General features: G+C 72.4%; 51 protein-coding genes and 2 pseudogenes (1 of these 53 running past the window's edge). 17 read left to right on the top strand and 36 right to left on the bottom strand.

Translation table 11 applies throughout. The features are described 5' to 3' along the window. The 8 genes from CLV43_RS32575 to CLV43_RS32540 all read right to left on the bottom strand — a co-directional run. A protein-coding gene (locus tag CLV43_RS32575) for a glycosyltransferase family protein (protein WP_106192057.1) crosses the window boundary here: on the bottom strand, window positions 1-852 show its 5' portion. 201 nt of this gene lie to the left of the window's left edge; 852 of the gene's 1,053 nt are visible here — the first part of the coding sequence; the start codon lies at window positions 850-852; its stop codon lies off the left edge, out of view. Then, complete coding sequence (locus CLV43_RS32570) at window positions 849-1,808, bottom strand: phosphotransferase family protein (RefSeq protein ID WP_106192055.1); 960 nt, start codon at window positions 1,806-1,808, stop codon at window positions 849-851. Before CLV43_RS32570 ends, CLV43_RS32575 begins: the two co-directional genes overlap by 4 nt. Beyond that, the gene (locus tag CLV43_RS32565) at window positions 1,805-2,794 is read right to left on the bottom strand and encodes a Gfo/Idh/MocA family protein (RefSeq protein WP_106192054.1); all 990 of its coding nucleotides are present in this window, start codon (window positions 2,792-2,794) and stop codon (window positions 1,805-1,807) included. Before CLV43_RS32565 ends, CLV43_RS32570 begins: the two co-directional genes overlap by 4 nt. Continuing rightward, window positions 2,784-4,037, bottom strand: a complete 1,254-nt coding sequence (locus CLV43_RS32560; RefSeq protein ID WP_106192052.1) for an ATP-grasp domain-containing protein — start codon at window positions 4,035-4,037, stop codon at window positions 2,784-2,786. The genes CLV43_RS32565 and CLV43_RS32560 overlap by 11 nt, the downstream gene beginning before the upstream one ends. Then, on the bottom strand, window positions 4,034-4,294 hold the full coding sequence (locus CLV43_RS32555; protein WP_106192051.1) for an acyl carrier protein: 261 nt from the start codon (window positions 4,292-4,294) through the stop codon (window positions 4,034-4,036). Before CLV43_RS32555 ends, CLV43_RS32560 begins: the two co-directional genes overlap by 4 nt. 1 nt (window position 4,295) lies before the next feature. Further along, a complete protein-coding gene (locus tag CLV43_RS32550) occupies window positions 4,296-5,471 on the bottom strand; it encodes a radical SAM protein (RefSeq protein ID WP_106192049.1) in 1,176 nt (391 codons plus the stop codon). Window positions 5,472-5,482: 11 nt separating this feature from the next. Then, window positions 5,483-6,715 carry an MFS transporter gene (locus CLV43_RS32545; protein WP_106192048.1) on the bottom strand — a complete coding sequence of 411 codons (1,233 nt, stop codon included), beginning with the start codon at window positions 6,713-6,715 and terminating at the stop codon, window positions 5,483-5,485. 562 nt (window positions 6,716-7,277) lie between these two features. Further along, entirely contained in the window at window positions 7,278-7,715 is a 438-nt protein-coding gene (locus tag CLV43_RS32540; RefSeq protein ID WP_106192046.1) for a nuclear transport factor 2 family protein, read from the bottom strand. A 111-nt stretch (window positions 7,716-7,826) separates the two neighbouring features. Here CLV43_RS32540 and CLV43_RS32535 point away from each other — a divergent pair, with 111 nt between their 5' ends. Together CLV43_RS32535 and CLV43_RS32530 are read left to right on the top strand one after the other, a co-directional pair. Beyond that, entirely contained in the window at window positions 7,827-8,378 is a 552-nt protein-coding gene (locus CLV43_RS32535; RefSeq protein WP_106192044.1) for a TetR/AcrR family transcriptional regulator, read from the top strand. A 99-nt stretch (window positions 8,379-8,477) separates the two neighbouring features. Further along, a complete protein-coding gene (locus tag CLV43_RS32530) occupies window positions 8,478-9,293 on the top strand; it encodes a class I SAM-dependent methyltransferase (protein WP_106192043.1) in 816 nt (271 codons plus the stop codon). Between the two features lie 13 nt (window positions 9,294-9,306). On the opposite strand, the gene CLV43_RS32525 is transcribed toward CLV43_RS32530, so the two are convergent. Beyond that, entirely contained in the window at window positions 9,307-10,293 is a 987-nt protein-coding gene (locus CLV43_RS32525) for a LacI family DNA-binding transcriptional regulator (RefSeq protein WP_106192041.1), read from the bottom strand. 99 nt (window positions 10,294-10,392) lie between these two features. Here CLV43_RS32525 and CLV43_RS32520 point away from each other — a divergent pair, with 99 nt between their 5' ends. Continuing rightward, window positions 10,393-11,235, top strand: a complete 843-nt coding sequence (locus CLV43_RS32520; protein WP_106192040.1) for a phytanoyl-CoA dioxygenase family protein — start codon at window positions 10,393-10,395, stop codon at window positions 11,233-11,235. A gap of 12 nt (window positions 11,236-11,247) precedes the next feature. On the opposite strand, the gene asnB is transcribed toward CLV43_RS32520, so the two are convergent. Then, on the bottom strand, window positions 11,248-13,089 hold the full coding sequence (asnB, locus tag CLV43_RS32515; protein ID WP_106192038.1) for an asparagine synthase (glutamine-hydrolyzing): 1,842 nt from the start codon (window positions 13,087-13,089) through the stop codon (window positions 11,248-11,250). Window positions 13,090-13,271: 182 nt separating this feature from the next. On the opposite strand from asnB, the gene CLV43_RS32510 reads away from it, so the two are divergent. Continuing rightward, complete coding sequence (locus CLV43_RS32510; RefSeq protein ID WP_106192036.1) at window positions 13,272-14,135, top strand: SCO6745 family protein; 864 nt, start codon at window positions 13,272-13,274, stop codon at window positions 14,133-14,135. An 81-nt stretch (window positions 14,136-14,216) separates the two neighbouring features. Here the strand turns inward: CLV43_RS32510 and CLV43_RS32505 are convergent, their stop codons facing one another. From CLV43_RS32505 to CLV43_RS50530, 6 genes and pseudogenes are all read right to left on the bottom strand, one after another. Then, window positions 14,217-15,098 carry a PP2C family protein-serine/threonine phosphatase gene (locus CLV43_RS32505; protein WP_106192035.1) on the bottom strand — a complete coding sequence of 294 codons (882 nt, stop codon included), beginning with the start codon at window positions 15,096-15,098 and terminating at the stop codon, window positions 14,217-14,219. A gap of 61 nt (window positions 15,099-15,159) precedes the next feature. Next, window positions 15,160-16,395 (bottom strand): RNA polymerase sigma factor, encoded by a 1,236-nt coding sequence (locus tag CLV43_RS32500; RefSeq protein ID WP_106192033.1) that lies wholly within the window; start codon window positions 16,393-16,395, stop codon window positions 15,160-15,162. After that, window positions 16,392-16,715 (bottom strand): YciI family protein, encoded by a 324-nt coding sequence (locus CLV43_RS32495; protein WP_106192031.1) that lies wholly within the window; start codon window positions 16,713-16,715, stop codon window positions 16,392-16,394. The genes CLV43_RS32500 and CLV43_RS32495 overlap by 4 nt, the downstream gene beginning before the upstream one ends. 40 nt (window positions 16,716-16,755) lie before the next feature. Further along, a complete protein-coding gene (locus CLV43_RS32490) occupies window positions 16,756-17,376 on the bottom strand; it encodes a dihydrofolate reductase family protein (RefSeq protein WP_106192030.1) in 621 nt (206 codons plus the stop codon). A 130-nt stretch (window positions 17,377-17,506) separates the two neighbouring features. Then, window positions 17,507-17,716, bottom strand: a complete 210-nt coding sequence (locus CLV43_RS49605; RefSeq protein WP_245887147.1) for a hypothetical protein — start codon at window positions 17,714-17,716, stop codon at window positions 17,507-17,509. An 88-nt stretch (window positions 17,717-17,804) separates the two neighbouring features. Next, window positions 17,805-17,948, bottom strand: a pseudogene (locus tag CLV43_RS50530) (hypothetical protein); the annotation flags it as partial. 42 nt (window positions 17,949-17,990) lie between these two features. On the opposite strand from CLV43_RS50530, the gene CLV43_RS32480 reads away from it, so the two are divergent. The 3 genes from CLV43_RS32480 (at window position 17,991) to CLV43_RS32470 (ending at window position 20,552) form a co-directional block, all read left to right on the top strand. After that, entirely contained in the window at window positions 17,991-18,935 is a 945-nt protein-coding gene (locus CLV43_RS32480) for an AraC family transcriptional regulator (RefSeq protein ID WP_425445785.1), read from the top strand. An 82-nt stretch (window positions 18,936-19,017) separates the two neighbouring features. Beyond that, window positions 19,018-19,653, top strand: coding sequence for a TetR/AcrR family transcriptional regulator (locus CLV43_RS32475; RefSeq protein WP_106192026.1), 636 nt, complete (start codon window positions 19,018-19,020; stop codon window positions 19,651-19,653). Beyond that, the gene (locus CLV43_RS32470) at window positions 19,653-20,552 is read left to right on the top strand and encodes an NADP-dependent oxidoreductase (protein WP_106192025.1); all 900 of its coding nucleotides are present in this window, start codon (window positions 19,653-19,655) and stop codon (window positions 20,550-20,552) included. The genes CLV43_RS32475 and CLV43_RS32470 overlap by 1 nt, the downstream gene beginning before the upstream one ends. Window positions 20,553-20,604: 52 nt before the next feature. Here the strand turns inward: CLV43_RS32470 and CLV43_RS32465 are convergent, their stop codons facing one another. Next, on the bottom strand, window positions 20,605-21,495 hold the full coding sequence (locus tag CLV43_RS32465; RefSeq protein WP_106192023.1) for an NADP-dependent oxidoreductase: 891 nt from the start codon (window positions 21,493-21,495) through the stop codon (window positions 20,605-20,607). 70 nt (window positions 21,496-21,565) lie between these two features. Here CLV43_RS32465 and CLV43_RS32460 point away from each other — a divergent pair, with 70 nt between their 5' ends. The 4 genes from CLV43_RS32460 to CLV43_RS32445 all read left to right on the top strand — a co-directional run bounded on the left by CLV43_RS32460 (window position 21,566) and on the right by CLV43_RS32445 (window position 27,499). After that, window positions 21,566-22,159, top strand: a complete 594-nt coding sequence (locus tag CLV43_RS32460; RefSeq protein ID WP_106192022.1) for a TetR/AcrR family transcriptional regulator — start codon at window positions 21,566-21,568, stop codon at window positions 22,157-22,159. 289 nt (window positions 22,160-22,448) lie between these two features. Beyond that, on the top strand, window positions 22,449-24,011 hold the full coding sequence (locus CLV43_RS32455; RefSeq protein ID WP_106192020.1) for an alpha-L-arabinofuranosidase B: 1,563 nt from the start codon (window positions 22,449-22,451) through the stop codon (window positions 24,009-24,011). Window positions 24,012-24,318: 307 nt separating this feature from the next. Next, complete coding sequence (locus CLV43_RS32450; RefSeq protein ID WP_106192018.1) at window positions 24,319-25,809, top strand: cellulase family glycosylhydrolase; 1,491 nt, start codon at window positions 24,319-24,321, stop codon at window positions 25,807-25,809. Between the two features lie 103 nt (window positions 25,810-25,912). Continuing rightward, window positions 25,913-27,499, top strand: a complete 1,587-nt coding sequence (locus CLV43_RS32445; RefSeq protein WP_425445784.1) for an RICIN domain-containing protein — start codon at window positions 25,913-25,915, stop codon at window positions 27,497-27,499. 110 nt (window positions 27,500-27,609) lie between these two features. Here CLV43_RS32445 and CLV43_RS32440 read toward each other — a convergent pair whose 3' ends face one another. Further along, on the bottom strand, window positions 27,610-28,443 hold the full coding sequence (locus tag CLV43_RS32440; RefSeq protein ID WP_211304663.1) for a helix-turn-helix transcriptional regulator: 834 nt from the start codon (window positions 28,441-28,443) through the stop codon (window positions 27,610-27,612). A gap of 103 nt (window positions 28,444-28,546) precedes the next feature. Here CLV43_RS32440 and CLV43_RS32435 point away from each other — a divergent pair, with 103 nt between their 5' ends. From CLV43_RS32435 to CLV43_RS32425, 3 genes are all read left to right on the top strand, one after another. Continuing rightward, entirely contained in the window at window positions 28,547-29,782 is a 1,236-nt protein-coding gene (locus CLV43_RS32435) for an MFS transporter (RefSeq protein WP_211304662.1), read from the top strand. Window positions 29,783-29,941: 159 nt separating this feature from the next. Further along, window positions 29,942-31,414, top strand: a complete 1,473-nt coding sequence (locus CLV43_RS32430) for an aldehyde dehydrogenase family protein (protein WP_106192014.1) — start codon at window positions 29,942-29,944, stop codon at window positions 31,412-31,414. A 97-nt stretch (window positions 31,415-31,511) separates the two neighbouring features. Beyond that, window positions 31,512-32,354, top strand: coding sequence for an SDR family NAD(P)-dependent oxidoreductase (locus tag CLV43_RS32425; protein ID WP_106192012.1), 843 nt, complete (start codon window positions 31,512-31,514; stop codon window positions 32,352-32,354). Between the two features lie 57 nt (window positions 32,355-32,411). Here CLV43_RS32425 and CLV43_RS32420 read toward each other — a convergent pair whose 3' ends face one another. From CLV43_RS32420 to CLV43_RS32400, 5 genes are all read right to left on the bottom strand, one after another. Beyond that, window positions 32,412-32,855 carry a VOC family protein gene (locus tag CLV43_RS32420; protein ID WP_106192011.1) on the bottom strand — a complete coding sequence of 148 codons (444 nt, stop codon included), beginning with the start codon at window positions 32,853-32,855 and terminating at the stop codon, window positions 32,412-32,414. A gap of 11 nt (window positions 32,856-32,866) precedes the next feature. Next, complete coding sequence (locus CLV43_RS32415; protein WP_106192009.1) at window positions 32,867-33,238, bottom strand: nuclear transport factor 2 family protein; 372 nt, start codon at window positions 33,236-33,238, stop codon at window positions 32,867-32,869. 74 nt (window positions 33,239-33,312) lie between these two features. After that, window positions 33,313-34,122, bottom strand: a complete 810-nt coding sequence (locus CLV43_RS32410; RefSeq protein ID WP_106192007.1) for an ester cyclase — start codon at window positions 34,120-34,122, stop codon at window positions 33,313-33,315. Beyond that, a complete protein-coding gene (locus CLV43_RS32405) occupies window positions 34,119-35,681 on the bottom strand; it encodes a GMC family oxidoreductase (RefSeq protein WP_106192006.1) in 1,563 nt (520 codons plus the stop codon). The genes CLV43_RS32410 and CLV43_RS32405 overlap by 4 nt, the downstream gene beginning before the upstream one ends. Then, window positions 35,681-36,097 carry a nuclear transport factor 2 family protein gene (locus tag CLV43_RS32400; RefSeq protein ID WP_106192004.1) on the bottom strand — a complete coding sequence of 139 codons (417 nt, stop codon included), beginning with the start codon at window positions 36,095-36,097 and terminating at the stop codon, window positions 35,681-35,683. The genes CLV43_RS32405 and CLV43_RS32400 overlap by 1 nt, the downstream gene beginning before the upstream one ends. A 435-nt stretch (window positions 36,098-36,532) precedes the next feature. Here CLV43_RS32400 and CLV43_RS32395 point away from each other — a divergent pair, with 435 nt between their 5' ends. The 3 genes from CLV43_RS32395 to CLV43_RS32385 all read left to right on the top strand — a co-directional run bounded on the left by CLV43_RS32395 (window position 36,533) and on the right by CLV43_RS32385 (window position 42,894). Further along, on the top strand, window positions 36,533-37,990 hold the full coding sequence (locus CLV43_RS32395; protein WP_106192002.1) for a hypothetical protein: 1,458 nt from the start codon (window positions 36,533-36,535) through the stop codon (window positions 37,988-37,990). A 126-nt stretch (window positions 37,991-38,116) separates the two neighbouring features. Continuing rightward, a complete protein-coding gene (locus CLV43_RS32390; protein WP_106192001.1) occupies window positions 38,117-38,929 on the top strand; it encodes a helix-turn-helix transcriptional regulator in 813 nt (270 codons plus the stop codon). A gap of 269 nt (window positions 38,930-39,198) precedes the next feature. Then, complete coding sequence (locus CLV43_RS32385; RefSeq protein ID WP_106191999.1) at window positions 39,199-42,894, top strand: type I polyketide synthase; 3,696 nt, start codon at window positions 39,199-39,201, stop codon at window positions 42,892-42,894. Here CLV43_RS32385 and CLV43_RS32380 read toward each other — a convergent pair. The 13 genes and pseudogenes from CLV43_RS32380 to CLV43_RS32325 form a co-directional block, all read right to left on the bottom strand. After that, entirely contained in the window at window positions 42,863-44,086 is a 1,224-nt protein-coding gene (locus CLV43_RS32380; protein WP_146174981.1) for a PP2C family protein-serine/threonine phosphatase, read from the bottom strand. The genes CLV43_RS32385 and CLV43_RS32380 overlap by 32 nt on opposite strands. A gap of 2 nt (window positions 44,087-44,088) precedes the next feature. Continuing rightward, window positions 44,089-44,511: an ATP-binding protein gene (locus CLV43_RS32375; protein WP_211304661.1), complete on the bottom strand. Its 423-nt coding sequence runs from the start codon at window positions 44,509-44,511 to the stop codon at window positions 44,089-44,091. After that, window positions 44,508-44,828 carry an STAS domain-containing protein gene (locus CLV43_RS49600; RefSeq protein ID WP_106191995.1) on the bottom strand — a complete coding sequence of 107 codons (321 nt, stop codon included), beginning with the start codon at window positions 44,826-44,828 and terminating at the stop codon, window positions 44,508-44,510. Before CLV43_RS49600 ends, CLV43_RS32375 begins: the two co-directional genes overlap by 4 nt. Continuing rightward, a complete protein-coding gene (locus CLV43_RS48695) occupies window positions 44,825-45,958 on the bottom strand; it encodes a hypothetical protein (protein WP_245887146.1) in 1,134 nt (377 codons plus the stop codon). Before CLV43_RS48695 ends, CLV43_RS49600 begins: the two co-directional genes overlap by 4 nt. Window positions 45,959-46,076: 118 nt before the next feature. Beyond that, window positions 46,077-46,895 (bottom strand): annotated as a pseudogene (locus CLV43_RS50580) (alpha-amylase family glycosyl hydrolase); the annotation flags it as partial. Then, window positions 46,892-47,230, bottom strand: coding sequence for an STAS domain-containing protein (locus CLV43_RS32360; RefSeq protein WP_106192460.1), 339 nt, complete (start codon window positions 47,228-47,230; stop codon window positions 46,892-46,894). The pseudogene CLV43_RS50580 and the gene CLV43_RS32360, both read right to left, overlap by 4 nt. A gap of 33 nt (window positions 47,231-47,263) precedes the next feature. Beyond that, window positions 47,264-49,084 carry an AGE family epimerase/isomerase gene (locus CLV43_RS32355; protein ID WP_211304660.1) on the bottom strand — a complete coding sequence of 607 codons (1,821 nt, stop codon included), beginning with the start codon at window positions 49,082-49,084 and terminating at the stop codon, window positions 47,264-47,266. Continuing rightward, on the bottom strand, window positions 49,074-49,742 hold the full coding sequence (locus CLV43_RS32350) for a DJ-1/PfpI family protein (RefSeq protein WP_245887144.1): 669 nt from the start codon (window positions 49,740-49,742) through the stop codon (window positions 49,074-49,076). The genes CLV43_RS32355 and CLV43_RS32350 overlap by 11 nt, the downstream gene beginning before the upstream one ends. 9 nt (window positions 49,743-49,751) lie before the next feature. Beyond that, on the bottom strand, window positions 49,752-51,359 hold the full coding sequence (locus tag CLV43_RS32345) for a thiamine pyrophosphate-binding protein (protein ID WP_106191994.1): 1,608 nt from the start codon (window positions 51,357-51,359) through the stop codon (window positions 49,752-49,754). Window positions 51,360-51,394: 35 nt separating this feature from the next. Further along, the gene (locus CLV43_RS32340) at window positions 51,395-52,219 is read right to left on the bottom strand and encodes a type 1 glutamine amidotransferase domain-containing protein (RefSeq protein WP_106191992.1); all 825 of its coding nucleotides are present in this window, start codon (window positions 52,217-52,219) and stop codon (window positions 51,395-51,397) included. Between the two features lie 127 nt (window positions 52,220-52,346). Further along, window positions 52,347-54,527, bottom strand: coding sequence for a 1,4-alpha-glucan branching protein GlgB (gene glgB, locus CLV43_RS32335; RefSeq protein WP_106192454.1), 2,181 nt, complete (start codon window positions 54,525-54,527; stop codon window positions 52,347-52,349). Continuing rightward, window positions 54,505-55,893 (bottom strand): maltokinase N-terminal cap-like domain-containing protein, encoded by a 1,389-nt coding sequence (locus CLV43_RS32330; RefSeq protein ID WP_106191990.1) that lies wholly within the window; start codon window positions 55,891-55,893, stop codon window positions 54,505-54,507. Before CLV43_RS32330 ends, glgB begins: the two co-directional genes overlap by 23 nt. Then, window positions 55,890-56,744 (bottom strand): alpha-amylase family glycosyl hydrolase (locus tag CLV43_RS32325; RefSeq protein WP_146174980.1); only part of this gene is annotated, 855 nt, incomplete at its 5' end. The genes CLV43_RS32330 and CLV43_RS32325, both read right to left, overlap by 4 nt.

The following is a 56,744-nucleotide window of genomic DNA, read 5'->3' as shown; positions in this document are numbered from 1 at the left end:
CGCCGACCACAGCGAGTCGAGCAGCGTGCCGCCACCGGGCTTGCTGACCATCGCCAGCGCCCGCCGGCACAGGTCGAACGACCCGTGGTGGCCCATACCGCGCCGGAACTCGGGAACGGCTCCGGGCTTGACCTCGCCGAACGGCGGGTAGCCGACGTCGTGCCAGGGATGCCAGTCGGGGTCCATCATGTGGTAGCGCACTCCACTGTCCACATCGGACACGTCGGCGAGCTCGTAGGCGACCACGTCCAGCTCGAACCCGTGCGCACGCAGGCCTCCCACCTCCTCGCGGTAGGTGCCCATCCCCCAGCCGCCGCCGTGCAGCAGCAGCCGCTCCGCCCTGTCCCGCCACGGCAGCGGCGGTGTCCGGGTGACCGGGATGCTGCACGGGAGGCGCCCGGAGTCGGCGTGCGCGAGCCAGACCGGCCGGGCGCCGACGTCCGGGGCCCGGCGGAACGACGGCGACAGGACCGAGTCCACGTGGCACACGTCGACGCGCGGCCGGACGGCGCAGGTGGACAGGTACCGCTCGACCAGGCGCAGCCAGAACCCCGAGAAGACGACGAACCGCCGCACCGGCAAGGCCCGCCACCGCTCCAGCAGCGCCGACACGGCCGCCGGATCCGCGGCCGCGACCGGGTCGGACGCGACCCGCTGACCCACCCGCGCCAGCCGGAAGTCCCGGTGGAAGGCCACCTTCATCCCGGCCGTGGTGCGCAGCTTGTCCTCGGGCAGCAGCGCCTCGAGCACCGACACGGTCGCGTCGACACCCCGTTCGCGCAGCCGGTCCGCCAGCAGCAGGCCGGGGACGTGCACGCCGAGCGCGACACCGGAGGTCAGGATCTCGATCACAGCGAACCCAGCTCCGCCAGCAGGTGCCTGCGGATCAGCCGGGCCATGGCCTCGTGGCCCGACCCCAGGTAGCCCCGCGGCACGGCCTCGATCAGCATGATCAGGTACAGGTAGACCCGGTACATCGACAGCCTCGACCGCATGCTCGGGGTGAACGACCCCATGGCGTACCCGGCGATGAAGTCCGGATCCTGCTCGACGTCGCCGAACAGCGCGACGGACACGAACTCCGCGATCGGATCCCCCCAGAACGCCCGCTCCCCGTCGACCAGCCCGGTGATCCGGCTGCCGTCGACGAGGATGTTCCCGTCCCACAGGTCGAAGTGCACCAGGGCCGGCCGGTCGACGTCGTCGAGGAGGTCGGCGTTGCGGCGCATCGTCGCGGCGACCAGCGCGGGCGGCACGGGCAGGGCGACGGCGAACCGGTCGGCGTCCGCGAGCAGGCTGTCCACCATGGCCAGGAAGGCCGCCCTCCAGGTGCCCACCAGCCCCAGCTGCGGGTAGCCGAAGCCGGTGCCGGTGACCTCGTGCGTCCTGCGCACGATGCCGCCGAGCTCGGTCCGCAGGCCCGACCGCACCGCGCCCGCGATCGACCTGCGCCGCGACTGCCAGTTGTCCCCAGGGCGTTCGGTCATCACCAGGAAGTCCGCGGGCACGGTCGTGCGGGTGAAGTCGGCGTGCACCACCTCGGGGACCGGCGCGCACTCCTTGGCGGCGCGGTAGAACTCGGCCTCGGTCCGCATCAGGCCGCGCTCGTAGCCGAGGACCGGCGCGTCCGGGCCGGGCGCGACCTTGAGCACCAGCCCACCACCGGTCGTCCGCACGCGGTAGACGCTGTTGAACGTGCCCTCGGGCAGCTCGGCCCAGGAGGTGACCGTGCCGGGGTCCACTCCGGCCGCTCTCAGGATCCGCAGCACGGTCTCCTCGTCGAGCCGGAGCCGGTGCCGGTTGGTCATCGAACCTCCTGGAATCCGCGCTGCCGCGCACTGCGGCGCACCGCTGTCATCACGGCGATCCGCTCGGCCGCCGCGGACAGTTCACCACCCCACGGCCGACCGCCCGCCAACCAGCCTCCGATCGCCTTGAGCTGCTCGCCGTAGTACGAGGTCGCCGGGAACCCGATCACCTCCCTGGCGCCGTCGGACCGCCGCACGACCAGGTTCAGCGGCACGGCACCGCGCACCGGCAGCAGGAAGTTGCGGAGTCTGGCGGTGGCCAGGTCGAACACGAACTCGTGGGTGGCCACGTGGTGCGCGCCGACCTGGCAGCGCAGGCTCGCCGTGCGCCCGTCGGCCCAGGACAGGCCGGCGCGGAACGAGCGGTCGACGCCGTTCGGGCCGTCGAACGCGGACTCGCCGGTCCCCGTGACACCGGTGAGACCGACCGTCGCCTGGACCGCCTGGAGCCAGTAGCTCGCGGTGTCGTAGAAGATGCCGCCGCCCAGTTCGGGGTGGTCGCGGTAGCCGCCCGGCTCGGGCTCGGCGAAGGTCAGTTCGGTGTCGACCGTCCGGAGGTCGCCGTACCGCCGGTCCGCGATCATCTCCCGGAGCGCGGCCTGCCACGGGTGGCCCGCGGTGGGCACGGCCTCCACCACGCGCACGCCGTCGCCGACCTCCAGGATCCCGGCGAGCTCGTCGGTGTCCAGGCACAGCGGCTTCTCCACGATGACGTGCTTGCCCGCCCTGGCCGCCCGCAGGATCCACGGGTGGTGGGCGGAGTTGTGCAGCGAGAGGTAGACCGCGTCGACACCGGGGTCGGCGAGCAGGTCGTCGTAGCCGCCGTGAGCCACCGGGATCCCGTTGCGGGCGGCGAACTCCCGAGCACGTCGGGGATCCCTGGCCGCCACCGCCCGCACCGAGATCCCCTCCGACCCGGCGCTGGGGCGCACGACGGCCCGCTCGGCGATCGCGGTCGCCCCGATCAGCCCGATCTCAAGCCGCATCCGGCACTCCCCTGGTGCTCATCCCGGCCGTGGCGACGACGGTCCGCAGCCGGTCCCACCAGAGCGGCAGGTCGCCCTGCCGGCAGAACACGGCGACGTGGACGCGCCCGCCGGGTGCGCTCACGGCACTTCCGCTCAGCACCGTGGCACCCGCGTCCGGCCCGCCCCGGTAGCCCGCGGCTCCGAGGGCGCGCACGAGGTCGGCCACCCCCTGGTCCGGTCCGACCACGAGGTCCAGCTGCACCAGGTGGCATCGCAGCCCGTGGTGCGCCACGCGCAGGTCGAGCGTCCTGGCCAGCAGGCCGAGCGAGTGCCGGGCGTTGACCTCCAGCACCGGGATCACCCGCCCGTCGTCGAGGACCATCGAGTCGACGCCGACCGGGCCGGAGTAGCCCGTCTCCGCCACGGCCTCGACCACACCGGTGATCATGCGGCGGTAGTCGTCCTCGTCGACCAGGCCCGGCCGGACCGGACCCGACCCCAGGTAGCGGAAGCCGCGGTTGGTCATCGCCTGGAGACCGAGCCAGTCCCAGCCGCCACCGCGGTGGACGAGGAGGTGGCCGGAGAAGTCGTGCCGCTTCGCGTACTTCGGCTGCACGAGCAGTTCGACCCGTTCGCCCGCCGCGACCTGCTTGCGCAGCACGCGCGCGACCGCGGCCAGGACGCCGGGCGTGCCGACCTCCAGGATCGCCCGGCCGGACACCCCGTACGGGTCCTTGACGACCGACGGTCCGTCCACTTCGGACACCGCGGCGACCAGGTCGTCGACGGTGCGCACGACCCGGCCCGCACCGGGCAGGCCGAGCCGCCGCACCACCTCGTTCGACCACGTCTTGGAGTTCACCAGCCGCACGGCGTCGAGGTCCGGGAGGTCGTCCCACCCCACGCGCTCCGCCAGCGCCACCGTGTCGGGCAGCACCGCGTAGGGCGCCAGGCCGTCGTACTCCTGCATCCGCGTGACAACCGGGTCGGACAGGTGGCGCTCGACCGTCCCGTCCGCCGGGGCGCCCGCGTCCGTCCGTCCGAAGTGGATCCCGGCGTCCGCGAGCCCGTCGACCAGCACGGGGTCCATCGGACCTCGGGTGACGAGCAGGTCGTCGGGCCGGCAGAACCCGGCCAGCAGCTCGTCCATCCCGGCCACCGCGGCACCGCCACCACCGGCGACCGCAGGCAGCGCGGCCAGGTCCGCGGGGCGCCACCAGGACTCCGCGTCGAAGGTGCCGAGGCGGACCCGACCGCTCACGACGCGGCCGGCACCAGACCGGCCACGAACCCGCCGAACTGCCGCACCGAGCGCAGGTCGTCCAGCCGCAGGTTGTCGTAGTCGAGCTCCAGGTCGAACTCGTCCTCGATGCCGAGCAGGAACGAGATCATCTGCAACGAGTCGAGGCCGTACTCGTCGACCAGGTCGGCGTCGTCGGCGATCTCCGCCGGTCCGATCCCGTTGGCCAGCACTCCCGCGAGCACCGCCTTGATCCGCTCCACGACGTCCTGGCCCATGTCACACCCCGTTCAGGTAGAGGAGAATGCACTTGGAGCAGACGGGCATCATGCCGTTGGCGGACATGATCTCGCGGACCTGCCGGAAGGACGCGCTCTGCCACAGCTCGCCGACCGGGGTGTCGTAGAGGTTGCCCACCACGAACTCCGGGAAGAACTTGCACGAGCTGACGTTGCCGTCGGCGTGCACCTCCAGCCGGTTGGACACCGCGAGGCACTTGCTGCGGTGCTGGGCCGGGCGGGACGTGCCCAGGACGAACTCGTCCACCTCGTCGGCCTCCAGCTGCGGCTGGTAGCGCACGCGGACCCGCCACGGTCGCGCGGCCAGGCGGGCCATCGACTCGTGCAGCACCGGCAGCTGCTCGGGCGGGAGGCGGTAGGTGTAGGAGTGCCAGGTCGGCTGCTTGGTCCGGGTCTCCGGGTCGAGCCAGGCGAACGACTCGGCGTAGAGGCGGTCCATGGCCCGGGCGACGTCCGGGCTGATGTACCAGGGGAACTGGAAGTACACCGTGTTGACGCCCAGCTCCTCGGCCCACTCCATGAACTCGTACATCTTGCCGACGGTCACGTGCGACACCATGCAGGACAACGACAGCTCGCCGTCCCAGGCGCCGGAGCGCTTGAGGTCCAGCATGGTCCGGATGTTGGCCACCGTCCGGCCGAAGGTGCCCTTGCCGCGCAGCGCCTCGTGGTCCTCCCCCAGCCCGTCCAGGCTCACCAGGAGGTTCAGGTCGCGGCCGATGCGCAGCAGGTCGTCCAGCTTCCGCTTGAACAGCAGGCCATTGGTGCACATGTTGACCGTGCGCGGATACCGTTCGAGCAGCTCGGCGACCTCGCCGAAACGGCTGTGCATCAGGGGTTCCCCGCCCCAGAGGAACAGCTTGGACCGCTGGGCGGCGGTCGCGGCGAGCACGTCCTCGACGACCGCCACGTCCAGCTCGGTGCGCTGCCGCTGGGGGCTGAAGTCGCGGAAGAACCCCTGTTCGTTCCACTGGTAGCAGTGGGTGCACCGCAGGTTGCACCGGTAGGTCAGCTGCAGGCTCACCTCCTGCGGCAGCGGCGCCGCGTATCCGGGGTCCGCCAGCAGGTTGCGGCGGGCCGAGGAGCGCATGGCCACCGTGTGCTTGATGTCGGCGAACTCCTTGGCGTTCAACGTCCGCGTCGTGGTCGGCCGCATCGGCCTCCTTCCTACAGTCGCGCTGCGACTCGGTTGATCAGGGCGACGCTCAGTCCGGCGCACGCGCCACCGGCGACGAGCACGAGCACGAGTCCAGGCGCCGGGCCGAGGTGGGCGCTCAGCGCGCCACCCGCCACGCCGCCGATGACCGAGCCCAGGGGGATGGTCGAGGACATGGCGGTGCGCACCGCGGCGTGCACGGTGCCCTGCCGGTCGTCCGGGGTGAGCGCCTGCCGGACGCTCGTCGTCACCACGTTCCACGTCGGCATCCAGAACGACGAGAACACCCGGATGGCCACCAGCAGGGGCAGGGCGGGCGCGACCAGGCACAGCGGCACGGCCAGCCAGGACAGCCCTTCCAGCCCGGTGACGAGCAGGACGCGGCGGACGCCGAGGCGCGCGGTCATCCCGCGCACGGCGAACGCGCCCGCGATGGCGCCGACCGCGCCCGCCGCCAGCAGCAGGCCGCCGGTCAGGCTGGACAGCCCGAGGGCGCGGTAGGCGAACAGCAGCAGCACCGCGTCCACGGCACCGGTGCCGAAGTTCCGCACGGCGGAGGCGATCACGAGCCCGCGCAGCACGTCGTGGTGCCGGACGAAGTCGAGCCCCTGCCGGATGCGGTGGCCGATCGATCCACTTCGGACAGTGGACCCGACCGCCGCCCGCGGCAGCCTCGCCCGGCCGCAGGCCGACCCGAGGAACGGCAGCGAACCCAGCAGCAGCCCCGTGAACGGACCCAGGGCGTTCATCAGCCCACCGGCCAGCGCCGGACCGACCAGCTTGGACAGGCTGTCCGTGCTCTGGAGTCGGGAGTTGGCCCCGACCAGGTGGTCCGGCCCGATCAGGGTCGGCAGGTAGACGAACCCGGCGATGTCGACGAACACCGTCGCCACCCCGGCGACCGCGACCACGACGAACAGCCACCCCACGGTGAGGTACCCGAGCGCGGCCACCAGCGGGACGGTCGCGAACGCGGTGAACCGGACCAGCTCGCCCACCACCATCACCCCGCGCCGGGGCAGGGACGTCACGAGCGCGCCCGCGACCACGCCGAGCGCGGGGTAGGCGAGCCAGCCCATCGCGGCCAGCACACCGACCTGGGTGCCGGACGCGTCCAGCACCAGGATGGCGATGCTCGGCACGGCGAACCCGGTCACCCGGTCGCCCATGGCGCTCGCCGCCGCGCCGGACCAATACCACTGGAATCCCCGGTTCGACCTGGTCATGGGCAAGGCTGCGCTCATGCGGCATTTCCCTTCGCCCAGGGATGAACCGGATCTCGAGTGGCGCGTCGACCGGATTCCATCAATATAGGGCAGCAATGGAAATGCCTCAAGGGGGTACCGTTGGCACTTATCTGCCCGACACCCGTGGCTTGTGTGATATATGAGCCGGGTAGTCCACGAACCGGACCGGACAGCCCCGACGCCTTTTGTCCACCGGACCACAACCGCCCCACCAGCACGAACAGGCCGGTATGCACACCTCCTTGTCCTGCGTCACGCCCGATTCGGAACCGCTTCCCACCCCAACTGCCGACATCAGGCGGTTGACAGCACCACAGCGCACCACTATTACTCGAAGTGGGACGACGAAGCGGACAATGGGCAGTTCCGCAGGGAGTCAGCGCCAGGAGTTCCACCCGCGAAGAATGGTGATACGCCGGTGAGCATTTCCGGCTCGGTATAGCAAATCGGTCCCGATAACCGGGAGCGCATTATTGGCGAGCCGATGTTCCGGACAGGAAGGAAATCGACCGGACTCCCGCATCCGACCGGGAGCACCGCCCCCGAAGACGACCGCCCCCTAGGCGCCGGTCAGCTGTGCGCAGAGTGCGTCGAGCCCGTTCGCGGCGCGGGCGAGGCCGACGTGGTCGATGTAGTCCCGCGACTCGACGATCCGCCCCTCGCGGACCCGCAGGACGATGACGCACGACGCCGACCAGCCCGCGTCGCCGCGGTAGGTGAACTCGCCCACGACGACCTCGGGGTCGGCGGTGTGGTGGACGCGCACGTCCTCCACGCGGAACCCCGCCAGACCCACCGCCCCCGCCGCGGCGAAGTGCCGCCGGAGTGCTTCGCGGCCGAGCAGCGGGGTGTCGCCGAGCGGGGCCATCGGGTGCCGGACGTCGGTCTTCTCGGCGTAGAGCTCCGCCAGCTCGTCGACCTGGTCGCGATCGCCGTTCTGCAACCGGCAGGCGCCGTCGAGGACGGCGCGGAAGGTCTCTTCGGGAGTGCGCGTCATGGGATCCCTTTCAAGCGGAGTTCAGACTCCGAATAATACGGAGTCCAGACTCCGATCAGCAAGGATTCGGCCACCGGGGGTGCGGGAGCGCCGAGGAGGGAAGATGGAGGGATGCGGAGCGACGCGCGGGCGAACCGGGACCGGGTGCTGGCCGCGGCCGAGGAGGTCTTCGGCAAGTCCGGCAACGCCGGCTCGACCGAGGAGGTCGCGCGCCGGGCGGGCGTCGGGATCGGCACCGTGTTCCGCCACTTCCCGACCAAGCGGCTGCTGCTCGAGGCCACGATCGTCCGGCACCTCACCCTGCTCGCCGAGACCGCGCGGGCGCGGGGCGCGGACGGCGAGGCCGGGGCGGCGTTCCGGCGGACGTTCCGGGAGATGGTCTCGGGTGCCCCGGCGAAGCTCGCGCTCGTCGCGCTGCTGGAGGAGTCCGCCGACTCGACCGGCCCCGCCCACGAGGTGGAGGCCGCGGCCGTCGTGGTGCGCGACGCCGTCGAGGAGCTGCTGACCCGCGGCCAGCAGGCCGGTGAGGTGCGCGCGGACGCGACGGTGGACGAGGTCTACCTGCTGATCAGGGCGCTGACCAACGCCCGCGGCGAGCAGGTCGTCCTGGACGGGGCCGTCGACATAGTGCTGGACGGCCTGTCCCCGCGGCGGTCCGGGTAGCCACCCCGCGGCTCGTCGCCGAGTTCTCCTGCGACGACAAGGAAAGCACGCCGCGGGCCGGGCTTCCCCGCTCCCCCGCACCTCAGTACCGTCGTGGACGTGGACGACACCGGACTCGTCGGGGTGCAGAAGACCCTCGGCCCCGTGCTCAGGGCCAAGGCGCTGGACAACCGCCTGCCGGAACCGATCCTCGGCGACCGGCACGCCGAGCGGGTGATGAGCGGGCTCGACCCCGACTACGACAAGCGCAGGTTCGGCACCAGCCAGATGGGGCTCGTCGCGGTCGCGCGGGCCAAGGCCCACGACGACTGGGCCCGCGAGTTCCTCGCCGTGCACCCCGACGCGGTCGTGCTGCACCTGGGCTGCGGCCTCGACGCGCGGGTGTACCGACTCGACCCGCCCGCCACCGTCGACTGGTTCGACCTGGACTACCCCGCCGTCGTCGAGCTGCGGGAGCGGTTCCTGCCGCCCAGGGAGCACCACACCCAGATCGGCGCCGCCGTCACCGACCTGGCCTGGCTGGACCGCGTCCCCAAGGGCAGGCCGGTGCTGATGATCGCCGAGGGACTGGTGCCCTACCTGACCGAGGCCGACCTCCGTCGGCTGCTGACCGCTGTCGTCGACGCCTTCCCCACCGGGCAGCTCCAGTTCGACACCGTGTCGGTCCGGGCTTGGCGCACGTCGAAGTGGGATCCCACGCTGCGCAGGTACGGCACCGGCTTCCACTGCGGCTTCGACGACCCGGCCGCGCTGGCCAAGTGGCACCCGCGGCTCGAGTACGTCGACGAGGCGCCGATGAACGACTCGCCGGAGATGCTGGCCAAGGCGCCCGCGAACGTCCGCCGCCTGTACCGCCTCCTGAACCTGGTGCCTGCCTTGAGGCGGTCCACCCGCATCGTCCGGTTCCGGTTCTGACGGTCCTCAGCGCTCAGCTCGTCTCGCGCACCACCAGCCGGTGCGGGGCGATGACGGACCGCGGCGCGTCAGCCTGGTGGGTCAGCAGGTCCAGGGCCAGCTCGGCGATGCGGTCCTTGTCCGGGGACACGGTCGTGAGCGCCGGGACGCTGAAACGGCCGTCCTCGACGTCGTCGAAACCCACCAGCGCCAACGACTCCGGGACCGCGACGCCGCGGTCGGCCGCCGCCCGCAACGCCCCCAGCGCGAGCTCGTCGGTGAAGCAGAACACCGCGTCGGGCGGCCGGGGCGAGTCCAGCAGCCGCAGCATCGCCTCGTGGCCGTCGGCGCGGTGCAGGCGCCGCACCGGCACCTCCAGCTCGGGGTCGGCGGGCAGTCCGGCCTCCGCCAGTGCGGCCCGGTACCCGGCGAGCCGCTGGCGTGCGGTCGCGTTGAGCGAGCGCGGCTGGACGCCCATCGCGGCTACGCGCCGCCGGCCGCCCGCCAGCAGGTGCCCGGTGGCCTCGCGCGCGGCCGCGACGTTGTCGATCACGACGTGGTCCACCCCGGCGGTGCCGTCGTGCTCCCCCAGCAGCACCAGCGGGACGGTGTCGGTCCGGGAGGCCAGCTCCGCCGCGGCCACCCCCCACGGGCTGAACAGGACGCCGTCGACCAGCTGGCCGCGCCTGCCGTGCAGCAGTTCGGTCTCGCGCTCGGCGTCACCGTCGGTCTGGTCGATGAGCACGGTCAGCCCACGGGCCTCGGCGACGCGCACCGTCCGCGCGGCGAGCTCGGCGTAGTAGGGCGAGTCGATCTCCGGGATCACCAGCGCCACCAGCCCGGTGCGACCGCGCCGCAACGTCCGCGCGGCCATGTTGGGCCGGTAGCCCAGGGCGTCGATGCTCGCCTGCACCCGTTCGCGGGTCGCGGGCGCGACGTAGCGGAACTCGTTGACCACGTTGGACACCGTGCGCACCGACACGCCCGCGTGCTCGGCCACGTCCCGCAGCTTCGGGGTCATCCCGCTCCTCTCGCGCACCGGCAGCATAACTCTTGCAACGTGGCATGCCACGTTGCACACTGGCCTTTGCCACGTTGCAAATGCCATCCGGAGGCCGTGATGACCGCACCGAGAACCCCGCTGTCCGCCGACCGGCTCACGGCGTTGACCGACCGCCTCCACGAGGACGGCATCATCGGCCTGCCGGGGGCGTTCACCCGCGACTGGGTGCGGCGGTTGGGCGAGGACGTCGACACGGCGTTCACCGAGGCGCGGTCGCGCCCGGACGGCGCGGTCGGCCGCGGCCCGAACCGCTACTACGTCGAGATCCACCCCGAGCAGCTCGGCGGGTTCGCCGAGCTGGCCTCCCACCCGTGGATCACCGCCGTCGCCGAGGCGGTGCTGGGCCCGGACTACCGGATCGTCGAGGTCGGCTTCGACGTCCCGCTCGCCGACGCGGTCGACCAGCCGTGGCACCGCGACTTCCCCATGCCCGAGGAGACCTCCCGCCACCGGCGGCTGACCTCGCTCGCCGTCAACGTGACCGCCGTCGACACCGAACCGGACATGGGACCGTTCGAGATCGCGCCCGGCACCCACTGGGACGACGGCGCCGCGTTCGAGCACGGCATGTTCCCGCCCAAGGACGCCTACCCGCGCTACCGCGAGCTCGCCGTGCGCAAGTTCCCGCGGATGGGCGACATCTCGATCCGCTCGGCGCTGACCGTCCACCGCGGCACCGCGAACCACTCCGCCAAGAGCCGCCCGGTCCTCGTCCTCGGCCTGGACGCGCCGGACGCGGACAACAGCGCCCGCCACGACACCGCCGTGACCCGCGGGTTCCTGGCATCCCTGCCGGAGTCGGTGCGCGCCCACCTGGTCTGCCCCGTCGTCGACACCCTGCTGCCGATCACCCAGAAGCACACCATCGAAGGCCTGGTGATGGGCGCGTCCGACTCCTGACCCGCGGAAGGCTCAGTCGAGCCGCACCTCGGGGCGGTAGATGTCGAACCAGTGGTGCAGGTCCAGCGTCCGGTCCAGCCCGATCCTCTGGTACGGCGCCATGGTGGCCGCGTCCACTTCGGACACCCGGTGCACCCAGTCGCGGTCGACGACGTCGAAGACCGGGTTGTCCTTCTCCGCCAGCACTTCCTTCGCCTGCTGCTGCAACGCGGCGGCGTAGCCGGGGTCCTGGGTGGACGGGTACGGGCTCTTCACGCGGTCGCGCACCGACGCGGGCAGCACGTGCTCGGTGGCGTGGCGCAGCAGGCTCTTCTCCCTGCCGTCGAACGTCTTCAGCGACCACGGCGTGTTGTAGACGTACTCCACCAGCCGGTGGTCGCAGAAGGGCACCCGCACCTCGAGTCCCACGGCCATCGACGTGCGGTCCTTGCGGTCCAGCAGCATCCGCACGAACCGGCTCAGGTGCAGGTTGCAGACCGTGCGCATCCGCGCCTCGTGCTCGGACTCGCCGTCGAGGTGCTCCACCGCCGCCACGGCCGTGCGGTACTGGTCCGCCACGTACTCCTTGAGGTTCAGCCTCGCCCCGACCTCGCTCCTGAGCAGCGCCTCCCGCTGTGACATCAGGCCGTTGCGGAAGGCCAGCCACGGGAAGGTGTCGGCGTTCACCGAGGCCTCGTCGTGGAACCAGCGGTAGCCGCCGAACACCTCGTCGGCCGACTCGCCCGACAGCGCGACCGTCGACTCGGCGCGGATCGCCTTGAACAGCAGGTACAACGAGGTGTCCATGTCGCCCAGCCCGGCCGGGACGTCCCTGGCGGTGATCACGGCGCGGCGCACGGCCGGGTCGGTCAGCTCCTCCGGGTTCAGCACGACGTCCTGGTGCGCCGAGCCGACCAGCCGCGACACGTCGCGGATGAACGGCGAGTCCGGGGTGTCGCGCATCTCGTCCGGCGTGAAGTTCTCCTCCTGGCCCACGAAGTCGACGGAGAACGTCCGCACCCGCTCCCCCTGCTCGGCCAGCCGCACGGCCGCGAGCCCGGTGATGGCGCTGGAGTCGAGGCCACCGGAGAGCAGCACGCAGCGCGGCACGTCGGCCACCAGCTGCCGGTCGACGATGTCGGTCATCAGCTCGCGCACCCGCGCGACCGTGGTCTCCTGGTCGTCGGTGTGCGGCCTCGCGTCGAGCTTCCAGTACGTGCGGGTCCGGATGCCCTCGCGCGACACCGTCACGAGGGTCCCCGGCCCGACCTCGCTCATGCCCTTCCACAACGACCAGCCCGGTCGCTTGGTGAACCCGAACAGCTCGCGCAGGCCGTCGGTGTCGACCACCGGGGCGGCGAGCGGGTTGGCCAGGATCGCCTTCGGCTCGGAGCCGAACAGGACGCCGTCGCGGGTCGGGTAGTAGTAGAACGGCTTGATCCCCATCCGGTCGCGGATCATCACCAGCTTCCGGTCGCGCTCGTCCCAGATCGCGAAGGCGTACATGCCGTTGAGGTGGTCCACCACCGCGTCGCCCCACTGCAGGTAGCCGTGCAGGACGACCTCGGTGTCGCTGTCGGTCTCCCAGGTGTGCCCGAGCCCGGTCAGCTCCTCGCGCAGTTCGGCGAAGTTGTACGCCTCACCGCTGTAGACCATGGCGACCTCGCCGTTCGGCGTCGTCACGCTCATGGGCTGCTTGCCGCCCGGCAGGTCGATGACGGCCAGCCTCCGGTGGCCGAGCGCCACGTCGCCGCGCACCCACGTGCCCCGGTCGTCGGGACCTCGGCACGCCATGGTCGCGGTCATCGCGTCGACGACGTCCCGCCGTTGCGTCAGGTCGACTTCGTAGGAAACCCAGCCGGCGATCCCGCACATCCGCAGCCTCCGGAGTTACTTAGCATGCACAACTACGCGTAACACCGGTGTAACACTCCTCGTGCCATCTGTCTGCCCGAATTGCACGCTCTGTCGTCGATTCACTACCCGTTGTGCCGTAGACCACTCCGACACCAATCGTCCGGGACAAATAATCGATTATCTTTGCTATCGTCGATCACATGACCGACTGTCTCGACCGCACCCACCCGCCGATCGACCTGGATGCCGTTCGCGAGGTGAGCCGTGCCGTCAGCGACGCGCACCTGTTCGTCTACCTCGTCCCCGAGAGCGCGGCGACGGCCGCCGAACTGGGCGTGCCCGACCGCGGTCCGGCCTACCTGGCGTTCCGGGCGGCCGCGTTGGGCGCGGTGCCGTGGCAGGTCGTGCTCGCGACGTTCTACAACTTCAGCCCGCACCTGGTCCGGTCCATGACGGGCGTGTGGGACGTCGCCGCACCCGAGCGGTGGCAGTCAGCCAGGTTCACGATGGCCGGCCGCGCGCTGCGACGGGTCGGCGTGGCTCTCACCGCCGAGCGGATCGCGGAGGCGCGGTCCCTGGTCGACCCGGTCGTGACCGCCGCCGACTACGCGGGCCGTCCGCTCGCCGCCGGCAACGCGTCGGTCCCGCTCCCCCCGGATCCGCTTGTCGCGCTGTGGCAGCGGATCACGGTCGTGCGCGAGTGGCGTGGTGACGCGCACGTCCAGGTGCTCGCGGCCGACCGCGTCGGGCCGTGCGAGTGCAACGTCCTGCACACCGCGACCGGCCGACTGCCCACGGCGCTCGTGCGCGCGACCCGCGGGTGGACCGACGAGGAATGGGACGCGGCGACGGAACGGCTGGTCGCACGCGGCTGGCTCCACGCCGACGGCACCGCGACCGACGCCGGCATCGCGGCACGGGAACGGATCGAGGTCGAGACCGACGAGCACTGCGCCGCCTTGTGGGCCCCGATCGGCGCACGGGGTGCCCGGCGCCTGGCCGCGCTCCTCGCGCCGATCCACGCCGCGTTCACCGCGGCCGGGACGTTCGACCGCCTCCGCTGACCGGGTTCCCGCACCGGAAGACCGGTCCGGGTGGGACGAAGGCCCGGACGGGTGCGACGGTCCACACCGGACCGCCCGACCTCACCACCAGGTCGCCCACGCCGCGAGACCCACCCCGACGCACAGCACGAGCACCAGCAACACCAGTGCCCACACCGGAAAACGGGACCTCCGCGGTGACGGGGTCGCGACCGGACTGATCAGCTCGGTGGGCGCCGAGAACGCGCGGGACCGGGCGACGGTCCCGTCGTCCACGACGTCGGCCACGATGACCGTCACGTTGTCCGGGCCTCCGCCGTCCAGCGCGAGCCTGATCAACGCGTCGGCGCACGTCTCCACGTCGTTCTCGCGCATGGCCCGCGCGATGGCGTCGAACTCGACCACGTCGGACAACCCGTCCGAGCACAGCAGGAACCGGTCGCCCGCCTGCGCCAGCCGGACGTGCATCGTCGGCTCGATCCCCGACTCCCCCGTCAGCACCCGCAGCACGATCGACCGGCGCGGGTGGGTCTTGGCCTGCTCCGGCGTGATGTGGCCCGCGTCCACCAGGAACTGCACGAAGCTGTCGTCCTTGGTCACCTGGGTCAGTTCGCCGCCGCGCAGCAGGTACGTCCGCGAGTCGCCGATGTTGAGCGAGGCCACCCACTCTCCGCCGAACAGCAGCGCCGTCAACGTCGTGCCCATCGACCCCAGCGCGGGGTTCGCCGCCGTCAGCTCGGTGATGGCCGCGTTGCCCGACTCGACGGCGGTCCGCAGCCGCTCCACCGGGTCCCCGCTCAGCGCGTGGTCGTCCAGGGGTGCCAAGGCGCCGATGACGACCTTGCTCGCCACCTCGCCCGCGGCGTGACCGCCCATGCCGTCCGCGACCGCCACCAACCTGGCGCCCGCGTAGAGCGAGTCCTCGTTGTTCTGGCGCACCAGGCCGGGGTCGCTGCGCGCGGCGTAGTTGAGCACGAGAGCCATTGCGGCAGCCTAGCCAAGGGGTCGTCGGGCCAGGAGACCTGACCTCCGGCTCGGCGGCGCGTCACCGCAGCCGGTCGCGACGGCGGACCAGCGACGCGGTCTCGGCGGTGTTGCCCGCCAGGTCGACGGCCCGGTCGTAGGCCGCGCGCGCCTCGTCACCACGGCCCAGCCTGCGCAGCAGGTCGGCGCGGGTGGCGTGGTAGGCGTGGTAGTCGGCCAACCTGGGCTTGAGGCGGTCGACGACCGCCAACGCCACCTGCGGCCCGTCGAGCTCGGCGACCGCGATGGCCCGGTTGAGGGCGACGATCGGCGAGGGGTCGAGGCGGACCAGCTGGTCGTACAGGGCGAGGACCTGCGACCAGTCGGTGTCGCGGATGTCGCGGGCGGAGGTGTGCACGGCGTTGATCGCGGCGAGGATCTGGTAGCGCCCCGGAGCCACCCCGCCGGCCGCCGCGACCAGGCGTTCGCGCACCAGCCCGTGCCCCTCGGCGATCAGCGTCGCGTCCCAGGCCCCGCGGTCCTGCTCGTCGAGGGCGACGAGCTCACCGGTCGCGGAGACGCGGGCGGTGCGGCGGGCCTCGGTGAGCAGCATCAGCGCCAGCAGCCCGGCCACCTCGCCGTCCTCCGGCAGCAGCTCGCGGATCAGGCGGGTGAGCCGGATCGCCTCCGAGGTCAGGTCGTGGCGCACCGGGTCGGTGTCGGGTCCGGTGGCCAGGTACCCCTCGTTGAAGACGAGGAAGAGGACCGCGAGCACGCCGGTGACGCGCGCGGGCAGGTCCTCGGCGGACGGCATCCGGTAGGGGATGCGGGCCACCTTGATCTTGGCCTTGGCGCGGGTGATCCGCTGCCCCATCGCGCTTTCCGCCACCAGGAAGGCGCGGGCGATCTCGGGCATGGTCAGCCCGCCGACCATGCGCAGCGTCAACGCCACGCGGGCTTCCACCGCCAGCGCGGGGTGGCAGCAGGTGAAGACGAGCCGGAGCCGGTCGTCGTCGATGGCGCCGAGCGGCTCGTGCGGGTCGTCGTCGCGCACCACCAGTGCCTCCTTGTGCTTGTCGTCGCGCTTGTCCTCACGCCGGATCCGGTCGATGGCCTTGCGGTTGGCGGTGGTGGTCAGCCAGGCGCCGGGGTTGGGGGGCACGCCGTCGGCGGGCCACCGCTCGACGGCGGTGGCGAACGCCTCGGCGGCCGCCTCCTCGGCGATGTCCAGGTCACCGAAGCGCCTGGTCAGTGCGGCGACCACCCGTGCCCACTCCTCGTGGTGCACACGGGTGATCGCCTCGTCGACGTCGCTCACTGGAACGGTCGCACCTCGATCTTGCGGTCGCAGGCCTTCGAGGCCTCGGTGGCGAGCGCGAGCGCCACGTCCAGGTCGGGGGCCTCCCACACCCAGACGCCCGCCAGGTACTCCTTCGACTCCACGAAGGGCCCGTCGCTGAACACCACGTCCTCGCCGCGGTTGTCGACGACCGTGGCCGCGCTCGTGTCCGCGAGTCCGCCCGCGAACACCCAGTAGCCCCCGGCGACCAGCCGTTCGTTGAACGCGCTGATGGCGGGCCCCCGGTCGGTGCTGCCGGGGTCGCTCTTGTCGTCGATCACGGAAACCAGGTACTGCATCTGACGATCCTCTCCTACGGGTGTGCCGGTGCCGGGAACCTCAGGCCGTCGGGTACTGCGGGCGCCCGGCGGGCCGGAACACCTGGATGGTCACGCCCTTCGAGTCCACTCGCGACTCGACCAGGTCCAGCGCGAGGTCCGGGCCGTTCCGCGGGAACAACCGCGCGCCCTGCCCGATGACGACCGGGACCACGATCAGCGTCATCTCGTCGACCAGGTCGTTCGCCAGCAGCCACCGGACCAGCGTGCCACTGCCGTGCACCTGGAGCTCACCGCCCGGCTTGGCCTTCAGCTCCCGGACCGCGGCCGCGAGGTCGTCGGGCAGCACGGTGGTGCCCGCCCACGACGGGTCGGTCAGCGTGCCCGACGCCACGTACTTGGGCCGGGTGTTCAGCGACCGCAGCACCGGCTCCCAGCCGGGGACGTCCTGCTCCGCCATCGACCCCCACGAGGCCGCGAACAGCTCGTAGGTCCGCCTGCCGAACAGGAACGCGTCCGCGCGCCGGTAGGCCTCGTTGATGTACACGTCGGTCGCGACATCACCCTCCCCCCGAGCCCACCCACCCCGCTCGAACCCGTTCCTGCGGTCCTCCTCCGACGCCCCGCCGTTGCCCTGCACCACTCCGTCCAGCGTGATCTGGGTCATCGTCGTCAGCTTCATGGTCGCGGTTCCTCACCTCGGCGCCACCCCTCGTGGGCGGCCTCACCCCTGCTACGAACGCCACCACCCCGATCCGACACCGGCTGCCGGATTTTCTTCGAGAACTTTTCCGGGACGCCGGTCCGGGGGGTCAGATGCCGAACTGCTCCCGCACACCGCCGATGGAGGTGGCGTCGTCGACGGCGTCCCGACCGGCGATCAGCTCGGCCGCGTACGGGCCCGCGGTGCAGCGAAGCTGGTCCGTCCCGTCGGTCGCCGCCCGGTACACGACCTCGGCGACCACCTCCGGCTCGTCCCCGCCCGCACCCGACTGCGCCCGGGCGGAGAAGAACGCCCCCACCAGCCCCTGGTACCCGGACAGGCTCTCGTCGTTGGTGAAGTCGAAGGACCGCCTTGGTCGTGTCGAGCAGGCCCAGCACGTTGACGTCGTACTGCCGTCGGATCTTGTCCATCGGCGTGGCCTCGAGCAGGCCGTAGGCGCCGTACCCCGCGTTGTTGAGCAGCACGTCGATCCCGCCGAACCGCTCGACGCCCGCGTCGACGGCCGCCGCGATGGACTCGGTGTCCAGCACGTCGAGCCGGGTGACGAGCACGTTCCGCAGCGCGGTGAGCTCCTGCACGACCTCGGGATCCCACTCAACGCCGTGCTCCGCCGCGCGCGCCTGCCCGCAGGTGCCTTCGCGAACGGCCCGGTCACCATGACCCCCGAGGAGTACTACCGGTTCTGGGGCGCGGTGGACGAGGAGGCCGCGGATCCCGACCTCCCGGCGAGGATCGGCCGCACGCTGTCCGTCGAGGCGTTCAACCCGCCCGTCTTCGCCGCGCTGTGCAGTGCCGACCTGCGCGCCGCGGCCGAGCGCATCGCCGCGTTCAAACCGCTCATCGGCCCGGTGGTCCTCGACGTCACGTCCGACCGCCGCGGGTTGCGGATCGCGTTCCACTGGCCCGAGGGCCCGCCGCCACCGCCGTTGCTGGTCGCGGGTGAGCTCGCGTTCTGGGTCGCCCTGGCCCGCATCGGCACCCGAAGCGACCTGCGCGCCACCCGCGCCACCATGCGCCGACCTCCCCGCGCCTCGGCCGCGACCACGACGTACTTCGGCACACCGATCCGCAAGGGCGACACCGACTCGATCACCTTCGCCCCGTCCGACGCCACGCACCCGTTCCTCACCGAGGACGAGACCATGTGGACGTTCTTCGCCCCGGAGCTCCGCCGCCGCCTTGCCGAGCTCGAGGTCGCCGCCACCACGACCGACCGCGTGCGCGCCGCGCTCCACGAATGCCTGCCGGCCGGGCAGAGCTCGATCAACGCGGTCGCGGGCCAACTCGTCACGAGCCCGCGCACCCTCCAACGCCACCTCCAGGCCGAGGGCACCAACTACCAGACCGTGCTGACGCGCACCCGCGAACAGCTCGCCCGCCGCTACCTGGCCGACAGGTCACTCACCGTCTCCCAGATCGCGTACCTCCTGGCCTACGACGACACCAACTCGTTCTACCGCGCGTTCCGCCACTGGACCGGCGCCACCCCGGAGAAGGCGCGCACCGGCGGCACCTGACCACGGGTGGCCGCGGCTTGCGCAGTGGACCGAGCCGAGCTACTTTCGATACGAAACAGTAGCGTAGCGAAAGCGGGTAAGGGTGGGCATTTCGAAGTCCGGCGACACGACCCGGCCCTCACCGACGGGGCGGCCTCGGGACTCCGGTCGTGACCTGGCCATCCTCGACGCGACCCTGGCACTGCTGACCGAGGTCGGGTACGACCAGCTCTCGATGGAGGCGGTGGCCGGGCGGTCCGGGGCGGCGAAGACGACGATCTACCGCCGGTACAGCGACAAGGCGGCGCTGGTGGCCGCGGCGGTCGAGCACCGCTCCCCCGCGAAACCCCCGCGCCCCAAGGGGAAGAGCCTCCGCGAGGACGTGCACGCCCTGACGGCGTGGCTCGCGCGGAGCATCTCCGAACAGGACGTGGGTCTGCTCGGCGCCCTGTTCACCGGCATGCGCAGCGACCCGCGGCTCGCCGAGGCCATGCGGCGGATCCTGCGCCAGGACCAGACCGCGATGACGGACGGGCTTGTCCACCACGCGGCCTGCCGACTGGCACCCGGCGCGGCACCGCTCTTCGCCGAGGTCGCGCCCGCGGTGATCCTGCACCGCGTCGTGGTCGTGGGCGAGCCGTGCGACGCCGCCTTCGTCGCGCACCTCGTCGACGACGTCCTCCTGCCGCTCCTGAGCACTCCGGCCGACCCGAACCACCCGCACACCCAGGAGACGTGATGAAAGCAGTGCGCTACGACCGGTTCACGGGCATCGACGGGATCTACCTCGCCGACGTCCCCGAGCCCGTGGCCGCCAAGGGCGAGGTGGTCGTGCGGGTCGAAGCCGGTGCCCTCAACCCCGGCGCACTGCCGGCGCTGCACGGCAGTGCGTACACACCGGGCCGCGACCTCGCCGGTGAGGTCGTCGCCGTCGGTGCCGACGTGCTCGGCTTCGCCGTCGGTGACGCGGTGCTGGGCAGGCTCCAGAGCTGGGACGCCCACGCCCAGTTCGTCGCCATTCCGGCGGACCAGGTGGTGAGCAAGCCCCACGCCCTCCCCTGGGACGTCGCGGGCTCGCTCTACACCACGCCGATGGCCGGCCTCGGCGCCATCCGAGCGGTCGAACCCCGACCGGGCGAGACGGTCGTGATCTCGGGTGCGTCGGGCGGCGTCGGGTTCACCGCCGCCCAGCTCGCCCTCCGCGCCGGGGCGAGGGTGGTCGGCCTGAGCAGCGCCGCGCACTTCGACCTGCTCCGACAGCACGGCGTCGAGCCCGTCCTGTACGGCGACGGCGAACAGGACCGGATCCTCGCCGCCACCGACCGGGCCGACGCGTTCATCGACACCGTCGGTGGCGCCTACATCGACCTCGCCATCGCCCTCGGCGTCCCGCGCGCCCGCATCGACACCGTCGTCGACTACCGCGCGGCGAAGGAGAAGGGCGTCAAGTCGATGGGCACCACCGATGCCGGCGGCCTCCCGGCACTGGCCGAACTGGCCACCCTCGCCGGCGCCGGCGACCTCCACATCCCAGTCGCCGCGACCTATCCGCTCACCGCCGTCCGCGACGCCTACCGCGCTTTGGCCGACCGCAAGACCCACGGCCGCATCGTGCTGCACCCCCAAGACCTCACCTGAGGCACGGGCCGACGACCGCCTCGGCCGGTTCGCGGAACGACGTCCCGCACCTTCAGATCGTGATGACTCGTCGTCCGCGCGTGTGACCCGCTTCGCTGTCGACGTGCGCGGCGGCGGCGTCGGCGAGCGAGTACGACTTCTCCACCGGGATGTGGAGCATTCCCCGGCCGATGAGGTCGACGGTCTCGACGAGTGCGTCCGGCATGCTTCCGGCCGTGCCGGAGAACCGGACGCCGGGAGGCGTGTCGAAGTCGGCGATGGTGATCACCTTCCGCGGGTCCCCGGTGAGCCCGACCAGTTCGCTGAGCACGCCCGCCCCCGCCAGGTCCAGGGCCGCGTCGACCTGGCCGAGCTGCCGCACCCGTTCGACCCACCCCTCGTCGTACGTCGTCGCCACCGCGCCGAGGCCGCGCAGGTAGTCCTGGTTCGCCGCCCCGGCCGTGCCGATCACCGCGATGCCGCGGGCACGGGCGACCTGGAGCACCGCCGACCCGACTCCCCCGGCCGCTCCGCTGACCAGGAGCGTCTGCCCGGCGGTCACGCCGACCTCGCGGATGACGCGCAGCGCGGTCTCCACCACGGACGGGTACCCGGCCGCCTCGTCGAACGGGAGCCCGTCGGGCATCCGGGCCCACTCCCACAGCACCGCGAACTCGGCGTAGGTGTCCTCGCCCTCGCCGAACACGTGGTCACCGATCCCGATCCCGTCCACGCCGTCGCCGACTTCGTCGACCACGCCCGCGGCGTCCAGCCCTACGCCCGCGGGCAGGGCGATGGGGCGGGCATGTCGCATCTGACCTTGGCGGATCCGCCAGTCGACCGGGTTCACCCCCGCCGCCCGCACCGCGATGCGCACCTGGCCGGGACCCGCGTGGGGTTCCTCGGCGTCGACGAGGTGGAGGACGTCGGGGCTGCCGAACTCGCTGAAGCTCACCTTCTTCATGCCGCCGACGCTAACACTAACCGTCAGCTTTTTGGAACAGTTATTGTTTTGCACCTGCTAGCGTGGCGCCATGACCGAGCCGCCGGGCCGCCGTGAGCGCAAGAAGGCCGCGACCCGTCAGAAGATCGCCGACACCGCCCTGCGGCTCTTCCTGGAACGCGGGTACGAGGCCGTGGGCATCCGCGACGTGGCCGCCGAGGCCGACGTCGCCGTCACCACCCTCTTCTCCCACTTCGCGTCGAAGGAGGCTCTCGTCTTCGAACGCGACGACGAGTTCCGGCAACTCCTCACACGGGCCGTCACCGAACGCACCGCGGGCGAACCGCTCATCCCCGCCCTGCGCCACGTGGTCCACGCCATGGTGCGGCACTGCGCGGAAAACGGCGCGGGCCCGATCTGGCGCATGATCGACGAAAGCCACGCCCTGCGGGACTACGAACAGTCCATGATGGTCCGCCTGGCCGAGGCACTGGCGACCACCATCACCGCCGACCCCGAACTGGCCTGCGGTGCGACAACCGGCCGGGCCATCGCGAGATTCGTCATCGCCGCCTTCTCACTGGGCCGCCAAGCGGCCGACCCCGAGGCCGCCGTGGACGAGGTGTTCGACCTGATCGACGCGGCCTGGCAAGCACGTGAACGTCGCGACCCCGCGTCCGCGTAGTCCGACCTGACCCGTTCCAGGGGCACAACTCCTACCATTGCGTTACCTCTGGGTGAGCGATATGTTAACGCTCACATTCACCACCGGTCTTGCGTGCCGTCGCCAGGCGCCTCGTCGGGAGGAGGTCAGCGGACACCGCCGCCTCGCGCATTTCCGATCGACAACTCTTCGCCGTCGAACTCCGCCGTTTCGACGGGCCGGTCTTCTCCCCCGCACGCCGTGTCGCGGCGCGTCGGTGAAGCGCGCCCGGCCAACGGTCAGGCAGTCACGTCAACGAAAGAGGTCAGCAATGGCAAGACTTCGGGGTGCACGAGGTTCGCGGACGGCGGTCCTGGCAGTCGCCGCGGGCGGCTCGCTGGTCGCCGGTCTGCTCGTCGGTGTCGGCACGTCGCAAGCGGCTTCCCAAGGGCCCTGCGACATCTACGCCGCCGGTGGCACGCCGTGCGTGGCCGCGCACAGCACCACCCGCGCGCTGTACGGCTCCTACACCGGGGCGCTCTACCAGGTCAGGCGCTCCTCGGACAACGCCACCCGCGACGTCGGCCCGCTCACGGCAGGCGGCGTCGCCGACGCTGCCGCGCAGGACTCCTTCTGCGCCGGCACCACCTGCCTCATCACGGTCGTCTACGACCAGTCCGGGCGCAACAACCGCCTCACGCAGGCACCACCCGGCGGCTTCAACGGCCCGGCTGCCGGCGGCTACGACAACCTCGCGAACGCCACCGCGGCACCGATCACCGTGGGCGGTCACAAGGCGTACGGCGTCTACGTGGCCCCCGGCACCGGCTACCGCAACAACAACACCAACGGCGTCGCGACCGGCGACCAGCCCGAGGGCATGTACGCGATCTTCGACGGCACGCACTACAACGGCGGCTGCTGCTTCGACTACGGCAACGCCGAGCGCAACAGCCGGGACAACGGCAACGGCACGATGGAGGCCATCTACTTCGGCAACATCAAGGTCTGGGGCTACGGCGCGGGCAACGGCCCGTGGATCATGGCCGACCTGGAGAACGGCCTGTTCTCCGGGATCAACACCCGGTACAACGCCAACGACCCCAGCATCGGCCACCGCTTCCTGACCGCCGTGCTCAAGGGCGAGCCCAACCACTGGTCCATCCGCGGCGGCAACGCCCAGTCCGGTGGGCTGTCGACGTTCTACAACGGCGCGCGCCCCAACGCCTCCGGGTACAACCCGATGAAGAAGGAGGGCGCCATCATCCTGGGCATCGGCGGTGACAACAGCGTCGGCGCCCGCGGCACCTTCTACGAGGGCGTGATGACGTCGGGCTACCCGTCCGACGCCACCGAGAACGCGGTGCAGGCCAACATCACCGCAGCCGGCTACAGCACCGGCTCGGGCTCCGGCGGGAACGGGCTGACTCCCGGCTCGACGGTGTCCCTGCGCGCCACCACCGCGGGCTACACCGACCGCTACATCCACCACACCGGCTCCACCGTCGACACCGGGGTGGTCGCCGACGGGAGCTCGAGCACCGAGAAGGGCAACGCCTCCTGGATCGTGCGAACCGGGCTGGGCAACAGTTCGTGCGTGTCCTTCGAGTCCAGGAACACCTCCGGGCAGTACCTGCGGCACCGCAACTACCAGCTCTACCTGAACGCCAACGACGGCACCTCCACGTTCACCCAGGACGCGACGTTCTGCCCGGAGCCCGGTCGCAACAGCCAGGGCACGTCGTTGAGGTCCGTGAACTTCCCCGACCGGCTCGTCCGCCACTTCAACAACGTCGGCTACATCGCCAACACCAGCGGCTCCAACACCTTCGACAACCCCAACGCCTACGACGACGACGTGAGCTGGCTCGTCAGCGCACCCTGGGCGCCCTGAGCGGGGACAACCCAATGTTATCGCTAACATTCGACGCTTGTTCGAGTCGAACGGTCGAACGCGGACGACGGGACTCCCACCCTGCCGGTCAACGTCCACCTCACGAAGAACTCGATGACCCACGGCCACCGTCCGAAAAGCAACTGGGCTGGACGGATGGCGGAGCTTGACCTGTCCGAGTGAACAGGACTCCCCCGGAGCACGGGGCGATTGACAGCGCTCCCAGGAGACGCGACGGTTACGCACGTCTTCTGGGAGCGCTCCCAGAGCCTTCACCCCTCGATGTCCTTCGCACAAAGGAGTGCAGATGTCAGGTCGAACCGTGCGGCGACGAGCCGTGCTCGCCGTGCTGGGATCCGCGGCGACCCTCGTGTGCGCGGCTCTGGTCGCCGCCACGGGTTCGTACGCGAGCAGCACCTCGGCGGCCTTCGCGTGCAAGGTCGACTACGTCGCCAAGGACTGGGGTTCGGGCTTCGGCGCCACCGTGACGATCGGCAACCTCGGCTCGTCGGCGGTCACCGGGTGGGCGCTGACCTACTCCTACAGCGGGAACCAGGCCCTGCAGCAGGGGTGGAACGGCGTCTGGTCGCAGTCGGGCAAGAAGATCACCGTCGCCAACACCACCTGGAACGCGACCATCCCCGCGAACGGCAGTGCGAGCGCGGGCGCCAACTTCGCCTACAGCGGCACCAACACCGCGCCGACGGACTTCGCGGTCAACGGCGTCGCCTGCACCGGCACTCCCCCGACGACCACCACCACGACCGGTCCACCGCCGACCTCCGCGCCCGCGCTGAAGGTGTCGGGGAACAAGCTGGTCACGGCGAGCGGGGCCACCTACCGGCTGCTCGGCGTCAACCGCGCCAGCGGCGAGTTCGCCTGCGTGCAGGGCAAGGGCATGTGGGACGGCGGCCCGGTCGACCAGGCGTCGGTGAACGCGATGAAGGCGTGGAACGTCCGCTCGGTGCGGATACCGCTCAACGAGGACTGCTGGCTGGGTCTGTCCGGCTCCCCCAGCGGCCCTGCCTACCAGCAGGCCGTGAAGGAGTACGCGAACCTGCTGGTGGCCAACGGGATCAACCCGGTCCTGGACCTGCACTGGACGCACGGCCTCTACACCGGCACCAGCTCGGCCTGCTCCGACGTCGGCGCGACCTGCCAGAAGCCGATGCCGAGCATGCAGTACACGCCCACCTTCTGGACCCAGGTGGCCACCGCCTTCAAGGGCTCCGACGCGGTCGTGTTCGACCTGTTCAACGAGCCCTACCCGGACGCGGCGAACAACTGGTCGGACATGGCGGCCGCGTGGCGCTGCCTGCGCGACGGCGGGACGTGCGCCGGGTTCGACTACGAGGTCGCGGGCATGCAGGACCTGCTCGACGCGGTGCGCGCGACCGGCGCGACCAACGTGGTCATGTCCGCCGGACTGACCTGGACCAACGACCTGAGCCAGTGGCTGACCTACAAACCAGCCGACCCGACCGGCAACCTCATGGCCTCGTGGCACTCCTACAACTTCAACGCCTGCGCGACCACGTCCTGCTGGGACGGCCAGATCGGCGCGGTGGCGGCGCAGGTGCCGGTGCACGCCGGTGAGATCGGCCAGGACACGTGCGCGCACGACTACATCGACCGGGTGATGACCTGGCTCGACGCGCACCGCCTCGGCTACACCGCCTGGACCTGGAACCCCTGGGGCTGCACCCAGGGCAACGTGCTCATCCAGGACTACAACGGCACGCCGAGCACCGGCTACGGCGAAGGCTTCCGGGCGCATCTGCTCGCCGTCACACCGTGAGCGCGCGTCCTGCCCACCACACGTTCCCCTTGCCCACGCGGAGGGGCCCGCGTACGTCCTTCGTGGACGCTCGTGTTCCCCGCCGTCCTGGCGTCGTCAGGAGATCCCTGTGAAGAAAACGCTGCGGACACTGTTGTCGGCGGTGCTCATCGCCACGGTCGCACCGGTGGCGCTGTCGCTGGCCCCCTCGGCCCAAGCCCTGGAAAACGGCCTCGGCCGCACACCACAGCTGGGCTGGAACGACTGGAACAGCTTCGGCTGCAACGTCACCGACAGCCTGATCCGCCAGACCGCCGACACCATGGTGTCCAGCGGCATGGCGTCAGCGGGCTACACCTACGTCAACATCGACGACTGCTGGTCGGAGAAGTCCCGCGACGGCAGCGGCAACCTGGTGCCCTCGCGCTCCAAGTTCCCCAACGGCGTCAAGGCGGTCGCGGACTACGTCCACGGCAAGGGCCTGAAGCTCGGCATCTACTCCTCGGCGGGCACCACCACCTGCGCCGGGTACCCCGCCAGCCTCGGCAACGAGCAGCGCGACGCGAACCTCTGGGCGTCGTGGGGTGTCGACTACCTCAAGTACGACAACTGCGGCGACCACCAGGGCCGCACGGGCCAGGAGCGCTACACCGCGATGCGCGACGCCCTGGCCAAGTCGGGCCGGTCCATCTTCTACGCGCTGTGCAACTGGGGCAACGACAACGTCAAGCAGTGGGGGCCCGCGACCGGCAACTCCTGGCGCACCACCGGTGACATCGCGGGCAACTGGAACTCGGTGACGGGCATCCTCGACGCCCAGCCCGGCTGGGCGAGCGCCGCGGGTCCCGGCGCCTGGAACGACCCGGACATGCTGGAGGTCGGCAACGGCCTGTCCGACACCGAGTCGCTGGCGCACTTCAGCCTGTGGGCGCTGCTCAACGCACCCCTGATCGCGGGCAACGACCTGCGCACCATGAGCGCCGCGACCAGGACGATCCTGACCAACACCGAAGTCATCGCGGTCAACCAGGACTGGGGCGGACGCCAGGGCAACCGGCTCGTCGACAACGGCAACACCGAGATCTGGACCAAGCCGATGGCCAACGGCTCGGTCGCGGTCGTCCTGCTCAACCGCAACAGCGGCACCACCACCGTCTCCACCTCCGCGTCGCAGATCGGGCTGGGCTCGGCGAGCGGCTACTCGGTGCGCGACCTGTGGGCACACACGTCCGGCACGACCACCGGTGCCATCAGCGCCTCCGTTCCTGGGCACGGCGCGGCGATGTACGTCGTCAGCGGCGGCAACGGAGGAAACCCCGGCGGCTCGACCTTCGCCTTGCGGGGCCAGGGTTCCAACCGGTGCCTGGACATCACCGGCGCCTCGCAGGCCAACGGCACCCTCGCCGAGATCTGGGACTGCAACGGGCAGGGCAACCAGACCTTCACCGCCACCAACGCCGGTGAACTGCGCGTCTACGGCGCCAAGTGCCTCGACGTCAGCGGCGGCGGCACCGCCAACGGCACCGCGGTCGCGATCTGGGACTGCAACGGGCAAGGCAACCAGCAGTTCCGGCTGAACACCGACGGCACCGTCACCGCCGTGGCCGCGGACAAGTGCTTGGACGTCACCGGTGCCGCCACGGCCAACGGCACCAAGGTCGCGATCCGGGACTGCTCCGGCAACGCCAACCAGAAGTGGACCCGCGCCTGATCCGCCGTCGAGAGCGGTCGACCTGCCGAGCGCCGCACCGGTCGCGCGGTAGGTCGACCACAACAACCACATGGTCCCTGCCGTCGGTCGTTCGACGATGCCGCCGAGGGTCACGTGCTCGCGTGGTCCCGTTCGTCGGCGAGGCGCCGCAGGCCTCGGGCGTCCTCGGGTGTGGCGGGGAGGAAGACGACGAGGTGTTGTTGGACGTCTTCGGCGACGGCGAGCTTGATGTAGTTCAGGTCGACGCGGCCCGCGCCGGGGTGGCTGAACTGCTTCATGGCGGGCGCGAAGGCCTGGACGGGGTGTTGGGACCACATCGCGGTGAAGGCCGGGCTGGCGGACAGCAGGGCCTGGATGACGGCGTTGGTCCTGGGGTCGTCGGGGTGCTGGGCCGCGGAGGCGCGGAACTGGCCGAGGATCTCGCGGGCCTCGCGTTGCCAGTCGACGAGCAGCGTGCGCATGGCGGGCCTGGTGAAGAGCAGCCAGATGCTGTTGCGCTCCTCGGTCGGCAGGTTGTCCAGCCCGCCCACCAGACCCTCGTAGGCGCGGTTGTAGGCGATCAGGTCCCAGCACGAGTTGATCACGTGGGCGGGGTTGGGGTCGAGGGTGTCGACCAGGGCGCGCAGGGTCGGGCTGACCGTGACCGGGCGCGGGGACTCGGTGGGCAGGGCGGCGCCCGCGAGGACGAACAGGTGACGGCGTTCGGCCTGGGTGAGCCGCAGCGTCCGCGCGAGGCTCTCCAGGACCTGCCTGCTGACCGTGATGTCGCGGCCCTGCTCCAGCCAGGTGTACCAGGTGATGCTGACCCCGGAGAGTTGGGCCACCTCCTCGCGGCGCAGGCCCGGCGTGCGGCGGCGCGCGCCCGGTTCGAGCCCGACGGTCTGCGGGCTCAGGGCCTCCCGCCGGGATCGCAGGAACCCGGCCAACTGCGTGCGCTGCGTCATCCCGCCCATGAAACCGCCCCCGGCGCCCGCTGTCCTGGTAGTGCTGGTACCAGCATAACCAGCCCTCTGTACCAGCTTGCCGATCAGGCACACGCTGATCACCGTGACCACTCAGCACACGGCATCGCCCGGTGACCGCGCCAGCGGAACCGCAACACCCAGCCCCACGTCGTCGGCCTGGGGCCGTCCGGTCGCCGTCCTCGCGGTCGGCTCCTTCGCCATGGGAACGGACTCCTTCGTCCTCGCGGGCATCCTGCCCCAGATGGCCGACGGCCTGCACTCCTCCATCGGGGCGACCGGCCAGGTCATCACGGCGTTCGCGCTGACCTACGCGCTGTCCGCGCCGTTCCTGGCCGCCTTCACCAGCAAGCTCCCCCGCAAGCCGCTGATGGCGTTCGCGCTCGCGCTGTTCGTCGTCGCGAACCTCGCGTCGGCCGCCGCGCCGACGTTGGCCATGCTGCTCGTCGCACGGGTCGTCGCGGGTCTGGGCGCGGCGCTCTACACGCCCAACGCGTCCGCCGCCGCCGCGGCGCTGGCCGGGCCCGCCAAGCGCGGCCAGGCGCTCGCGGTGATCCTCGGCGGCCTGACCGTCGGCACGGTCTTCGGCGTCCCCGCGGGCACCGCCATCGGTCAGCACCTGTCGTGGCAGGCGAGCCTGGTGTTCGTCGCCGCCGTCGGCCTGGTGGCGCTGCTGGGCCTGCTCGTGACGCTGCCCGCGCTGCCGCTGCCCCCGGCGGTGCCGCTGGCCGCCCGCTTCAAGGTCCTGGCGCACGGCCGGGTCGTCGCCATCGTGCTGTTCATGCTGCTGGAGAGCGCGTCCAGCATCATGGTCTACACCTACATCGCCGACGTCCTGGGCAGCACGGTCGAGGCGACCGGCACGCTGCTGGCGGTGATCCTGCTGGTGTGGGGCATCGGCGGCACGGTCGGCGCGTTCGGCAGCGGGCGGCTCACCGACCGGTGGGGCTCCACCCGCACGCTCCTGCTCGCGATCGGCGTGCTCGCCGTGACGCTGGTGCTGCTGGCGGTCTGCACGTCGCTGCCCGCGGTCATGGTCGTGATGGCGCTCAACGGAGCGGCCGCGTGGGCCGTGGCCACGCCCAACAACCACCGCCTCACCGCGTTCGTGCCGCACCTGCCGAGCGTCGTCATCTCGTTCAACTCCTCCGGCATCTACCTCGGCCAGGCGATCGGCGCCGCGCTCGGCGGGTACCTGCTGAGCGGAACCGTTACGCCGCAACAGCTCTGCTACGTCGGCGCGGGCATCGCCGTCCTCGCCGGGGTCGTGCACCTGCTGATCGCGCGCACCTCGCCCGCCCCGTTGTCCGACGCCGCCTGAAAATCCGCCCGACTTGACGAAGGCGCGGGCCATCCCCGCGCAAACCTCGTTGCCGCACAACGATCCGCCTAGCGTTCGAGGCGCAGGGCGGACCGGTGTTCGCGGTGAGCACCAGGTGCGCCGGTGGTTCCCGACCTCCCGACAGGAGCAGTGGCCCTCATGACCGTTCAGTCCATCAGCACCCCCCAGGCCGTCGCCGACGGACAGCTGTTCGTCGACGGGAAGTTCCGCGCCTCCTCCAGCGGGGAGACCCGCGACGTCGTCAACCCCGCCACCGAGGAGGTGATCTGCCAGGTCGCCTGGGGCACCGTCGAGGACCTGGACGACGCCGTGGCCGCGGCCCAGCGCGCGTTCGAGGACGAGAGCTGGGGCGGGCTGACGCCCAAGCAGCGCGCCAGGGTGCTGCTGCGCGTCGCCGAGGCCATCGAGGACAACGCCGAGGAGCTGGCGCTCGTCGAGTCGCTCGACGTGGGCAAGCCGATCGCGTTCACCCGCGGCTTCGACGTGCCCTCCGCGGCCGACCTGTTCCGCTACTGCGCGGGCGTCGTCGAGCAGCTGGAGGGGTCCGCCCGACCGGCGGGCACGCGGTCGCTGGCCTACACCCGGCGCGAGCCGCTCGGGGTGGTCGGCGCGATCACGCCGTTCAACTTCCCGCTCAACCTCCTGGTGAACAAGCTCGCCCCGGCACTGGCCGCGGGCAACACGTTCGTCCACAAGCCCGCGGAGCAGACGCCGCTGTCCTCGTTGCGGCTGGCCGAGATCATGGCGTCGGCCGGTCTGCCCGCGGGTGTCTTCAACGTCGTCACCGGCGACGGCGCCACGGTCGGCGCGGCGCTGGCCGAGCACCCCGGCGTGCGCAAGCTCGCGTTCACCGGGGCCACCGCGACCGGCAAGCGGCTGATCGCGAGCGCGGCCAGCACGCTCAAGCGGGTCACCGTCGAGCTGGGCGGCAAGGGCGCCAACATCGTGTTCGCCGACGCCGACCTCGACGCCGTGACGCAGTGGGCGTTCCAGGCGGCGTTCTTCAACACCGGCCAGTTCTGCATGAGCGGCTCCCGGCTGCTGGTGCAGCGTCCGGTGTACGACGAGATGGTGACCCGCATGGCCGCCGCGGCCGGTGCGGCCGCCGTCGGCGACCCGCTGGACCCGCGCACGGTGCTCGGCCCGCTGGCGCACCGCGCCCAGCTGGAGCGGGTCGTGGAGTACGTCGCCATCGGCGAGGCCGAGGGCGCCGTGCTCCGCGCGGGCGGGTCGAAGGGCAAGCAGGACAGGGGTTTCTACCACGAGCCCACCGTCTTCGCGGACGTGACGCCGGACATGCGGATCGCGCAGGAGGAGATCTTCGGCCCGGTGCTGTCGATCATCCCGTTCGACACCGAGGAGGAGGCCGTGGCCATCGCCAACGGCACCCCCTACGGCCTCGCCGCGGGCCTGCACACCGCTGATCTCGGACGGGCGCACCGGATCGCGGCCCGCCTGGAGGCGGGCATCGTCTGGGTCAACACCTGGTCCATGTTCGAGAACACCATCCCCTTCGGCGGTTACAAGGACTCCGGCTACGGGCGCGAGCTCGGACCGGAGGGCGTCGAGGAGTACCTCCAGATCAAGAGCGTCGTCGTCAACGTCGAGTGACCGACGGCCGCACGACGGTCCACCGCGGGCGGGGACGGGGCTCCGGCTCCCGTCCCCGCCCGCACCGTTCCACCACAACCACAGCGGAAGGCCGATCATGACCCCACTCTCCGACCAGACCGTCATCATCACCGGCGCCACCGACGGCCTCGGCCGGGCGCTGGCGCACCGGCTCGCCGCGCTCGGCACCTCCCTCGTGCTGCACGGGCGCAGCGCGGAGAAGGGCGAGGAGCTGATCGAGGAGCTCGAGGAGCTGACCGGGAACGACCGGCTGGCCTACGAGCTGGCCGACTTCTCCTCGCTGGACGAGATCGACGCGCTCGCGCTGCGGCTGCGCGAGCTCGACCGGATCGACGTCCTCGTCAACAACGCCGGGATGGGCGTGGAACTGGCTCCTCGGGAGAGCGTCGACGGGTTCGAGCTGACGTTCCAGGTCGACTACCTGTCCACCTACGTCCTCAGCTCCCTGCTGGCGCCGCGGCTGGTGGGCTCGGCCCCCGCGCGGATCGTGAACGTGGCCTCGGCCGGGCAGGCGCCGATCGACTTCGACGACGTGATGCTGCGCGGTGGCTGGGACGGCGGCCAGGCGTACTGCCAGGCGAAGCTGGCGCAGATCATGCTGACGTTCGACCTGGCCGAGCAGCTGCGCGGCACCGGGGTGACGGTCAACGCGCTGCACCCCGCGTCGTACATGCCCACCAAGATCGTGACGCACCTGTTCACCCCGGCCAGCACCATCGAGGAGGGCACGGACAACCTGCTGCGGATGGTGGCGGACGAGCGGTTCGCCACCACCAGCGGCGTGTACGTGAACCGCGACATGGAGGCGCGCGCCCACGCCCAGGCCTACGACGAGGACGCCAGGGCTCGGTTGCGCGCGCTGAGCGCGGACCTGACTGGTGTGGCGTTCCCGACCGTCGGGGCGGTCCGCTCGGCGTAGTCGCGCACGCGGAAGCGGGGTGCCGGTGGACCGGCACCCCGCTTCGCCGTGCGCCCGCTACCGGTAGGCGGCGAGCTCCTGGGCGGTCTGGTCGGTGTAGCCCTGGCTGACCTCGATCACCACGCCGTCGGGGTCGGTGACCCACACTGTCTTCCAGCCGGGGATGAAGTCACCGAACTCCAGCGGCCCCAACGAGATCGGGAGCCTGCCCGACGCGTCGGCGAGGAAGGCGTCCACGTCGTCCACCTGGAACGCCAGGTGCCGCGCGGTACCGGGGTGGGCGGGGCCGTCGTCGGTGGTGCGGAACAGCGGTTCCGCGTCGGTGGCGAACAGCTCCAGGTAGACGTCGCCCCCGCGCAGGAAGATCACCCGGACGCCGTCGGCCTCGACCACGCGGGCTCGGCGGAAGCCGAACCAGCGCGTGTAGAACTCCTCGGTGGCTGCCTGGTCGCGGCAGTTGAGCCCGACGTGCGACCAGCGGACCGCGGTGGGCGCGGACATGTCCGTCCCCCTCACTTCTCGGACAGGGCCGCGAACGGCACCGTGTCGTGGACGTTGGTCATGTAGGTGATCAGGCCGTCCTCGACCTGGAAGTAGTTGCACACGTCCGCCTCGACGGTCCGGCCCGCGGGCGTGCGGGCGGTGATGTGCGAGACGACGGCCGCGTGGCCGCCGTCGACCACGACGTGGACGGGCACGTTGGCGAACTCGGCGTACATGTCCGGGAAGCCCTTCATCATGTCCCGCAACGTCTCCCTCCCCTCGACGTGGCCGGCCAGCTGCTCGTCCATCGTCTGGTCCTCGGCGAACAGGTCGCACCAGGTGTCCCAGTCGCCCGCGTTGGCCAGCTCGTAGTAGCGGGTCACGACGTCTGCGGTGTTCACGGTGTTCCTCTCCGAAAGCGTTGGCACTGCTGGTGGTCCCGGCCGGGAGCGGGCGCTCCCGGCCGGGGTGGGGGCTACTGCGGCAGCGGGACGCCGACCTGGGCCATGAGGCCCGCGGTGTCGGCCTGCACCCAGCGCTCGACGACCTTGTTGTCCTCCAGGCGGTAGACCTCCAGGCTGGTCCACTCGACCGCCTTGCCGGTCGGCTCGACGCCGAAGAACGTGCCGACGTGGCGCCCGGTGAAGGTGATGTGCATGTTCACCCGGTCCGGACCGGCGGCGTAGAGGGCGTCGAGGTTCGCGGTGAAGTCGAGCGCCTCGTGAGCGGCCCGGATGATGCCCTTCAGCTCCTCCAGGCTCTCCACGCTCCACGCCGGGTTGCGGTCCACGAAGGACGGTGAGAACAGCTCGTCCATCGCGTCGTAGTCGCGGGCGTTGACGACGTCGCTGACCCGCCGCACGACCCGGACGTTGTCCTCCTCGGGCGAGATCTGCGTGCGCAGGCCGAGCAGGTCGTCCACCGCCCACCGCTCGGCGAACGCGCCGTCGGCGACGCGCCACACCTCGGTGGTCTCCCACGCCACGTCGCGGCCGGTGGGCTCGACGCCGAGCACGGGACCGACGTGCTTGCCGGTGAGCCGGACCCTGGTGACGACGCGGTCGCCGGACTCCAGGACCTCCAGCAGCTCGGCCTGGATCTGGAGGGTCTCGTGGGCGTTGCGCAGGGCGGCGAGGTAGGAGTCGATGCCGCTGATGTCGAAGCCGGGGTGGTGGTCCTCGAAGTCCGGCGCGATGACGGTGGCCACCGCGGTCAGGTCGCCCGCGTTGAAGGCGGTGAGGAACCGGTTGTAGAGGGCGCTGCCGGACGTGCTGGGGTTGGTCATGGTCGTCCTCCTGGCGTTGGGCCGCGATCGCTCGCGATGATCAGGTCCGCCGCCTTCTCGCCGATCATCACGCAGGCGGCGTGGGTGTTCCCGGAAACGATCTTCGGCATGATCGAGGCGTCGGCGACGCGGAGCCCGTCGACGCCGTGCACGCGCAGCCGCTCGTCCACCACCGCGTCCTCGGTGGCGCCCATCCGGCAGGTGCCGACCGGGTGCCACAGGGTGGTGGCGTTGGCCCTGGCGTACTCGCGCAGCGCCGCGTCGTCGCGCACGTGCGCACCGGGAGCCAGCTCCTCGCCGCGCACGTCGTCGAACGCGCGGGTGGCGGCGAGCTCGCGGGCCAGCTTCAGCCCGTCGACGAGCAGGTCGAGATCGGTGTCGTCGTCGAGGTAGTGGGGGTCCACCACCGCGTTGTCCGACGGGTCGGGGCCGCGCAGCAGCACCTCGCCCCGGCTGCGCGGGAGCAGCACGATCGGGGCGAAGGTGTAGCCGGGGCCCTCCCACGCCGAGGCGGGGGCGGTGGGCGGCAGGAACTTGATGGGCCCGAAGGTGAACTGGAGCTCCTCGGACGGGAACAGCCCGGCCTCGGAGATCAAAGCCCCTTCGGGGTGCTCCTGTGCGGACTGGTGGCACAGCGGGACGAACACGTGGTCCTGCAGGTTGCGCCCGACACCGGGGAGGTCGCGCACGACCGGGACGCCGTGCTCGCGCAAGTGCGCCGCGGGCCCGATCCCGGACAGCATCAGCAGTTTCGGGCTCTCGAACGCCCCGGCGCTGAGCACCGCCTCGCGCCGCACGGGCACCGTCCGGGGCTCACCGTCCCGCAGGTACTCCACGGCCACCACGCGTCCGCCGTCCACGACGAGCCGGGTGGCGTGCGCCCCGGTCTCGATCCGCAGGTTCGGCCGGTCGCGCACCGGGTCGAGGTAGGCGGTCGCGGTGCTGCTGCGGGTGTTCTCGGGGGTGCGGGTGGTCTGGTAGTAGAACCCGTTCCCCCGCTGCTCGGCGCCGTTGTAGTCGAAGTCGTCCCCGGTGCCGTACCCCAGTTCCGCCGCCGCGCCGACGAAGGCGCGCGCCACGGCGCTGGGCCGGTCCAGGCCCCGCACCCGCACCGGCCCGCCTCCGCCGCGCAGCGGGGAGTCCGAGCCGGTCCCGGTGTAGGTCTCGGCGCGGGTGAAGTAGGGCAGGACGTCGTCGAACGCCCAGCCGGGGGTGTCCCAACCGTCGTAGTCGGCCGGGTTGCCGCGGACCCACATCAGCGCGTTCACCGAGCTGCTGCCGCCGAGCACCTTGCCGCGGGCGATCGGGACGACGCGGCCGTCGAGGCCCTTCTGCGGCTCGGTGGCGTACCCCCAGTCGATCCCCGTGCTCCACTCCGACGTCAGCAGCGCGAGCGCGTCGCCCGCGCCGGTGCGGTGGATCTCGGGCCGGTCGTCGGGCCCGCCCGCCTCCAGCAGCAGCACGGTGCGGTCGGGGTCCGCGCTGAGCCGGTTGGCGACCACCGCGCCCGACGAGCCGGAGCCGACGACGACGTAGTCGACGGGCTCGTCCGGTGCCATCAGGCGTCCCCGGCGGGGACGGCGGGCAGCGGCACGAAGTCGCCGACGCGGTAGCGCTGGATGCGCAGCTTCCCGTCGGGTCCGCGGCGCAGCGTCCAGTTCTGGTTCACCCGGAAGGCGAACCGGCTGTCGTCCGCGGTCTCCACGCCCGCCCAGACGACGGTGACGTCGACGTCGACGAGGTCGCCGCGGGGTTCGGCGTGCAGCCGCTCGACCACGTGAGTCTGGTCGGCGAACAGCTCGCCGACCGCCCGGTACCAGTCGGTGAAGTCCTCGTGCCCGGTCAGCGTCCGCTCCGGGAACGCCATGTCCAGGCCCTCGTCGGTGACGTGCTCCAGGAGCCGGTCGACCGGCGCGCGGTCGCTCAGCTCCTCGAACCACTGCTCGGCGAATTCGGCCACGGTCTGGTCCTTCATGGACACGCCTCCGTTCGTAGCAATACGGAATGTGAATGGGTGAATTCGTCTTCGAAAGGCGACGGGAAGGCAATCCGCGTTTTCCGGATGCCTTCACAACGTAAGAGCGCCCGGAACCGGCCGTCAACGCGGAAGGCTGGCCCGAGGACGACCGGAACGGCCGCGAACGTCTACACTCGAGACGCCTTGACCAGGCGATTGACCGACCTGGGCCCACAAGGTCCTCGTCCACCCGCCATCATCGGCCCGCCGCTACTTTGGAAAGTCCCACCGGCCCCCGCGGACCGGCGGGAAAAGCTCGACAGGACTCTGTTACCTGCCTGTTGGCCGCGGTCCGCCGCTGACGAAAGAGTGGCTCCAGAGGTGTTGTCCCGCGACGGTGGAACGGATTCCCGCCGCCGGAGCGCACCGGAGGTGAGAGGGAGGTCGAGCGACATGACGTGGTGCTTCACGGGCAGGGCGGAGCAGCTGGATCGGATCGGCGCGGTGATCGCCGCGGGCGGACCGGGTCCGGTGCTCGTGACCGGTGGACCGGGCACGGGCGGGAGCAGCCTCCTGCGGCACGCCGTCGGACTGGTGGACCGCGACCGGGACGTCGTGCTGGAGGCGGACGGCGGCGCCCCCGGCGGGCCCTACGCGCCGCTGGCGGCCCACCTGCCGGACGAACTGGCCAAATCACCCGCTTCGGGCACGGCCACGTTGCGGGTTGCCGAAGCCATCGTCGACCGCGCCGGAGGGCGTCGGCCGGTGCTCGTGCTCGACGACGCGCACCTGGCGCACCACGCCGCCGTGGTCGCGATCCGGGAGGTGCACCGGCGCACCGGGGCCGTGGTCCTGGTGGCCACGCACACGCCGGAGCCGGGTCACCGCGGGCCCGACGCGATCGACTGCCTGCGCTACGAATCCGGCGCGCAGGTCATCGCGCTGGGCCCGCTGACCGGCACCGAGACGACCGCGCTGCTGAGCGGTCTCGTGGGTGGCCGGGTCCACACCGCGACGGCCGCGGCGCTGCACGCGGCCACCGGCGGCAACCCCGCCCTGCTGCACGACCTGGTGGTGCGCAACGACCTCGTGGGCGACCTGGTCGAACGCGACGGGCTGTGGCGACTGGACCACACGGCGGACGCGCCGCTGCTGCTCGGCGCCGCGGGGACGCGGCACCTGCTCGACGCCGTGCACGAGAGCTGGCGGGACCTGGCGCTCGACCGGCTCGCCGAGTTGTGCTCGTTGGCGCTGCGCACCGGCGCGGGTGCCGACATCGCCCACGTGTGGAGCGGTTTGCTGCTGCTGCGCGGCGAGGCGCGGCGGGGCCTGGACTTCCTCGACGGCCTCGACCACGACCGCTCCGGGCACAGCCGCGCGCCGCACCTCGTGCTGGCCCGCGCGGTGCTGCTCGCGCTGGGGCTCGGCCGGATCGCGGACGCCGAGGCGCTGTTGCTGGGCGTCGTCGGATCCGGTGGTGCGCTGGGCGAACGGGCCGCCGCGCACCGGGCGTGGCTGCTGGCCGTGACCGGGGCGGCGGACCGGGCGGAGGCGGCGCTGCGGGACCTCCTGGTGTCGCGCGACCAGGAGGCGTCGGTCTTCGCCAGGGCCGCGACCGGCGCGGTGGCACTGGCCGGGAACCGCCCGGCGGCGGCGGTTCCGCACCTGCGCCGGGCGATCATCGGCGCGGAGCCGCTGCGCGCCGACCTGCCGTGGCTGGCGCCGTTCACGACGGGCTGCCTCATCGACGCGCTGCTGCTGGCCGGCCGGATCAGCGAGGCGACCCAGATCTCCGGCGAGTTCCACGGCGCGCTCGGTGGATGCGGTTGGGACGTGGCGGTGGCACTGTCGACGTTGATCGGAGCGCACGCCCCGGTCCCCGCGGCGACCGGAGGGGGGCGCCGGGGGTGAGGCGGACGCGCCGACGGCGCGGGTATCGGCGGGGAAGGGACTCCAGCGGAGGTACCACGAGCGCACCACCGATCGCATGATGCCCGTCGGCGCAGTCAGTCGCGGGATGACACTGGGGGTAGGACATTGGCCGCGAGCCGGAACAGGGCTGCGCTCGCGCAGTTCCTGCGCAGCAGACGGGAACGCATCACGCCGGAGCACGTCGGTCTGCCCTTCGGGCCGCGCAGGCGCACGCCGGGCCTGCGCCGGGAGGAGATCGCCGTCCTCGCGGGTCTGAGCCCCACCTGGTACACGTACCTGGAGCAGGGCCGGGACATCAGGCCCTCGCCCGAGGTGCTGGAGAGCCTGGCCAGGGTGCTCAAGCTCACCGAGGACGAGCGCCGCTACCTGCACGTGCTGGCCACCGGGCAGTCCCCGCCACCGGTGCCCACCGCGCCGGTGTGCCCGGACGAAGTCCTGATGGGACAGGTGATAGCGGCCATGGGGTCCCCGGAACTCCCGCTGTACGCCGGGAACGTGTACGCCGACGTCACCGCGTGGAACGCCGCGACGGTCGAGTGGTACACCGATTTCGGTGCGCTGCCTGCCGATCGGCGCAACGTCCTGTGGTGGATGCTCACCGCGCCGGAGGCGCGCGAGCGGATCGTCGACTGGGAGGACGACACCCGCGACGTGCTGGCGCGCTTCCGGGTCGCCGCGGCGGCCAGGCCGTGGGACCGGCGCTTCGACGAGCTGACCTCGCTGCTGGAGGCCAGCAGCCCGGAGTTCCGGTCGTGGTGGTCCGAACACGACGTGCGCGAGCAGCACGCCCGGCCGCGGCGGATGCGGCGGCCGAGCGGTGAGGTGGTGTCGATGCAGCTCGTGGTGCTGCGCATGGCCGACTCGGTGAACTCCGTCGTGCTGCACCTGGCCGAGGACTGGACGCCGGGCGGCCGTTGACATCGGCCCCTCGTGCGGAAACCCTGCTGTGGGAATACGTTCGGTGCGGACACCCGCGCACGGCCTGTTCGGGGGCAGCTCCCGTGCACCGGGACCGGGACGCACGCCCGTCCGCGTGCGCCGAACCGCACCCACGACGTCATCGACGACGTCCACCGCCACCGCGACCGGTCGCCCACCGCGCCCCGCGAACGGCCCCGCCGCGGCACGCCGCCAGGGGCCGTTCGCGATGCGCGTCGGGGAGCCGCACGCCCCCAGGAGGACAGCACATGACCGACTCGACCCGCCGGAGTCGACCCGACGACCACGCACGCGACCCGGTGGCGGTGGTGGGGATCGGGTGCGCGCTGCCCGGTGCCAGGGGCCCCGCCGAACTGTGGGACCTGCTGGTGTCCGGTCGGGACTCGATCGGCGACATCCCCGCCGAGCGCTTCGACGTGGACCGGTGGTTCGACCCCTTACCGGGCAAACCAGGCAGGATCGCCACCCGGCGCGGGGGATTCCTCTCCGGGGTCGACCGGTTCGACGCGGCGTTCTTCGGGATGGGCGCCGAGGAGGCGCTGCGCCTGGACCCGCAGCACCGGCTGATGCTGGAGACCGTGTGGGAGGCGCTGGAGGACGCCGGGCTGTCCGCGGAACGGCTCGCGGGCAGCAGGACCGGTGTCTACACGAGCTCGCTGGCCGCGGACTACTGGGACGCCGTGCGCGGCGCGGGTCTGTACGACATGGACGCCGCGACGGGCACCGGGTCGTGGGGGCTGCCCTCCGGCCGGATCTCGCGGCTGCTGGACCTGCGCGGCCCCAGCATGGGCGTGCAGGCGACGTGCGCGAGCGCGCTGCTCGCCGTGCACCTGGCGTGCCGGGACATCTGGTCGGGGCAGACCGACGCCGCGGTGGTGTCCGGGGTGAACCTGCTGCTCGCGCCGGACCTGTACTTCAGCCTGTCGGAGTCGGAGATCCTCTCCCCCGGCGGGCTCAGCCGGTTCGGCGACGCGGACGTGGACGGCTACGTGCGCAGCGAGGGCGCGGTCACCGTCGTGCTCAAGCCGCTGTCGGCGGCGGTGCGCGACCACGACCGCGTGTACGCGGCGGTGCTGGGCAGCGCGGCCACCAACAACGGCGCGGCCAGTGCCAACCAGGCGGCGCCCGGTGTCGCGGGCCAGTGCGGGGCGCTGCGCGCCGCCTACCGCGACGCGGGTGTGGCGCCGGGCGACGTCGACGTGGTGGAGGCGCACGGCGCGGGCACGCCGAAGGGCGACGAGGTGGAGTTGACCGCGCTGGACGCGGTGCTGCGCGAGGGCCGGTCCGCCGACCGGAAGTGCGAACTGGGGTCGGTGAAGTCGAACGTCGGCCACACCGAGGCGGCCGCGGGTCTGGTCGGGCTGGTGAAGGCCGCGCTCGCGGTGCACCACCGGACGATCCCGGCGACGCTGCACGTGGAGCGCCCGCACCCGGTGCTCGACGCGCCCGGCTCCCCGCTGGTGCTGACCCGCGAGTGCCGTCCCTGGCCGGACACCGGACGTCCCGCGGTCGCGGGGGTGAGCTCGTTCGGGCTGTCCGCGACCAACGTGCACGTCGTGCTCGGCGAGGTCCGGACCGCGGACCGCGCCGCCGACCCCGTCGAGGTCGGACCGTGCGTGCTGCCGCTCTCGGCACGGGACCCGAAGGCGCTGCGGGACCTGGTCGGGTCGTGGGCGTGCCTGCTCGACGGCCCGGTGGACCTGCCCGCGCTCGCCCGCGGCGCCGCCGCCCGGCGCACGCACCACGGCCACCGGCTGGCCGTCGTCGGCGACGACCCGCGCGGCGTCGCGCAGGACCTGCGCGCCCACCTCGACGGCGCGACGCCCGACTCGGTGCGCACCGGGGAGCGGAGCGGACCGGCACCGCGCGTGGTGTTCGTGTTCTCCGGCCAGGGTTCCCAGTGGCCCGGCATGTGCCGGTCGCTGCTCGAGCACGACCCGGTTTTCCGGGCGCGCATGGACGAATGCGACGAAGCGGTCCGCGTCGAGACCGGGTGGTCCCCTGTGGACCTGCTCTCGTCCGGTGCGGAACTGTCCGGCGAGGACGTCGTCCAGCCGACGCTGTGGGCGGCGCAGGTGGCGCTCGCGGCGGCGTGGGAGGCCCGCGGGGTGACCCCGGACCTCGTGGTGGGGCACAGCATGGGCGAGATCGCCGCGGCGTGCGTGACCGGCGCGCTGTCGCTGCGGGACGGCGCCGCCGTGGTGTGCCGCCGCAGCGCGCTCGTGCGCGACCTCGCGCTGCCCGGCGCGATGGTGGCGGTGCAGCTCGGCGAGGCGCAGGCACGGGCGGCCGCGGGCGGCGCGGTGTCCGTCGGCGTCGTCAACAGCGCGCACTCCACGGTGCTGGCTGGTGAACCCGGTGCGCTGGAACGGGTTGTCGCGCCGCTGCGGGCGCGCGGGGTGTTCTGCCGCGAGGTCCGGGTGCGCTACGCGTCGCACTCGCCGCGCGTCGACCCGCTGCGCGAACCGCTGCTGGCCGCGTTGCGCGATCTCGAACCGGGGCGCGGCCGGGTGCCGCTGGTGTCGACGGTCGTGCCCGGCGAGGTCGCGGGCGACGGGCTGGACGCCGACTACTGGTGGGCGAACCTGCGCGAACCCGTGCGCTTCGCCGACGCGGTGGAGCACGTGCTGCGAGGCGGAGGACCGGTGCTGTTCGTCGAGGTGAGCACGCACCCGTTGCTGCTGCACGCCGTGGAGGACGCGGTGGAGGGGACGCGCGCGGACGTCGCGGTGGTCGGCACGCTGACCCGCGAGGCCGACGAGCGGACGTCGTTGGCCGCCGGGGTCGCCGCCGCCTACGCCCACGGCGTGACACCGGACTGGCGACCGCGACCCGGTGACGCGGTCCGGGGGCTGCCCGGCTACCCGTGGCAGCGCGAGAGCCACTGGGTCGGGCCCACCGGGGCCGGGGTGCCGTTGCCGCCCTCGGCGCGGGAGGCGGAGGACGACGCGGAGGTGTTGACGGCCGACGACGCCCTCGACGCCGGCGCACCGCGCTCCGGGTTGTCGTTCCTGGCACCGGTGATCACGGCCGCGGCCGGTCTCGTCGCGGGGGCGGACGTGCTGCTGGAGGACGTCGTCACCGACGAGCCGCCGGACGGGGACCGGGCCGTGCGGGCGGTGCTGACCCCGGCGGGCGCGGGCTGGGTGTTCGACGTGCGGGTGCGCACGGACGGCGCCGCGGGTGTGGCGGGGTGGCGCGGCCGGGCGCGCGGTGTGCTGCGCGCCGGCAACGGCGAACCGCCGCTGCCGCCGTTCTCGCCGTCGTTGGTGCGCCGGTGGTGCGCCGAGGAGGTGCTCGACGACCGGGCCGCCGGGTTCACCGGGCTGTGGCGGCGGGACGGCGAGGCGGTCGGCGCGCTGCCCGCGGCGGTCGGCGCGTCACCGCTGGCCTGCTGCGCGCGGGCGCTCGCGGCCGCGCTGCCCGCGGGCTGGGCGGTCGCCGGTCGCGCGACCGCCGCGCGGGTGGCCGAGGTCCGGGTGCGCGGCGACCTCCGCACGGCGGTGTGGGTGCACGCGCGGCTGCTCGACGCGGATCCCCGCGGCGGCGCGGTGGTCGGCGAGGTGGTGCTGGCGGACGCCGCGCACCGCACCGTGGCCGAGTTGCGCGGGCTGCGGCTGGGCGGGACCGCGCACCGGGGCGTCGAACGGGTGGTCGTCGCGCCCCCTCCGGCGGTGGCGCCCGCCGACGTGCGGCGGCGGGTGCGGGCGCTGGTCGCGCGGGCGCTGAACGTGCCCGACGACGCGCTGGACGCCGATGTCCCGCTGCCGCTGCTGGGGGTGGACTCGCTGCGCGCGGTCGGCCTGCGCGGCGGCATCGCCCGCGAGTTCGGCGTGCACCTGCCGGTGCGGCTGCTGCTGGGCGGCAGGACGCTGGCCGACCTGGTCGCCGACCTCGCGGAGGGCGCGGTCCTCACCCCGCCCTCCGCAGCGCCAGCATGGTGATGTCGTCGAACTGCTCGGTCGCGCCCACGTGGTCGGCCAGCGCGCGGTCCACCGCCTCCAGCAGTTCCCGGCCGCTGGGCGGGTGCGGGGCGAGCAGGTCGTGCAGCCGGGAGGTGCCGAAGGGCGCGCCTCCCGGCGACCGGGCGTCGACCACGCCGTCGGTGTAGGCGAACAGGGTGTCGCCGGGGTCCAGCCTGGCGTGGCCGAGGGAGTAGACGCTGTCGGCGGCCATGCCGACCGCGGGACCGGTGGGGCGCAGCGGTACGCGCTCCCCGGTCCCGCGCAGCAGCAGCGGTGGGTTGTGCCCGCCGTTGATGTAGAGCAGGGATCCGGACACCGGGTCCAGCACGCCGAAGAACAGCGTGACGAAGTAGCCCTGCCGCAGGTGGTTGCGGGCCAGGTAGCGGTTGGTGCTGACCACGGACTGCACCAGCGGACCGGCGCCCAGCCCCAGCGCGGGCGGCAGCGAGCCGCCGCCCGGCGCCAGCGGGCCCGGCGCCGCGTCCATCAGGTTCCACGCGCTGGTGTTGTCCGCGGTGTGCCGCAACAGGGTCCTGATGAGCGCCATGAACAGCGCGGCGCTGACGCCCTTGTCGCACACGTCCGCCACGACGAAGCCGAGCCTGCGGCCGTTGACCATCTCGAACACGTCGTAGAAGTCGCCCGCGACGTGCCGGGCGGGCCGGAACCGGAAGTCGAACTCCCAGCCGTCGGGGACCGACAGGTGCTCGGGGAGGAACCCGGCCTGGATCTCGCGGGCGATGCCGAGGTCCCGCTCGTAGGCGTGCAGGCTCGCCATCGTGGCCATCGCCTCCACCGCGCCCACGAGCTGGCCGCGTTCGTGGCTGGAGACCAGCCTGCCGCGCAGCAGCCCCGGCAGGTAGGGCGGTGTCACGTAGTCGAACCCGCCGCGCACGCACGCCTCCAGCGCGCCGGGGTCGTCCTCGGGGAACACCAGCACCGCGGGGTGCTTGTCCGCGCCCGCGAACCGCTGGCCGAGCAGCGCGACCCGTTGCAGGCCCAGCGCCGCGGAGACCAGCACCACGTCGGGCTCGTCCAGCAGCGCCGGCCGGTCGGCCAGCTCCGCGGGCCTGGCCCGCCGCACGTCGAACCCGCTCGCGGTCAGCGCCCGGTGCAGCTCGTCGGCGTGCGCGGCGGTCTCGGCCACGAGCATGGCCCTGGTGACGGCCACGGCTACCCACCCGCCGCGCACCGAAGCACGCACAGCGTGGTCCGGTTGCGGCCGCCGACGTGGACGTAGGCGAAGTGGTCGACGCTGCGCAGCGCCAGGAACAGCCCGTACCCGCCGAGGACGGCGGTCGGCCCCGCGGCGACGCGCGGCGCCGGGTCGTGGCCGGTCGGGTCGAACGGCGGCGCCTCGTCCTCGATGCACACGCGCACCACCTCCGGTTCGACCCGGCCCCGCAGGTCGACCGGACCGCCGCGGTCGCGGTAGCCGTGGACGGCGATGTTCGTGGTGATCTCGTCGGTGGCCAGCCGCAGCCGGTACGCCTGCCGCGGCGGCAGCCCGGCGCACGCCGCCAGCGCGCTGACGAACCCCGCCACCAGCCGCGAGGGCGCGCCGAGGCCGTCGACCACCAACCGGTGCGCGGTCACCCGCCGACCTGGTCCTCGATGGTCGCCACCCGGTCGAAACCGGCCAGCCGCACCGTCTCCGCCACGTCGGGGTGCGCCCCGGCGAGCACGATCTCCACCCCGCGGCCCAGCCGCTGGTGCGCGAACACCAGGCAGCGCAGGCCCGCGGAGGACAGGTAGTCCACGGCGTTCAGGTCGAGCACGAGCCGCCGCGGAGAGCTGACCGCGGCGGCCGCGATGGCCTCGTCCAGCACGGACGCGGAAGCGGCGTCGACGTCACCGGTCAGGGTGATCGTCGCGGTCCGCGCGCGCACGGTGGTCCTCGTGTCCAGTGTCATCTCGCACCTCGTCGGTCGGTGGTCGCCGTCACCGCTCGCGCGGTGAGCAGCAGGGTCGAACGGGGTCCCAGCTCCAGACGGGTCCCGTCGGGCAGGTGTTCCCCCGGCGCGCACACCTCGTGCGGCGAGGGCCGGGAGGTGTCGGCGAACAGCGCCCACCCGAGCCCTTCCGGGGAGTCGGGCAGGGTCACCGCGACGGGCTCCCAGTGGTTGTTCGCCGCCAGGTACACCACGTCGCCGGACTCCTCGTCGTGCAGCTCGCACGCCAGCAGTCCACTGTGGACCGACCAGTCGGGCCGCCCCGGTTCCGCGCCGTGCCAGCGCACGCCGCCGTCCGGGTCGTCGGTGACCGGGAGGTCGCGGCGCAGCGCCGGGTGGGCCGCGCGGAACGCGACCAGCGCGGCGGTGAACCCCACCAGGTCCGCGTTCTCGTCGGCGAGCCGCCAGTCGACCCAGGTCAGCTCGTCGTGGCAGTAGGCGTTGTTGTTGCCGTGCTGGGTGCGGCCCATCTCGTCGCCCGCGGTCAGCATCGGCACGCCCCGGCTGGTCAGCAGCAGCACCAGCGCGTTGCGGACCTGCCGGTCGCGCAGGGCGAGCACGGCCGGGTCGTCGGTGGGCCCCTCGTGCCCGCAGTTCCACGAGTGGTCGTCGTCCGTGCCGTCGCGGCCGTCCTCGCCGTTGGCCTCGTTGTGCTTGTGGTTGTAGGACACCAGGTCCCGCAGCGTGAAGCCGTCGTGCGCGGTGACCAGGTTGACCGACGCGAGCGGCCCGCGGTGGCCGTAGACGTCCGGCGAGCCCAGCAGCCGCGAGGCCAGTTCGCCGGTGGTGCCGGGGTCGCCCTTGAGGAAGCGGCGAACCGCGTCGCGGTACGGGCCGTTCCACTCCGACCACCGGTGGTAGTGCGGGAAGCTGCCGACCTGGTAGAGCCCGGCGGCGTCCCACGCCTCGGCGATGAGCCGCACGTCGCGCAGCACCGGGTCGGCCGCGATCGCCTCCAGCAGCGGCGGGTTGGCCAGCGGCGTGCCGTCCGGCGCCCGGCCGAGGATGGCGGCGAGGTCGAAGCGGAAACCGTCCACGTGGTACTCGGTGACCCAGTGCCGCAGGCAGTCCAGCACGAACGCCCGCGCCACGGGGTCGTTGCAGTTGAACGTGTTCCCGGTGCCGCTGAAGTTCAGGTAGTCCCCGTCCGGGGGTGAGCATGTAGTACGACCGGTTGTCCAGGCCGCGGAAGGAGATCGTCGGTCCGCGCTCGTCGCCTTCGGCGGTGTGGTTGAACACCACGTCGAGCACGACCTCGATCCCGTTGCGGTGCAGGCGCTTCACCAGGTCCTTCAACGCCACCACGGGCCCGGCGGCACCGGCGTAGGACGCCTTGGGGGCGAAGAAGCCGACGGTGCTGTAGCCCCAGCAGTTGAGCAGCGGGCGGCCCGCGTTGTCGCACTCGTCGAACTCGAACACCGGCATCAGCTCGACGCAGTTCACGCCCAGCCCCACCAGGTGCGGGATCTTCTCCGCGAACCCGCCGAACGTGCCGGGCTCGGCCACCCCGGAGCTCCGGTGGCGGGTGTAGCCGCGCACGTGCGCCTCGTAGACCACCAGGTCGCGCATGGCCAGCCGCGGCGGGCGGTCGTCCTCCCAGTCGAACCGGTCGTCGGGCACCCGCGCCCGGTAGGGCAGCGGGTCGCCGTGGTCGCGCGGACGCCCCCACACCTCGCCTCCGCCCAGTTCGCGGGCGTAGGGGTCGGTGACGATCCGCGACGGGTCGAACCGGTGCCCCGCCGCGGGGTCGCACGGCCCGTCGACCCGGTAGCCGTACTCCAGGTCGTCGGCGTCCACGCCGAGCACGGTCGTGGAGTACACGCCGCCGACGCGCTGCTCCGGCGGGAACGGCAGTTCGGCGAACGGCTCGCGCTCGCCGCGGTGCCACAGCACCAGCGCGACGGCGGTGGCGCCGCTGCTGTGGACGGAGAAGGTGACGCCACCGGGCACCCGCGCCGCCCCGAAGGGCAGCGCGGGACCGGGGCCGGTGGACAGGCCGGGCCTGGTGGGAGCGGGGAGGGCGTTCACCGGACCAGCGCCTCCACCGCGTCGTCCACGGAGTCCGCGACGACGAACGCGTCGATGAACCCGGTGGCCGCCATCACCTCGTGGACGTCCGGCCGGACACCGGCCAGCGCCAGCCGCACCCCGCGGCGGCGGGCGTGGTGGTGCACCAGCAGCAGGAACCTCAGGCCCGCGCTGGAGACGTAGGTCATCCCGCCGAGGTCCAGCGCGACACCTCCCCCGCCACCGGCCACCAGCCCGTCCAGCTCGTCGTGGACCTCCGACGCCACGGCGCCGTCCAGCTCACCCCTCAGCGCGACGACCAGGACGGTCCCCCGCGTCGACCTCTCGATGCGCACGTGCACTCCCCGCGTCGGTTCGGTGTCCGGAGCTCAGCCCGGCAGGAGCCTGACCCGCACGGTCAGGTCCTTCTCGGAGTCCGGCAGCGCCACGGTCATGGCGCCGGGGTCGAACGCCCGGTACGGGCTGCCGTCGACCTCGACCTGGTCCAGCCGCACCCGGCCCGGCGGCAGGACGTCCGGCGCCACCCGCAGGACCCGGTCGGCGAAGGCGTCCGGCCGCGGCCGGAACCACAGCTCCAGCGGTTCGCCGCGCACCAGCAGCCGGTCGTACACGGCGGCCAGCAGGCACAGCTCCGCCGCGTGGTAGAGCGACATGGAGTGGCTGCCCTTGAGCCGTTCGGTGCCCAGCAGGTACGGCGTCCCGTCGGCGAGGACGTTGAAGTACACGCCGCCCTCGTCGTGGTCGAGGAAGAAGGCGTTGTAGAACGCCTCCGACTCCCTGGCCTGGCGCAGGAAGAACTCGTCGCCGGTGTTGCCCGCGAGCGCGAGGTAGGCCAGCACGCCCTGCTCCTGCTGCCACCACGCCTTGCGGTCGTGCCACACCAGCCGGTGGTGGGTCTCGCCCTCGGCGAGCGTCCGGTCGACCACGTCGAACCAGCCGCCGCGCTGCCCGTCACCCGCCAGCGCGGGCATCGTGCGCCCGATCCTGTCGGCCAAGGCGCGGTAGGAGGCCTTGGGGCGCAACGCGTTCATCCGCGTCAGGTTCCAGGCGATCTTGAGGTTGTGCCCCACCACCGCCCGGTCCTGCTGCCAGCCCCAGGCGCGGTCCGGGCTCCAGTCGCCGAAGAAGCGCTCCTGGACGAACGGACTGCCCTCCTCGGGGAAGTGCCGCACGATCAGGTCGAAGCACTCCTCCAGCATCGCCGCGTGGCGCCGGTCGCCGGTGGCCAGCAGGATGTTGAACAGGTAAGCCGGGGCGTGGTCGCCGACGGAGTTCCAGTTCTTCCGCGACCTGTTGCGCCCCAACGACTCCGCGTGCGGGCTCAGCGTGACCGGGTCCACGTGGGAGTACCAGCCGCCGCGCACGTCGTCGTGGAAGAAGCGGGAGAACAGGCGCAAGGTGGCGTCGACGTCGTCCAGCACGCGAGGATCGCCGGTGACCCGGTAGGTCTGGGTGGGACCGGTGAGCGCGTAGATCTGCTCGTAGGCCGGGATCGCCAGGTGGTCGTCGCCGAACTCCGAGGCGAACAGCTTCGACTCGGACCCGTCGCGCACGTCCAGCCCGTGGTACCAGTACACGAGGTCGTGGTCGCGGTCGGCGAAGCGGGCGTGCTCGCGCAGGTAGTCGGTGCCGCGCTCGGCGACGTCGAGCAGGTCCTCGTCGCCGGTGAGCAGGTAGGCCGACGCCATCCCGTAGACGAGCCGGGAGATGGTGTCGGTCTCCTGGACGTGGTTCCCGCCCTTGTCCCCGCCCAGCCTCAGCACCGTGCGGTAGTCGGCGAAGTCGACCGGGCCGGTGCCGAACTGGGCGCGGCGGTAGAACCGGGCCAGCTCGCGCAGCTGCCGGGTCCACCAGCCGCCCTCCTCGAACGCGTACCTCCCCTCCACGTCGGTGGGGAACACCAGCCGGTGCGCCTCGAACGTGTAGGTCCCGCCCGTCGGGGTGACGACACCGCGGGCCAGGACGTGCCGCCCCGGCACCAGCAGCTGGGGCAGCCTGCCCGAGGCATCCCGGTAGGGGTCGCCCAGGTTGCGCAGGAACTCCGCCGACACGTCGGGCGAACAGGTCATCCGCACCGCGCGGTCGTCGCTGGTGCGCAGGTCGGTCACGCCCCGCACCGGGTCGTGGGCGGTGACGTAGCCCGCCACCAGGTCGGAGTGGCGGAAGTCGGGCCAGCGGTCAGCGCCCACCGCGCACCCCCCTGAGCCTGCCGGTGGTGCCCCGCCAGCGCGAGGCGCCCCCACCGGACGCGCGAGCCGCCATCAGGTCGACCAGCGTGCGGGCGAACACGTGGCAGTGGTCGCCGCTGCGCGCGGTCACCAGGTCGTCGCTCACGACGACGTCCTGGTCGGTGTAGACCGCGCCCATGTGCCGCACGTCGCTGATCAGGTTGTTGTGGCAGGTCACCGCGCGCCCCGCCACGGCCTCGGCGATCGGGGACACCAGCCACATGCCGTGGCAGATGACGCCCTTGAGGACCGACGGCTCCGCGAACGCGCGGCCCAGCAGCTCCGCGGCCGGGGAGATCCGGTCGACCCGCTCGGCGTAGCGCAGCCGGTCGGACACCATGCCCGAGGGCACGATCAGCGCGTCCCACGAGCGCAGCCGCTCGTCGTCCACGGCCTCCAGGTCGCCGTCCACGGTGATCGGCACCTGGTGTTCGTGCCCGGTGAACGTGAGGCTGGGCGATCCCCACAGCCTGGTCAGCAGTTCCACGGTGGCGCCCTCCTCGGCGAAGCGGCGCAGGTAGTAGTCGATCTCGAACTCGACGTAGTCGGTCTCCATGAGGATCGCGACCTTCCTGCCGTGCAGCCGCCCGTCGGGCAGCGTGATCATCTCGTTGGCCACGGCGAGCCCCTACGCCGTCACGAGGTCGACGAGGAACGGGCCGTCGTGGGCGAGCATCCGGCGCACGGCCGCGGGCACCTCTTCGGGCTTCTCCACCCGGACCGACTCGACGCCGAGGCCGCGCGCGAGCTCCGCGAAACCGATGTCGGGGCGGCCGAGGTCGAAGCCGTCGGGGTGCGGGTGCGGGTCGACGCCGCGCTCCCGCCAGTACTGCTCGATGTTCAGGTCGAGCAGCTCGTAGCGGTGGTTGTTGCAGATGACGAACTTCGCGCCGACGTCGTAGCGGGCGGCCGTCCACAGCGCCTGGATCGTGTACATGCTGCCGCCGTCGCCGGTGAAGCCGACGACCTCCGCCTCCGGTCGGGCGAGCTTCACGCCGATGGCACCGGGGATGCCGACCCCCAGCGACCCGCCGCGGGTGAGGAAGTAGTCGCCCGGCTGCCGGGGAGGCAGGTGCTTGACCAGTCCGGGCGACGCGGTGAGCGCCTCGTCGAACACGACCAGCCCGTCACCGGCCCGCGCGGCCAGCTCCGCGGCGAACACCTCGATCAACGGGCTGTCCGCCCCGACCTCGGGCCGCGTCCACGTGGTGGGCGCGGTGGTGGAGACGGCACCCGCCTCGACGAGCCGGTCGGCCAGCGCGGCCAGCGTCGGCCTCGGGTCGGCCACCAGCGCCACGTCGACCGGGAAGTTCTTGGCGATCTCCCAGTCGTCCAGGTCGACGTGCACGACACGCGCGCCGTCGCGGAACGGGGACGCCAGTGACGGGAACACCTCGGGGAAGGTGTAGGTGCCCACCACCAGCACCGCGTCCGCGTCCGCGACGGCGCGGGCGCTGACCTCGCCGAACATGTGGCCCAGCTGCCCGCGGTAGAGCGGGTGCGCCGAGTCCATGTTGAGCTCGGAGTTGTCGAGCCCCCACACGGGCGCGCCGAGCAGCTCGGCGACCCTGGCGAGCTCGGCCTGCGCGCCGGACACGGCGACCCCGTCGCCCATCAGGACGATCGGGTTCGCCGCGCCGCGCAGGGCGGCCACCGCGCGGTCCAGCTCCTCCCCCACGGGCAGGACCGCGCGGGTCGGGATCGTGCTGGCGACGGCCGGTTCGGCCGTCAGCTCGTCCAGCACGTCCATCGGCAGCGCCACGAACACCGGTCCGCGCGGCGCCGTCATGGCGGTCTTGACGGCGCGGCGCAGCACGCGCAGCAGCGACGCGGGGTGCGTCACCCTGGTCGCGTACTTGGTGACCGGCTTCGCCATCTCCACCAGGTCCACGGCCATCTGGGAGTCCATCGCGTCGTAGCGCACACCGGCGTCGCCTGCGATCACCACGAGCGGCGAGTGCCCCCGCTTGGCCTGGTAGAGCATGCCGATCGCGTTGCCCAACCCGACCCCGGTGTGGAGTTGGACGAGCGCCGGACCGGCGGTGGCCCTGGCGTAGCCGTCGGCGATGCCCACGGCCACGGTCTCCTGCAGCGCCAGCACGTAGTCGAAGCCGGGCAGCTGCTCGAGCACGTCCAGGAACCCCTGCTCGACGGTGCCGGGGTTGCCGAACATCGTCGTCATGCCGTCGGCCGCGAACTGCTCGAAGATCGCGATCTTGCCTGGTCGCTCGCCCATCGTTCCTCCTCCACTCGGTTCGTCGGGGTGTGCGGTTACCAGCCGAAGCGGCGCAGACCGCTTTCCAGGGTCTCGACGAGCTTGCGCCCGCCGAGGAAGGAGTCCGGAGTGGACCGGGCGGTGACGAACGGGTAGTCGACGATCACCGAGGTCTCCTTGCCGACGTTGCCGTGGAAGCGGCCGTCGGGGCCGGTGGCGTCGCGCAGGATGTACTCCAGCGGGTACGGCGGCGGCCCCATGTTGAAGTCCACGCCGATGAAGCCGGTGCCGTCCTTGTAGTCGTACTCCTTGCAGTGGCCCGTGACGTGCTTGCCCCAGATGATGCTCGCGCGGTCGTCCCAGTCGCGGGCGAACGCCAGGGTGGCGACGCCGTAGCACAGGCCGAGGACCGGCTTGTCGGCGCGGACGAACGCGAGCACCAGCTCGTGCAGCCGCCCGTTGTTGGCGAGGTCGACGATCGGGCCGCTGCCGCCGACGATCACGAGGGCGTCGTACTGCTCGACGTCGCCCTCCAGCTCGGCCAGCTCGCGGTAGTAGGCCTCCATGAGGCGCAGCGGGTTGGGCTCGCTGTCGTAGGGCCGCTCGGGGATCCACTCGGCCAGGCTGACCGGGTTGTCCAGGCGCGCGGACTTGTCCAGCTCGCGGGCCGCGACGGCGACCTCCGGCGTGGTGACCGACCGGCCCAGCGGCGGGTCGACGTAGCCGGGGTCCAGGCTCGGCGGCAGCGCCTGGGGGCGCTTGCCGTTGGGCGTGGCGAAGACCGTCTCGTAGCCCTGCTCGTCGAAGGCGACCAACGGGCCGAGCAGCTCCTCGCCCCAGTAGCCGTACTCCGAGAGGACGGTCAGAATCTTGCGGGACATCGCTTCTCCTCCTCTGCTCGCGGTCCGGTCGCTCCGTCCGAAGAGGACTTGTTCCCGGCCGCGACTCCGATTCAACCCGGGCAACCGTTGTGCCACAACGAAACGCAGCACCGGCGCCGGTACTGCGTCACCTGCGGCGCACTCCGGCCGGTCGCAGCCACAGCGCCGACGACGGCGCGAGGTCGAGCTCGACGGACGCGGGCATGCCGTGCCACGGCACGGGCCGTGCGACCGCGATGTCGCGGCGGTCGAGGTCCTCGGTGTCCAGCACGACCGACCACGGGCCGGGTTCGGGCACGCCGACGCGGTAGCCCCGGTGGCCGGTGGCGGAGAAGTTCTCCGCGCACAGCAGCACCTGACCCGCCCCGTCCAGCCGCAGGAACGCCAGCACCCCGCCGTCGGCGTCGCCGCTGACCCAGCGGAACCCGTCGGGCGAGTGGTCCAGCGCGTGCAGCGCCGGGAGCGCGCGGTGCAGCTCGTTGAGCCGCGCCACCAGGCGCGCCACGTCCCGGTGCGGTGGCTCGTCCAGCAGGTGCCACGGCGGGTGGCCGTCGGCGTCCCACTCCCCCGGCTGGCCGAACTCACCGCCCATGAACAGCAGCTGCTTGCCGGGGTGCGCCCAGGCGTGGGCCAGCAGCAGCCGCAGCCCCGCGGCCTTCGCGGGCCCGTCGCCGGGGGTGCGGGCCCACAGGGAACCCTTGCCGTGCACCACCTCGTCGTGCGACAGCGGCAGCACGTACCGCTCGCTCCACGCGTAGGAGAACGAGAACGCGAGCCGGTCGTGCACCGCGGGCCGGTCCTCCGGGTCGTGCGAGACGTGGTCGAGCACGTCGTGCATCCAGCCCATGTTCCACTTCAGGTCGAACCCGAGCCCGTCGGCGGAGGTCACGCCCGGCCACGCCGTGGACTCCTCGGCCACGACCAGCACGCCGGGGTGCTCGCGGTGCACGGCCGCGGTCAGCTCCCGCAGCAGGGCGACCGCCTCCAGGTTCTCCCGCCCGCCGTGCTCGTTGGGCAGCCACTGGCCCTCGCCTCGGGAGTAGTCCAGGTAGAGCATCGACGACACCGCGTCCACCCGCAGCCCGTCGACGTGGAACTCCTCGATCCAGTGCAGCGCGGCGGACACCAGGAAGTCGCGCACCTGCGGCCGCCCGAAGTCGAACACCAGCGTGCCCCAGTCCGGGTGCTCGCCGCGGCGCGGATCGGGGTGCTCGTAGAGCGCGGTCCCGTCGAAGCGGGCCAGCGCCCAGTCGTCGCGCGGGAAGTGCGCGGGCACGAAGTCCAGCAGCACCCCGATCCCCCGCCGGTGCAGGTGGTCGACCAGGTAGCGGAAGCCGTCCGGGTCGCCGAACCTCGCGGTCGGCGCGAAGTGCGAGGTCACCTGGTAGCCCCACGAGCCGCTGAACGGGTGCTCGGCGACCGGCATCAGCTCCACGTGGGTGAAGCCCAGCGCCGTGACGTGGTCCGCCAGCGCGTGCGCCAGCGTCCGGTAGTCCGGCCAGCCACCTGAGGTGTCCGATGTGGACGTCCAAGAACCGAGGTGGACCTCGTAGGCGCTCAACGGCTCGGCGGCCCAGTCCGCGGCGGCGCGGCGGGCGAGCCACCCGCCGTCGCGCCAGGTGTGGCCGGTGGTGTGCACGACGGAGGCGTTGGCGGGCGGGCACTCGGCCGCCGACGCAGCCGGGTCCGCTTTCTCCCGCCACCGCCCGTCCGCGCCGAGCACGTCGAACCGGTAGCGGGCGCCGTCGGCCACACCGGGCACGAACAGCTCCCACACGCCGCAGTCGGCCAGCAGCCGCATCGGGTTCGCGCGGCCGTCCCAGCCGTCGAAGTCGCCGCGCACCCGGACGCCCCGCGCGTTCGGCGCCCACACCGCGAACGCCACCCCGGCCACGTCCTCGTCGCCGACACGGGTGCGCCGGTGGGCACCCAACACCCGCCAGAGGTGCCGGTGGGAACCCTCGGCGATCGACCTCCGGTCCGACCGCTCCAGCACCGGCGGCAGGCGGTAGCCGTCGTCGACGACCTCGACGCGGTCGCCGGTGCGCACGATCAGCCGGTAGCGGCCGGGTGGGCCGGGTAACCGGGCCGAGAACAGGCCGCCGGGGTGCGCGGCCGCCAGCGGGACCGCGGTGCCGTCGGGCAGCAGCACGTCGACGGCGTCCGCGCCGGGCCGCAGCACCCGCACCACGACCGCGTCGCCGTCCCGGTGCGGACCCAGGACGGCGTGCGGGTCGGGGTGCTCGCCGTCCAGCAGCGCCCGAGCCGCCGCGGGGGCGCCGTGGTCACCGCGCGTCGTGGAACCCATGGCCGCCACCTCCCCGCGCGGCACCGGCACCGGCGACTGCCCGCAACGGGATCCGCGCCCAGCCTGGCCGGTGGCGCGTCTCGTAGACCACCTCGTACACCGCCTTGTCCAGTTCCCAGGCGCGCAACAGCTCCGCGCGGCCCGAGAGGTCGGTGCCGGTCGCGGCGCCGTACCCGGCCAGGAACGCCGCCTTGGCGCGTTCCGCCCAGCGCCGGGCGGCCACCACCTCGCCGTAGGAGCCGCAGGACAGCTCGACCTGGGCGGCCGCGTAGTCGAACGACCGCAGCATCCCGGCGACGTCGCGCAACGGGGAGTCCGCCACGACCCGGCGGGCGATCGGCGCCGACGGCTCGCCCTCGAAGTCGATCACCTTCCAGCCGTCGGCCGTGCGCAGCACCTGGCCGAGGTGCAGGTCCCCGTGCACGCGCTGCACGTGCTCGCCGGGCGGGACCCCGGTCAGCCCGGCGAACGCGCCGCGCACCTCGTCCGCGTACGGCTCCAGCACCGGCGCGGCCACGACCGCGCCGTCGAGCCGGGTCAGCATCGTGTCGCGTGCGTCCGCCAGCAGCGGACCGGTGAGCGCCGAGGTGCCGAACGCGCGGCCCAGCGCGTGGTGCACCTCGGCCACCGCGATCCCCAACGCGCGCAGGTCGTCCTCGGGCAGCAGGTCCTGGCCCGCCGGGGCGCGGGCGGCAGCGGTCGCCAACTCCCAGCCGTCCACCGCGCCCGGCACGAACCGCTGCGCCAGCGCCAGGGTCACCGGCTCCCCGTCGAGGGTCGTGGCCACCGATCCCAGCAGCGCGGCGACGTGCGGCAGCCCGTACGGGCGCAGCGCCCGGTGCACCTCCAGGTCCGGGTTGGTGCCGGTGGCCAGCCTGCGGAACAGCTTCACGATCACCCGGTCGCCGAACACCACGGAGGTGTTGGACTGCTCGCCGCGCAGCCGTCGCGCGGGCACCCCGGCGCGGACGGCCGCCCGCAGCTCGTCCGGGTCGTCCGCGGTCGACTCCACCCCGGAGCGGTCGCCGCCGCGGGCGATCACGCCGAGCAGCAGCGCCATCGCCTCCGGGTCGGAGGTCGCGTCGTAGAGCACCAGCCCGTCCCGGCGCGCGATCGGACCACCGTCCACACCGGACGGCATCGTGGCGCGCACGGCCAGCGGCACCTGGTAGAGGTGGGACTCGCCGGTGGAGAGGTGGGCGCGGACCACGAGCAGCACCGCGCGGACGCCACCGCGGCCGAGGTCGTCCGCCAGCTCGACCACGCGCTCGACGTCGACACCGGTGGTGGTGGTCCCCCGACCTCCGTACCAGCGCTGGCGCGGCAACCACGCGGCCAGCGCGTCGGTCAGACCCGGCCCGGTCACGACCCACCGCCCGGCGCGACGACACCGAGCCACAGGAACCCGTGTCCGGCGAGGGTCACCGGGTGCTCCGGCCGGTCGACCCGGCCGAAGGGCACCCCTCCGGTCAGCTCGACCAGCTCCGCCCCGAGGTGGCCCGACAGGTCGAGCTCCACCGGCTGCGGGAAGCGGGACAGGTTGAACACGCACATCACGGCGTCCTCCTCGGGGTGGCCGTCGGAGGCGTCGCGACGCCTCAGGAACGCGAGCACGCTGGGGTTGGAGGCGTCCACCTCCGTGTAGGTGCCGTGCCCGAAGGCGGGGTGCCGGGACCGGACGTGCAGCATCCGGCGGGTCCAGTTCAGCAGCGACGACTCGTTGTGCTGCTGCGCCTCGACGTTGACCGCCTGGTAGCCGTACACGGCGTCGGAGATGGCGGGCAGGTAGACGCGCCCCGGATCCCCGGTCGAGAAGCCGGCGTTGCGGTCGGGGGTCCACTGCATCGGCGTGCGCACCGCGTCGCGGTCGCCCAGCCAGATGTTGTCGCCCATGCCGATCTCGTCGCCGTAATACAGGACGGGCGAACCCGGCAGCGACAGCAGCATCGCCGTGAACAGCTCCTGCTGGTTGCGGTCGTTCTCCAGCAACGGGGCCAACCGGCGGCGGATGCCGATGTTGGCCTTCATCCGCGGGTCCTTGGCGTACTCGGTGTACATGTAGTCGCGCTCTTCGTCCGTGACCATCTCGAGCGTGAGCTCGTCGTGGTTGCGCAGGAAGATCCCCCACTGCGTACCGGTCGGGATCTCCGGCGTCTGCGCCAGGATCTCCGAGATCGGGAACCGCGACTCCCGCCGCACCGCCATGAAGATCCGCGG

The sequence above is a fragment of the Umezawaea tangerina genome (assembly GCF_003002815.1).
GTDB lineage: Bacteria > Actinomycetota > Actinomycetes > Mycobacteriales > Pseudonocardiaceae > Umezawaea > Umezawaea tangerina.
Note: the sequence above shows the minus strand (reverse complement) of the source record. Positions and strands in the feature narration are given on the sequence as shown.

What these genes read in the sequence shown, in the direction of transcription:
- CLV43_RS32430 (WP_106192014.1), top strand. Translation starts at nt 29,942, where the DNA reads ATGACCGTTCAGTCCATCAGCACCCCCCAGGCCGTCGCCGACGGACAG.
- CLV43_RS32340 (WP_106191992.1), bottom strand. Translation starts at nt 52,219, where the DNA reads ATGTCCCGCAAGATTCTGACCGTCCTCTCGGAGTACGGCTACTGGGGC.
- CLV43_RS32385 (WP_106191999.1), top strand. Translation starts at nt 39,199, where the DNA reads ATGACCGACTCGACCCGCCGGAGTCGACCCGACGACCACGCACGCGAC.
- CLV43_RS32540 (WP_106192046.1), bottom strand. Translation starts at nt 7,715, where the DNA reads ATGACGCGCACTCCCGAAGAGACCTTCCGCGCCGTCCTCGACGGCGCC.
- CLV43_RS49600 (WP_106191995.1), bottom strand. Translation starts at nt 44,828, where the DNA reads ATGACACTGGACACGAGGACCACCGTGCGCGCGCGGACCGCGACGATC.
- CLV43_RS32450 (WP_106192018.1), top strand. Translation starts at nt 24,319, where the DNA reads ATGTCAGGTCGAACCGTGCGGCGACGAGCCGTGCTCGCCGTGCTGGGA.
- CLV43_RS32510 (WP_106192036.1), top strand. Translation starts at nt 13,272, where the DNA reads ATGACCGACTGTCTCGACCGCACCCACCCGCCGATCGACCTGGATGCC.
- CLV43_RS32465 (WP_106192023.1), bottom strand. Translation starts at nt 21,495, where the DNA reads ATGAAGAAGGTGAGCTTCAGCGAGTTCGGCAGCCCCGACGTCCTCCAC.
- CLV43_RS32400 (WP_106192004.1), bottom strand. Translation starts at nt 36,097, where the DNA reads ATGAAGGACCAGACCGTGGCCGAATTCGCCGAGCAGTGGTTCGAGGAG.
- CLV43_RS32490 (WP_106192030.1), bottom strand. Translation starts at nt 17,376, where the DNA reads ATGAAGCTGACGACGATGACCCAGATCACGCTGGACGGAGTGGTGCAG.
- CLV43_RS32455 (WP_106192020.1), top strand. Translation starts at nt 22,449, where the DNA reads ATGGCAAGACTTCGGGGTGCACGAGGTTCGCGGACGGCGGTCCTGGCA.
- CLV43_RS32550 (WP_106192049.1), bottom strand. Translation starts at nt 5,471, where the DNA reads ATGCGGCCGACCACGACGCGGACGTTGAACGCCAAGGAGTTCGCCGAC.
- asnB (WP_106192038.1), bottom strand. Translation starts at nt 13,089, where the DNA reads ATGTGCGGGATCGCCGGCTGGGTTTCCTACGAAGTCGACCTGACGCAA.
- glgB (WP_106192454.1), bottom strand. Translation starts at nt 54,527, where the DNA reads ATGGGTTCCACGACGCGCGGTGACCACGGCGCCCCCGCGGCGGCTCGG.
- CLV43_RS32505 (WP_106192035.1), bottom strand. Translation starts at nt 15,098, where the DNA reads ATGGCTCTCGTGCTCAACTACGCCGCGCGCAGCGACCCCGGCCTGGTG.
- CLV43_RS32425 (WP_106192012.1), top strand. Translation starts at nt 31,512, where the DNA reads ATGACCCCACTCTCCGACCAGACCGTCATCATCACCGGCGCCACCGAC.
- CLV43_RS32520 (WP_106192040.1), top strand. Translation starts at nt 10,393, where the DNA reads ATGACCGCACCGAGAACCCCGCTGTCCGCCGACCGGCTCACGGCGTTG.
- CLV43_RS32555 (WP_106192051.1), bottom strand. Translation starts at nt 4,294, where the DNA reads ATGGGCCAGGACGTCGTGGAGCGGATCAAGGCGGTGCTCGCGGGAGTG.
- CLV43_RS32345 (WP_106191994.1), bottom strand. Translation starts at nt 51,359, where the DNA reads ATGGGCGAGCGACCAGGCAAGATCGCGATCTTCGAGCAGTTCGCGGCC.
- CLV43_RS32440 (WP_211304663.1), bottom strand. Translation starts at nt 28,443, where the DNA reads ATGACGCAGCGCACGCAGTTGGCCGGGTTCCTGCGATCCCGGCGGGAG.
- CLV43_RS32565 (WP_106192054.1), bottom strand. Translation starts at nt 2,794, where the DNA reads ATGCGGCTTGAGATCGGGCTGATCGGGGCGACCGCGATCGCCGAGCGG.
- CLV43_RS32535 (WP_106192044.1), top strand. Translation starts at nt 7,827, where the DNA reads ATGCGGAGCGACGCGCGGGCGAACCGGGACCGGGTGCTGGCCGCGGCC.
- CLV43_RS32420 (WP_106192011.1), bottom strand. Translation starts at nt 32,855, where the DNA reads ATGTCCGCGCCCACCGCGGTCCGCTGGTCGCACGTCGGGCTCAACTGC.
- CLV43_RS32495 (WP_106192031.1), bottom strand. Translation starts at nt 16,715, where the DNA reads ATGCAGTACCTGGTTTCCGTGATCGACGACAAGAGCGACCCCGGCAGC.
- CLV43_RS32525 (WP_106192041.1), bottom strand. Translation starts at nt 10,293, where the DNA reads ATGACCCCGAAGCTGCGGGACGTGGCCGAGCACGCGGGCGTGTCGGTG.
- CLV43_RS32405 (WP_106192006.1), bottom strand. Translation starts at nt 35,681, where the DNA reads ATGGCACCGGACGAGCCCGTCGACTACGTCGTCGTCGGCTCCGGCTCG.
- CLV43_RS32395 (WP_106192002.1), top strand. Translation starts at nt 36,533, where the DNA reads ATGACGTGGTGCTTCACGGGCAGGGCGGAGCAGCTGGATCGGATCGGC.
- CLV43_RS32470 (WP_106192025.1), top strand. Translation starts at nt 19,653, where the DNA reads ATGAAAGCAGTGCGCTACGACCGGTTCACGGGCATCGACGGGATCTAC.
- CLV43_RS32570 (WP_106192055.1), bottom strand. Translation starts at nt 1,808, where the DNA reads ATGACCAACCGGCACCGGCTCCGGCTCGACGAGGAGACCGTGCTGCGG.
- CLV43_RS32460 (WP_106192022.1), top strand. Translation starts at nt 21,566, where the DNA reads ATGACCGAGCCGCCGGGCCGCCGTGAGCGCAAGAAGGCCGCGACCCGT.
- CLV43_RS32545 (WP_106192048.1), bottom strand. Translation starts at nt 6,715, where the DNA reads ATGAGCGCAGCCTTGCCCATGACCAGGTCGAACCGGGGATTCCAGTGG.
- CLV43_RS32410 (WP_106192007.1), bottom strand. Translation starts at nt 34,122, where the DNA reads ATGACCAACCCCAGCACGTCCGGCAGCGCCCTCTACAACCGGTTCCTC.